Here is a 55,844-nt window from a genome sequence, read left to right as displayed (position 1 = left end):
GCGACTTCCTGATCAAGATTTTCCAGGGTGAAGGTTTCGACACTTACCTGAAGATGGTTCGCGAGAACTTCGAGAAGGTGCAGATGCGCAAACCGCTGTCTTCCCGCGACCGTTCGCGGGAGCAGTATCTGCTCGCACGAGGCTTCCGCGGCGCCTAGACTGGAATGATTGTGCCGGCTATTGGTCTATAGCTTGCAGGTTATGCTTGTGCCGGTGAGAACCGGAGTTCATAAAGGGTTACAGACGGCGCCTGCCGTGCCGCAGGGGTTGTGTAGTAATTTTGGCCGGAAGGAGTCTGGCCGTCGTGTGAAGCGGTTTCCAGGGCGGAGCCGGCTTCAGAGGGTAGTCAATTGAACGACATGGCAAAGAACCTGATCCTGTGGCTGATCATCGCGGCAGTACTGGTCACCGTGATGAACAACTTCTCCAGCCCGACCGAGCCGCAGACGCTCAATTACTCGGACTTCATCCAGCAGGTGAAGGACGGCAAGGTCGAGCGCGTGACCGTCGACGGCTACGTGATCACCGGCAAGCGTCAGGATGGCGACACGTTCAAGACCATCCGCCCGGCCATCCAGGACAACGGCCTGATTGGCGACCTGGTCAACAACAACGTGGTCGTCGAAGGCAAGCAGCCCGAGCAGCAGAGCATCTGGACCCAGTTGCTGGTGGCGAGCTTCCCGATCCTGGTGATCATTGCGGTCTTCATGTTCTTCATGCGCCAGATGCAGGGCGGCGGTGGTGGCCGTGGCGGCCCGATGAGCTTCGGCAAGAGCAAGGCGCGCCTGCTGTCGGAAGACCAAGTGAAGACCACCTTCGCCGATGTCGCTGGTTGCGATGAGGCCAAGGAAGAAGTCAGCGAACTGGTGGAATTCCTCCGCGATCCGGGCAAGTTCCAGCGCCTGGGTGGCCGTATCCCTCGTGGCGTGCTGATGGTCGGCCCGCCCGGTACCGGTAAGACCCTGCTCGCCAAGGCGATCGCCGGCGAAGCTAAGGTGCCGTTCTTCACCATTTCCGGTTCGGACTTCGTGGAAATGTTCGTCGGCGTGGGTGCTTCCCGCGTCCGCGACATGTTCGACCAGGCCAAGAAACACGCACCCTGCATCATCTTCATCGACGAGATCGACGCTGTCGGCCGCCATCGTGGCGCCGGTCTGGGCGGCGGTCACGACGAGCGCGAACAGACCCTCAACCAGTTGCTGGTGGAGATGGACGGCTTCGAGATGAATGACGGCATCATCGTCATCGCCGCGACCAACCGTCCGGACGTGCTCGACCCCGCGCTGTTGCGCCCGGGCCGCTTCGACCGCCAGGTGGTGGTCGGCCTACCGGACATCCGCGGTCGCGAGCAGATCCTGAAAGTGCACATGCGCAAGGTTCCGCTGGGTGACAACGTCGATCCGGCCGTGATCGCGCGCGGGACCCCGGGCTTCTCCGGCGCCGACCTGGCCAACCTGGTCAACGAGGCCTCGCTGTTCGCCGCCCGCTCCAACAAGCGCATCGTCGACATGCGCGAGTTCGAGCTGGCCAAGGACAAGATCATGATGGGCGCCGAGCGCAAGACCATGGTCATGTCCGAGAAGGAGAAGAAGAACACCGCGTTCCACGAAGCCGGCCACGCCATCGTCGGCCGCCTGGTTCCGGAGCACGACCCGGTCTACAAGGTCTCCATCATTCCGCGCGGCCGCGCCCTGGGCGTGACCATGTTCCTGCCGGAAGAGGATCGCTACAGCCTGTCCAAGCGCGCCCTGGAAAGCCAGATCTGCTCGCTGTTCGGCGGCCGTATCGCCGAAGAAATGACCCTGGGCTTCGAGGGGGTGACCACCGGCGCTTCCAACGACATCATGCGTGCCACCCAGCTGGCGCGGAACATGGTGACCAAGTGGGGCCTGTCGGAAAAACTCGGTCCGCTGATGTATGCGGAAGAAGAGGGCGAGGTGTTCCTCGGTCGCAGCGCCGGTAGCCAGCACGCCAATGTGTCCGGCGAGACCGCCAAGATGATCGACCAGGAAGTGCGCCGCATCATCGACGACTGCTACGGCACCGCCAAGCGCCTGCTGGAAGAGAACCGCGACAAGCTCGACATGATGGCCGACGCGCTGATGAAGTACGAAACCATCGATGCCGATCAGATCGACGACATCATGGCTGGTCGTACGCCTCGCGAGCCGCGTGACTGGCAGGGTGGCAACTCCGGCTCGTCCGGTTCCGCCACCTCGCCGCGTGACGAAGGCGGCCGCCAGGACAACCCGATTGGCGGGCCCGCCGGCGAACACTGAGAGCACTGAATGAGTTCGTTGTACCACCCGACCCGGTTGCCTTGCGGCAACCGGGTTCTTGATTTAACGCGCCCGCATGTCATGGGCATCCTCAATGTCACCCCCGACTCCTTCTCCGATGGCGGCCGTTTCAACCGGCTGGACGTGGCGTTGCGCCATGCGGCGGAGATGGTCGGGGCCGGCGCCACGCTGATCGACGTCGGTGGCGAGTCGACCCGGCCGGGTGCGCGAGTAGTGTCTCCCACCGAAGAGCTGGAGCGTGTGGCTCCGGTTGTGGAAGCTATCGCTCGCGAGCTGGACGTGGTGATTTCGGTGGATACTTCCACCCCGGCGGTGATGCGCGAATCGGCACGGCTTGGTGCCGGACTGATCAATGACGTGCGCTCGCTGCAGCGCGATGGCGCCCTGGATGCCGCCGTCGATACCGGGTTGCCGGTTTGCCTGATGCACATGCGTGGCGAGCCGGGAAACATGCAGGACGACCCGCGCTACCCGGACATCCTTCAGGAGGTCCGTGGCTTCCTCGAGGAGCGCATCGCGGCATGTGCGGCGGCGGGCATTGCCCGAGAACGGATCGTCGTCGACCCTGGCTTCGGTTTCGCCAAGACCCAGAACCATAACCTCAACCTGTTCCGGCAGATGGAGTGCTTGAAGGCGCTGGGCTGCCCGGTGCTGGTCGGAGTCTCGCGCAAGAGCATGGTCGGTCGTGCGCTGGGGCGCGAGGTCGATGGGCGCCTCTATGGAAGCCTGGCGCTGGCGGCGCTGGCGGTGGCCAAGGGGGCGAGTATTATCCGCGTCCATGATGTCGCCGAGACAGTGGATGTGATTCGAATGATTCACGCAGTTGAAAGTGCAAAGGAAGAGGGGGTATCCGCATGAGCAGGAAGTATTTCGGCACCGATGGTATTCGTGGCCGCGTTGGCACGCCGCCGATCACGCCGGATTTCGTGCTCAAGCTGGGCTGGGCAGTGGGCATGGCGTTCCGTCAGCAAGGCAAGTGCCGCGTGCTGGTGGGCAAAGACACCCGGATTTCCGGGTACATGTTCGAATCCGCGCTGGAGGCGGGGCTTTCCGCAGCCGGCGCCGACGTGATGCTGCTCGGTCCGATGCCGACGCCGGGTATCGCCTACCTGACCCGCACCTTCCATGCCGAGGCCGGCATCGTCATCAGTGCGTCGCACAACCCGCACGACGACAATGGCATCAAGTTCTTCTCCGGTCAGGGCACCAAGCTGCCCGATGAGGTGGAGCTGATCATCGAAGAGCTGCTCGACGCTCCGATGACCGTGGTCGAGTCGGCCCGCCTGGGCAAGGTGTCGCGTATCAACGATGCCGCCGGCCGCTATATCGAATTCTGCAAGAGCAGCGTGCCGTCCAATACCGACTTCGGCGGGCTTCGCATCGTGCTCGATTGCGCCCATGGTGCGACCTACAAGATCGCCCCGAGCGTGTTCCGCGAGCTGGGTGCCGAGGTGTCGGTGATCGGCGTGCAGCCGAACGGCCTGAACATCAATGACAAGTGCGGCTCGACCCATATCGAGGCGCTGCAGGAGGCCGTGCTGGCCGAGCACGCCGACCTGGGTATCGCCTTCGATGGCGATGGCGATCGGGTGATGATGGTGGATCACACCGGCGCGGTGGTCGATGGCGACGAGATTATCTTCCTCATCGCTCGCGACATGCTTGATCGCGGCAAGCTGCAGGGCGGCGTGGTCGGCACATTGATGAGCAATCTGGGACTGGAGCTGGCGTTGCAGGAGCTGCGCATCCCGTTCGTGCGCGCCAAGGTCGGCGATCGCTATGTGATGTCCGAACTGCAGGCACGAAACTGGCAGCTGGGCGGCGAAAACTCCGGCCATGTCGTATGCTGCCAGCATACGACCACCGGCGATGCCACCATCGCTGCGCTGCAGGTGCTGATGGCGCTGAAGGCGCGCGGCCAGTCACTGGCCGAGGCGCGGATGGGCATCCGCAAGTGCCCGCAGGTGCTGATCAACGTACGTTTCGCCGGCGGTACTGTCGACCCGCTGGAGCATCCGGCAGTCAAGGAGGCCTGCGCCAAGGTCACCGACGAAATGGCTGGTCGTGGACGTGTCCTGCTGCGTAAGTCCGGCACCGAGCCTCTGGTGCGGGTGATGGTCGAGGGTGACGAAGAGAGTCGGGTGCGGGCCTACGCCGAGCAACTGGCAAAAGTCGTTACTGAGGTATGTGCTTGATTTCTCTTGTCAGTTCTAAAACTGTCGAGTAATATCTGCGCCCACTTTGCTCAGCGAGGTACAGCATGCGTCGACCCTTGGTGGCCGGTAATTGGAAAATGCACGGTACCCGCTCCAGCGTAACGGAGCTGATCAAAGGCCTGCGGCAACTGGCTCTTCCTACGGGTGTCGACGTGGCGGTGTTTCCGCCTTGTCTGTACATCAATCAGGTCAAACATGGCCTGGAAGGTAAGGCGATTGCCGTCGGTGCGCAGAATTGCGCGGTAGAGCCGATGCAGGGCGCCTTGACGGGCGAGGTCGCTGCCAGTCAGTTGGCGGATGCGAGCTGCTCCCTGGTGCTGGTTGGTCACTCCGAGCGTCGCCTGATTCTGGGTGAAAGCGATGGTGTGATCAGTCGCAAGTTCGCCGCGGTTCAGTCGTGCGGCCTGGTTCCGGTGCTGTGTGTGGGGGAGACCCGCGAGCAGCGCGAGGCAGGCAAGACTTTGGAGGTTGTCGGGCGCCAGTTGGGCTCGGTGATCGAAGATTTGGGCGTCGGGGCGTTCTCCCGCGCTGTTGTGGCTTACGAGCCGGTGTGGGCGATTGGGACGGGGCTGACGGCTTCTCCCGAGCAGGCCCAGGAAGTGCACGCGGCGATTCGCGCGCAGCTCTCGGCGGAAAACGCCGAAGTGGCTCGCGGCCTTCGTCTCCTGTACGGCGGCAGTGTCAAGGCGGCTAACGCTGTTGAGCTGTTCGGAATGCCGGATATCGATGGGGGGCTCATTGGTGGGGCCTCCCTGAATGCGGATGAGTTCGGTGCGATCTGTCGCGCCGCAGGAAACTGAAGATGCTGGAAACAGTTGTAATCGTGATTCACCTGCTGATGGCGCTGGGTCTGGTTGTACTGGTCCTGCTTCAGCATGGCAAAGGTGCGGACGCTGGTGCGTCGTTCGGTGCCGGTGCTTCGGCCACCGTTTTCGGTAGCCAGGGTTCCGCCACCTTCCTGAGCCGTTTTACTGGTATACTCGCTGCAGTTTTTTTCATTACCAGCTTGGGTTTAGCGTATTTCGCTAAAGAAAAAGCTGATATGATACGTCACGCCGGGCTTCCTGATCCGGTGGTGATGGAGCAAAAGCAGGAACAGGCTCCGGCAGCTGGCGATGTGCCGGGTGCGCAAGAGCAGAAGCAGGCTCCTGCGGCCGGTGGCGGTGATGTTCCGGCGGCTCCTGATCAGAAGTAAGCAGGCAAGTTTTTTGCCGAGGTGGTGGAATTGGTAGACACGCTACCTTGAGGTGGTAGTGGCCATAGGCTGTAGGGGTTCGAGTCCCCTCCTCGGTACCATATACGAAAGGCCCGCTCTGCGGGCCTTTTCGTTCCGGAGTTTCGGTTGACCTTGCAAGGGCGTAACCGTATAATTTCGCACCAGCTTTGACGCGGGATGGAGCAGTCTGGTAGCTCGTCGGGCTCATAACCCGAAGGTCGTTGGTTCAAATCCAGCTCCCGCAACCAGTTTGGCAGAGCCCCTTTTAAGGGGCTTTTTGCTAGCTGGACAGTCCGCGCCGCCAGGGTAGGGCGGTCCTTAAGGGATGGGCGTTTCGCCCATTTTTTGTTTCTACGGCATACGCGAGGCGATCAGGTGTCGAGCAAGCTAGAACAGTTGCAGGCCTTGTTGGCCCCTGTAGTAGAAGCGCTCGGCTATGAGTGCTGGGGCCTGGAGTTCATTTCCCAAGGTCGCCATTCCCTGCTCCGGGTATATATCGATCGTCCGGAAGGCATCCTGATCGACGACTGCGAAATCGTCAGTCGCCAGGTCAGCGGCATCCTGGATGTGGAAGACCCGATCAGCGGCGAGTACACCCTGGAGGTGTCGTCGCCCGGCATGGATCGGCCTCTCTTTACGCTTGACCAGTTCGCCCGCTACGCCGGCGAGCAGGTAAAGATCAAGCTGCGCACGCCCTTCGAACGGCGGCGCAATTTCCAGGGCATTCTCCGTGGTGTGGAGGAGCAGGATGTGGTGGTCCTGGTGGATGACCATGAATACCTGCTGCCGGTCGACTCGATCGACAAGGCCAACATCATTCCCCGATTTGAGTGAGCCGCCAGAGCGCGGATTCCAATGGATTGAAAGGCGAGGCGTACGATGAGCAAAGAAGTACTGCTGGTTGTTGAGTCGGTATCCAACGAGAAGGGTGTACCGCCTGGCGTGATTTTCGAAGCGCTGGAGCTGGCCCTGGCGACCGCGACCAAAAAGCGTTTCGAGGACGAGGTCGACCTGCGCGTGCAGATCAACCGTGCGAACGGCAACTATGAGACCTTCCGTCGCTGGACCATCGTCGAGGACGAGGACTACTCCAACCCGGCTGCCGAGCTGACCGTCGAAGACGTGCAGGAAGAGCATCCCGGCATGAAGGCCGGCGAAGTCATCGAAGAGAAGATCGAGTCCATCGAGTTCGGTCGTATCGCCGCCCAGACCGCCAAGCAGGTCATCGTGCAGAAGGTCCGCGAAGCCGAGCGGGCCCAGGTGGTCGACGCCTACCGCGAGAAGGTCAACGAGATCATCTCCGGCACCGTGAAGAAAGTTACCCGCGACAACGTGATCGTCGACCTGGGCAACAACGCCGAAGCGCTGCTGGCCCGCGACCAGATCATCCCGCGCGAGACCTTCCGCGTCGGCACCCGCGTGCGTGCCCTGCTCAAGGAAATCCGCAGCGAGAACCGCGGCCCGCAGCTGGTCCTGTCGCGTACCGCGCCGGAAATGCTGATCGAACTGTTCCGCATCGAGGTACCGGAAATCGCCGAGCAGTTGATCGACGTGATGGCCGCCGCCCGTGACCCGGGCTCCCGCGCCAAGATCGCCGTCCGCTCCAAGGACAAGCGCATCGATCCGCAGGGCGCCTGCATCGGCATGCGCGGCTCGCGCGTCCAGGCCGTTTCCGGCGAACTGGGCGGCGAGCGCGTGGACATCGTCCTGTGGGACGACAACCCCGCGCAGTTCGTGATCAACGCCATGGCTCCGGCCGAAGTGGCGGCGATCATTGTCGACGAGGATACCCACACCATGGATATCGCCGTCGCTGAAGACAACCTGGCCCAGGCTATCGGGCGCAGCGGTCAGAACGTAAGACTGGCCAGCCAGCTCACCGGCTGGACCCTGAACGTGATGACCGAGGCCGATATCCAGGCCAAGCAGCAGGCTGAAACAGGCGACATCCTGCAGCGTTTCGTCGACGAGCTGGATGTCGACGAGGAACTGGCCCAGGTGCTGGTGGAAGAAGGTTTCACCACCCTGGAAGAAATTGCCTACGTACCGATGGAAGAGATGCTCAGCATCGACGGCTTCGACGAGGACATCGTCAACGAGCTGCGCTCGCGCGCCAAGGATCGCCTGCTGACCAAAGCCATCGCCACCGAAGAGAAACTTGCCGACGCACAACCTGCCGAAGACCTGCTCAGCCTCGATGGCATGACCAAAGAGCTGGCGGTGGATCTGGCGCTGCGTGGCGTAACCACCCGTGAAGATCTTGCCGAGCAGTCCATTGACGATCTGCTCGACATCGACGGCATGGACGAAGAGCGTGCCGGCAAGTTGATCATGGCCGCCCGGGCCCATTGGTTCGAGTAAGCATTCGCGGCCTGAGGAGAGAAGTGCATGACGCAAGTCACGGTGAAAGAACTGGCCAAGACGGTCGACACGCCGGTAGAGCGCCTGCTGCAGCAGATGCGCGAAGCCGGTCTGCCGCATAACGATGCCGAGCAGGTAGTGACCGACAGCGAGAAACAGGCGCTGCTCGCCCACCTGAAGGGCAACCATGGTGAGCGCGCGGACGAGCCGCGCAAGATCACCCTGCAGCGCAAGACCACCTCGACCATCAGGGTCGCTGGCAGCAAGACCGTCAGCGTTGAGGTGCGCAAGAAGAAGACCTACGTCAAGCGCAGCCCTGACGAGCTCGAGGCTGAACGCCAGCGCGAGCTGGAAGAGCAGCGCGCAGCTGAGGAAGCTGCCCGTCTGAAGGCCGAGGAAGAGGCTCGTCAACGCGCCGCTGAAGAAGAGGCTCGCCGTCAGGCGGATGCTTCCCGTCAGGCGGCTGCGGCGGCGTCGACCGCTGTCGCTCCTGCTGCCGCCGAAGCGCCGCGTGCTGCCGTTCCGGCGCCAGCCGCCGCCGCTCCGGCTCCTGCTGCTCCTGCAGCGGATGACCGCAAGAAGGAAGAGCCGCGTCGAGCGCCCAAGCGGGATGAGGAAGACGAGCGCCGCGATCGCAAGCATGCCCAGCATCGCCCGTCGATCAAGGAAAAGGAAAAGACCACTGCACCGCGCGTCGTGCGCAGTGGCGGCGACGATGACGACAGCTTCGGCCGTCGTGGCGGTGGTCGCGGCAAGGGCAAGCTGAAGAAGCGTAACCAGCACGGGTTCCAGAGCCCGACAGGACCGATTGTGCGTGAAGTGAATATCGGCGAGACCATCACCGTGGGCGAGCTCGCCCAGCAGATGTCGGTGAAGGGTGCCGAGGTCGTCAAGTTCATGTTCAAGATGGGCACTCCGGTGACCATCAACCAGGTGCTCGACCAGGAAACTGCCCAACTGATCGCCGAAGAACTCGGCCACAAGGTCAAGCTGGTCAGTGAGAACGCCCTGGAAGAACAGCTGGCCGAGTTGCTGAAGTTCGAAGGCGAAGCCGTTTCCCGTGCTCCAGTGGTGACCGTTATGGGCCACGTCGACCACGGCAAGACCTCCCTGCTCGACTACATCCGTCGTGCCAAGGTGGCTGCGGGCGAAGCCGGCGGCATCACCCAGCACATCGGCGCCTACCACGTGGAAACCGACCGCGGCATGGTCACCTTCCTCGACACCCCCGGCCACGCTGCGTTCACCGCAATGCGCGCCCGTGGTGCCCAGGCGACCGACATCGTCATCCTGGTGGTGGCGGCCGACGACGGCGTGATGCCGCAGACCCAGGAAGCCGTGCAGCACGCGAAAGCGGCTGGCGTGCCGATCGTGGTCGCGGTGAACAAGATCGACAAGCCGGACGCCAACCCGGACAACATCAAGAACGGCCTGGCCGCTCTGGACGTGATCCCGGAAGAGTGGGGCGGCGACGCTCCCTTCGTCCACGTGTCCGCCAAGCTGGGTACCGGCGTCGACGAACTGCTCGAAGCCGTACTGCTGCAGGCCGAAGTGCTCGAACTCACCGCCACTCCGTCGGCCCCCGGCCGTGGCGTGGTGGTCGAGTCCCGCCTGGACAAGGGCCGTGGCCCGGTTGCCACCGTGCTGGTCCAGGACGGCACCCTGCGTCAGGGCGACATGGTGCTGGTCGGCGTCAACTACGGCCGTGTCCGCGCGATGCTCGACGAGAACGGCAAGCCGATCAAGGAAGCCGGTCCGTCCATTCCGGTCGAGATCCTCGGCCTCGATGGCACTCCGGATGCCGGTGACGAGATGACCGTGGTGGCCGACGAGAAGAAGGCCCGCGAAGTCGCTCTGTTCCGTCAGGGCAAGTTCCGCGAGGTCAAACTGGCTCGTGCCCACGCGGGCAAGCTGGAAAACATCTTCGAGAACATGGGGCAGGAAGAGAAGAAGACGCTCAACATCGTCCTCAAGGCTGACGTGCGTGGCTCGCTGGAAGCACTGCAGGGCTCGCTCAGCGGCCTGGGCAACGACGAGGTGCAGGTTCGCGTGGTCGGCGGCGGCGTCGGTGGCATCACCGAGTCCGATGCCAACCTGGCGCTGGCCTCCAACGCGGTGCTGTTCGGCTTCAACGTCCGTGCCGACGCCGGTGCGCGCAAGATCGTCGAGGCCGAAGGCCTGGACATGCGTTACTACAACGTGATCTACGACATCATCGAAGACGTCAAGAAAGCCCTGACCGGCATGCTCGGCAGCGATGTCCGCGAGAACATCCTGGGTATCGCCGAAGTGCGTGACGTGTTCCGCTCGCCGAAGTTCGGCGCGGTCGCCGGCTGCATGGTCACCGAGGGTCTGGTGCACCGCAACCGTCCGATCCGCGTGCTGCGCGACGACGTGGTGATCTTCGAAGGCGAGCTGGAGTCCCTGCGCCGCTTCAAGGATGACGTTGCCGAAGTCCGTGCCGGCATGGAGTGCGGTATCGGCGTGAAGAGCTACAACGACGTTCGCGTCGGCGACAAGATCGAAGTGTTCGAGAAGGTCGAAGTCGCTCGTACCCTCTAAGAGGCAGCGAGCGTGAATGCAGCGCCCGGGCCAGCTTTGCAGCTGCCCCGGGCGTTTGCCGCTTTTTGACCCGGAGCCTGAAGGTACCGGGAAGCAGGTTAGGAAAATGGCCAAAGAGTACAGCCGTACCCAGCGTATCGGCGACCAGATGCAGCGCGAACTGGCGTTGCTGATCCAGCGTGAAATCAAGGACCCGCGCCTGGGCCTGGTGACCATCACCGGCGTCGACGTCGCGCGCGACCTGTCCCACGCCAAGGTGTACGTCACCGTGATGGGGCAGGATGACAATGCCGCGGTGGTGAAGCAGAACACCGACATTCTCAACGATGCGGCGGGCTTCCTGCGCATGCATCTGGGCAAGGTGATGAAGCTGCGCACCGTCCCGCAGTTGCACTTCAGCTACGACGCCAGCATTCGTCGCGGCGCGGAGCTGTCGGCGTTGATCGAGCGGGCGGTGGCGGAAGATCGCCGCCACGGCGGCGACTCCGAGGAGTAACGCGTGGCCCAGGTGAAACGTATCCGCCGTGCGGTCAACGGCGTACTGGTGCTCGACAAGCCGCGCGGCATGAGCTCCAACCAGGCCCTGCAGAAGGTGCGCTGGCTGCTCAACGCCGAGAAGGCCGGTCACACCGGCAGCCTCGATCCGCTGGCCACCGGCGTGCTGCCGCTGTGTTTCGGCGAGGCGACCAAGTTCTCCCAGTACCTGCTGGATGCCGACAAGGCCTACGAGACCGTCGCCCTGCTGGGCGTCACCACCACCACCGGCGATGCCGAGGGTGAGGTGGTCGAACAGCGCGAGGTGACCGTCGGTCGGGAAGCCATCGAGGCGGTGCTGCCGCGCTTCCGCGGCGACATAGAGCAGGTGCCGCCGATGTATTCGGCGCTGAAGAAGGACGGTCAGCCGCTGTACAAGCTGGCCCGTGCCGGAGAGGTAGTGGAGCGCGAGGCGCGTTCTGTTACTATTGCGCGCCTGGATTTGCTCGCCTTCGAGTCGCCCTGTGCGACGCTGGCCGTTTCCTGCAGCAAGGGCACCTATGTTCGCACCCTGGTCGAAGACATCGGCCGCGAACTCGGGTGTGGCGCACACGTCGCCGCCCTGCGCCGGACCCAGGCCGGGCCGTTCCAGCTGAGCCAGTCGGTGACGCTGGAGGAGCTCGAGAAAGTCCATGCCGAGGGCGGCAACGAAGCCCTCGACCGTTTCCTGCTGCCGGTAGATGCCGGCCTGGAGCACTGGCCGCTGCTGCAGCTTTCCGAGCACAGCGCCTACTACTGGCTGCATGGGCAGCCGGTGCGCGCTCCCGAGATGCCGAAGTTCGGCATGCTGCGGGTGCAGGATCACGAAGGTCGCTTCATCGGTATCGGTGAAGTGACCGACGACGGGCGCCTGGCGCCGCGTCGACTGATTCGGTCTTAAAGCCGAAACCGAGGGTGGCTGTCAGCAGGCACGGTCACTCCTCTTACTATGAACACAGGGAGAAGTCCCTGGCCTGTTACCTCAGAGGAAGCCCCATCATGGCACTGAGCGTCCAAGAAAAAGCCCAGATCGTTAACGAGTACAAGCAAGCTGAAGGCGACACCGGTTCCCCGGAAGTGCAGGTTGCACTGCTGTCCGCCAACATCAACAAGCTGCAGGATCACTTCAAGGCCAACGGCAAGGACCACCACTCCCGTCGTGGCCTGATCCGCATGGTTAACCAGCGCCGCAAGCTGCTGGACTACCTGAAGAGCAAGGACACCTCTCGTTACAGCGCCCTGATCGGTCGCCTGGGCCTGCGTCGCTAAGACGGCAAGCCTGAAGTGGGAAGCTGGGAGTCCGGGGTCGATGGGCGGTTCATATCGTTCATCGGCTCTGGCTCCCGGCTTTCTCGCTTTTCAGGGAATGACTTCGGGTCCGACTCCCGGCATTTCCACGATTTCCCCCAAGGCAACTAAAGAGAAGGTAGAGAAACCGTGAACCCGGTAACCAAGCAATTCCAGTTCGGTCAGTCGACCGTCACCCTCGAGACCGGCCGCATCGCCCGTCAGGCCACCGGTGCCGTCCTGGTCACCATGGACGACGTCACCGTGCTGGTCAGCGTGGTCGGCGCCAAGTCCCCGGCCGAAGGCCGCGACTTCTTCCCGCTGTCCGTGCACTACCAGGAGAAGACCTACGCCGCCGGCCGTATCCCGGGTGGCTTCTTCAAGCGTGAAGGCCGTCCTTCCGAGAAGGAAACTCTGACCTCGCGTCTGATCGACCGTCCGATCCGTCCGCTGTTCCCCGAAGGTTTCATGAACGAAGTGCAGGTCGTCTGCACCGTCGTTTCCACCAACAAGAAGTCCGATCCGGACATCGCGGCCATGATCGGCACCTCCGCCGCCCTGGCGATCTCCGGCATTCCGTTCGCCGGCCCGATCGGCGCCGCCCGTGTCGGCTTCCACCCGGAAATCGGCTACATCCTCAACCCGACCTACGAGCAGCTGCAGAGCTCCAGCCTCGACATGGTCGTGGCCGGTACCTCCGATGCCGTGCTGATGGTTGAATCCGAAGCCGACGAGCTGACCGAAGACCAGATGCTGGGCGCCGTGCTGTACGCCCACGAAGAGTTCCAGGCGGTCATCCGTGCCGTCAAGGAACTGGCTGCCGAAGCCGGCAAGCCGGCCTGGGACTGGAAAGCCCCGGCCGAGAACACCGTGCTGGTCAACGCCATCAAGGCCGAGCTGGGCGATGCCATCTCCCAGGCCTACACCATCACCGTCAAGCAGGATCGCTACAACCGCTTGGGCGAGCTGCGCGATCAGGCCGTGGCCATGTTCTCCGGCGAGGAAGAAGGCAAGTTCCCGGCCTCCGAGGTCAAGGACGTCTTCGGCCTGCTGGAATACCGCATCGTTCGCGAGAACATCGTGACCGGCAAGCCGCGTATCGATGGCCGCGACACCCGCACCGTGCGTCCGCTGCGCATCGAAGTCGGCGTACTGGGCAAGACCCACGGTTCCGCCCTGTTCACCCGTGGCGAAACCCAGGCCCTGGTCGTTGCCACCCTCGGCACCGCCCGTGACGCCCAGCTGCTGGATACCCTGGAAGGCGAGCGCAAGGACGCCTTCATGCTGCACTACAACTTCCCGCCCTTCTCGGTGGGCGAGTGCGGCCGCATGGGCAGCCCGGGCCGCCGCGAAATCGGTCACGGCCGTCTGGCCCGTCGTGGCGTCGCCGCCATGCTGCCGACCCAGGACGAGTTCCCCTACACCATCCGTGTGGTCTCCGAGATCACCGAGTCCAACGGCTCCAGTTCCATGGCCTCCGTCTGCGGCGCTTCCCTGGCGCTGATGGACGCCGGTGTGCCGGTCAAGGCGCCGGTTGCCGGTATCGCCATGGGCCTGGTGAAGGAAGGCGACAAGTTCGCCGTCCTGACCGACATCCTGGGTGACGAAGACCACCTGGGCGACATGGACTTCAAGGTCGCCGGTACCGACAAGGGCGTCACCGCCCTGCAGATGGACATCAAGATCAACGGCATCACCGAAGAGATCATGGAGATCGCCCTGGGCCAGGCCCTGGAAGCTCGCCTGAACATCCTCGGCCAGATGAACCAGGTCATCGCCCAGCCGCGCGCCGAGCTGTCCGAAAACGCTCCGACCATGCTGCAGATGAAGATCGACACGGACAAGATCCGCGACGTCATCGGCAAGGGCGGCGCCACCATTCGCAGCATCTGCGAAGAGACCAAGGCCTCGATCGACATCGAGGACGATGGCAGCGTGAAGATCTACGGCGAAACCAAGGAAGCTGCCGAGGCCGCCAAGCAGCGCGTCCTGGGCATCACCGCGGAAGCCGAGATCGGCAAGATCTACGTCGGCAAGGTCGAGCGCATCGTGGACTTCGGTGCCTTCGTCAACATCCTGCCGGGCAAGGATGGTCTGGTGCACATCTCGCAGATCAGCGACAAGCGCATCGACAAGGTCACCGACGTGCTGCAGGAAGGCCAGGAAGTCAAAGTCCTGGTTCTCGATGTGGACAACCGTGGCCGCATCAAGCTGTCCATCAAGGACGTCGCCGCCGCCGAAGCCTCTGGCGTCTAAGCGAACGGCAAAATGAAAGAGGGCCCCTTGCGGGCCCTCTTTTTTTGCCTGGAGAATGCGCCATTCGCCGATCTCGACCCAAGGATGCCCCGAGATGGACAAGCGTTATTGCCACTACCACAGCGCCCAGCCCGCCACCTGGCAGTGCCAGCCGTGCGACCGCCATTACGGCGATTGCTGCGTGCCGCTGAACGCTGACTCCCCGGAGTACGTGCCGGCTTGTCCGCTCTGCCGGGGCGCCCTGCGCTTTCTCGGCGCCGCCAACACCGCCCAGCCCTTCTGGGAGCGTCTGCCGCGCTTCTTCGCCTACGGACTGCAGAGCGGCCCCCTGGCATTCGCCGCACTGCTGGCGTTGGCCTGCGTGTTCATGCCGAGCGTCCTGCTGCTCTGGCTGTTGCTGTTCGCGGTGGCGACCAAATACCTGCACAGCGTGATCGAGGCCGCCAGCTTCGGCGGCCAGGACGCCCCGAGCCTGGCCGAGGCGTTTCGCCTGGACAGCCTGCGGGCGTTCTTCCAGCAACTGGCGGTGTTCCTCATCGTGCTGGCGCTGCTCTGGCTGGCGGCGGACTTCCACAGCGAGGCGATCTACTGGAGCGTCACCGTCGCGATCATGCTGGCGTTGCCGGCGAGCATCATCCGCCTGTCGCTGGACAAGAGCCTGGGCTCCGCGCTGAGTCCGGCGGAGATCGGCCAGGTCATGGGCGCCATGGGCTGGCGCTACCTGATCCTCTGCGTGTTCCTGTTCATCCTCTGGCAGTCGCCCAGCTACGTCGGCTGGTTCCTCTCCCACGGCCTGCCCCGGGTGGTGATGGTGCCGGTGGTGGCCCTGCTCAGCGGCTATTTCGGCGTGGTGATGTGCGCCATGATGGGCTATGCGGTGTTCCAGTATCAGGGCGAACTCGGCTACGCGACGGCCGGCGACGAGGCCGCTGAGGGCTTCGCCGCGCCGGAGTGGCGCCGCCGCAAGGCGCTGGCCGAGGCTGAGATACGGGTCAAGGAAGGGCAGAGCGGCGCCGCGCTGGAGATTCTGCTGGAGGCGCTGCGCGAGGGGGCGCAGGACCTCAAGCTCAATGAGCGTTATCACCAGTTGCTGTTCTCGGTGAACGCCCGTAGCGAGTGCCTCAAGCATCTGCCCCATTACCTGCCGCTGGCGATCCGTCTCAATCCGCCCCTGGCGGTGACGGCGTTCCTCAATGCGCGCCAGTTGCAGGCGGACTACCTGCCGGACGATCCCCAGGTCTGCGAGCGCCTCGCCGAGGCGTTGCTGGAGCGGCACAAGGCGCGCGAGGCGCTGAGCCTGCTGCGCAACCTGCATAAGCGCTTTCCCGATTACCCCGGCATCCCCCGCGCCTATCTGCTGGCGGCCCGGGGCTTTTCCGAGGAGCTTGGGCAGGTCGAGCCGGCCAGGCAGTTGCTGGCGTTCATCCGCCAGCGCTACCCGGCATTCGAGCAGATGAACGAGGTCGTGCAGCTGGAAGCCGTGCTGGCGAATCTCGGTGGAGGCGCCTGAGGGCGGTCGTGCAAGTTGCATGGCGGCCGAGCGGCGACTGTGCAATCTGCATACGGCTTGTTTCTGTAACCGGCTGATTCGTTTGTCTTTTCCTTGGGGCTGGGAGCTGGCACCGGGATTGCGAGACTCCTGATACAGCTGCCGTCAGGAGGAGGCAGCAGTCTTCACCCAGCAGGAGAGACCGCCATGAAACAACGCTTCAGCAAACTGGCCCTTGCCGCTGCCACCGCAACCGCCTTGAGCTTCTCGCTTGCCAACTCGGTGTTTGCCCAGCCGACGACGCTGGCCGCGAACGATACGATCCAGAAGACCGAGCAGGCGGTTTCCGACACCTGGATCACCAGCAAGGTGAAATCCATGCTGATCGCCAACAAGGACATCAGCGGCACCAACATCAAGGTCGAAACCAACCAGGGCGTGGTGTCCCTTTCCGGTGACGTCAGGACTGACGCCGAGCGCGAACTGGCCATCAAGACCGCCCAGGACATCAAGGGCGTCAAGGCCGTTTCCGCCGATGCACTGAAGGCGGCCGAATAGACGCGCCTACTGGCGGAACCAGAGGGCAAAGCCCCGCGGAGGGACCCGCGGGGCCTCTGCTTCAGGACGTGCGCGGCGCCAGGTGCTGCTGGTAGATCAGGATCTGCCGGGTCGGATCGGCGTCGGGGAAGTGCTGGCGCAGGAAATGCGTCATCTCGGCGATGGTCCGGGCATCCTGGCGCGGGTTCAGGCGCTTGGCCAGTTGCAGGGTCAGTGGCGGCAGCTGTTCCGGCCGTTGTCCGGATGCCGCCAGTCGACGCCAGCAGCCCAGCGCGCGTGCCGGCTCGTCGAGCAGCAGCAGGCTGCGCAGCAGGTGCAACTGGATGGCCGGATGGCCCAGCAGGTGCTGGCCGTTCGCGGCGCTCTCGTCGGCCAGCCGGCGCACCAGGGCATCGGCCTCCTGGCTGCGGGGCAGGGCGAACAGCTGCTTGAGCACGGGGCCCAGCAACGCGCGGTCCTGGCGCGCCCTGGCGACCCCGTACAGGCGCTCGATCAGCGGCAGGCGGCCGGGGTAGAGCGCGAGCAGTTCGCCCCCGCGCGCCGCCGCCTGGTCCAGCGCGAAGCGGCCGATCTGCTCGTCCAGCCCGCTCAGGGCGCGCTTGAACGGGGCGTCGGGATCCTCCTTGTCGAGATAGGCGTGGTCGACCTTCAGGCGCCCCAGCAGGCGCGGCAGCCAGACGGCGATGAAGCCCGACACCAGACCACCGATGTGCGCGTAGTAATTGACGTGATCTGCCGCGCGCAGCAGGCCGAAGAGTTCCTTGCCCAGCCACAGCGGCAATATCCACAGCGCCGGTGCCCTGAAGTAGCCGAGCAGGGGGCCCAGCCAGTAGAAGAAGCGGATGCGCCGCAGGCCGTAGACACCGATATACATGCCCATCAACCCGGAGATCGCGCCGGAGGCGCCGACGCCGGGGACCCAGGCCGGGTCCAGCGCCCACCAGAGCAGCCCCGAGCACAGTCCGGAAAACAGATACAGGCCCAGGTACATCCAGCGGCCCAGGGCGATTTCCAGGGCGAAGCCGAAGATGAACAGGAACACCATGTTGCCGGCCAGGTGCCAGAAGTCGCCGTGGAGGAACATCGAGCCGAACAGGCCCTCGACGGTGAAGCGCGCCGGGATGAAGCCGAAGCGCAGGCTGCTCAGGCGATCCCGCGCGCTTTCCGCCCTGGCGCGCGCGGCTTGCCAGGCGTTGTCCTGGCGATAGGCCGGCAGGCTGCGCAGGTCGTGGCCGAATTCGAGGTCGCTGAGGATCAGCCAGGCCAGTTGCTGGCGCGGCAGGGCTTCCAGGGCCTTGCGTTGGTCCGGTGCGATCCGCTCGCGGCGCTCCAGGGTGGCGCTGAACAGTGGCCGCTCCCGGCCCAGCAGGTCCTGTTCGAGATAGACCCGAACCGCCGCTTCGCGCCGCTCGTCATCGCCACCCTGGTAGCCGAAGAAGACGAGGACGTTGAGCAGTATCAGCAGCAGCGTGACGACCGGAGGCTTCTTCCAGTCCAGCGGGTGTTCAGCGGGTACGATGACCATGGGCGACCGATCCTTGGCGCGGGGATGGCGCAGGCTAGCATTGACGGGGGCGGGTGTCAGTTGCCGCCGCTGCGCTTGCTCTGGATGGTGGTCAGGCGGTTGCCCTCGAAGCGCACGAAATACAGCATGCCGTTCCAGGGTCCGTAGATCCATTCCTCCACCGTGACCTCGCTGCGCTGGCCCCAGTCGCCAACGACTTCCTTGTAGCCAAGGAACGAGCGCTCGACGGGCTCGCCGCAGCGGTCGAGCACTTCGCTGGTGAGGTTGCCGGTGCTGATCAGCTTGCTGTTGCAGCGCAGGCTGGCGGCTTCGGACTGCCCGGCGAGCAGCAGGAGTGCCAGCAGCGCCGGGCGTAGGCTATTGCGTAGGGTCAATTGCGCTTGAACTCGATTTTCGTGAGCCGGTTGGCTTCGAAGGTGAGGATGTAGATCGTGCCGTTGCGCGGGCCGTAGACCCATTCCTCCACACGGAACTCGCGGTGGTCGTAACCGCCCAGGGTATAGCCGACTTCATCGCGATGGTCGGGCGCGCCGCACTTCTGTTCGACTTCCCAGGCACGGTCGCCCGCGTTGACCAGGGCGCTGCCGCAACGCATGCTCTCGGCCTGCGCGGCGGCTGTGCAGAGCAGCAGTGAGCAGGCGACAAGGGCTTTCATGGTGCGATTCCTCACTCACTGTCCAGGTGGAGCTGGGTGGCCACGTTGCCTCCATTTTCCGCCTCGCCGAGGCTGACGTCGATCAGATAGACGCGGTCGTCGCCCAGCCCGCCCTTGGACACCAGGTAGTCCTTGATCTGCGTGGCGCGCTCCTGGCCGAGCTTGCGCAACAGCAACTGGCTGTCGCTCCAGGAGGTCAGCACCGCGTGTTCCAGCTTCACGGTGCGCTCCTCCTTGCTCAGCTCCTTCCATTCGTCCGGCGGCTGCTTCTTCAGGCGGGAGCGGTAGATCCCCTCCAGCAGGGCCGGTTGCAGGTCTTCCGGCACTTCCAGCTTGCTGGCGTCGCTGGGCACCTTTTCGCCGCTGCGTTGCAGCATGCTGTAGTAGTTCTTGCGGTACTCCTCCTGCAGACGTTTCCTGGCCAGCAGCGGGCCGTCGCTGCTGGCCGAGCTGACGCCCTCGACCTCCAGCTTCAGCGCCGGGCGCTGCTTGAGCGCGTCGGCCAGCTTGTCCAGGTTGGCCTGTGCTCCCGGTTCCAGTTCGCTGGAGCCCGGGGCGAACGTCACGCTGCCCAGGTCGGGGCCTTCGCCGCCGGCCAGGCCGGCGATGAACTTGAAGGGCGCCTGCACCGCGCGCACCACCAGGTTGCGCAGGGTCTGCCAGATGATCGGCATGACGCTGAACTGCGGATTGTTCAGGTCGCCCTCCACCGGCAGCTGGATGTCGATGTTGCCGTCGGCGTCCTTGAGCAGCGCCACCGCCAGCTTCACCGGCAGGTCGACCGCGTCGGGGCTGTCGACCTTCTCGCCCAGCTGCAGGTGCTCCACCAGCACCTTGTTGTCGGCTTTGAGCTTGCCCTGGGTGATCTGGTAGTGCAGGTCGAGGTTCAGCCGCCCCTTGCGGATCCGGTAGCCGGCGAACTTGCCCGAGTAGGGGGTCAGGGTGGTCAGCTCGACGCGCTTGAAGCTGGTGGCGATGTCCAGTTTCTCCAGCGGCGAGAAGGGGTTCAGGCTGCCCTTGATGGTCACCGGCGCGTACTTGTCGACCTTGCCCTTGATGTCCACCGAGGCCGGTTGCGGGTTGCGGTTGTCGAGGGTGCCGATTTCCCCGCTCAGCTGCTGGATGGCGGTGGCGAAGTCCGGGCGCAGGGTCAGGTCGGCGAAGTTGGCCGAGCCGTTGTTCACCTTCACGCCGCCGATGTGGATGCCCAACGGCTTGCCGCCGGCGGAGCTGGTATCGCCGGAGGACGGGCCGGCCGAGGGTGAGGCCGGCTGCGGGATGATCAGCTCGCTGACGTTGGTGGTGCGGTCTTCGTTGATGATGAAGCGGGCGTAGGGCTCTTCGAGCGAAACGCTCTGGATCGCCAGGCTGTCGCCGTGGCGGTAGGCCAGGCCGTCCAGCGTCAGCTTGGTCCATTTGACGAAGTCGCGGTTCTTGAGGGTGTCCAGGGTGTGCAGCTGGGTGACCTGGGCGCTGCCGTCGATGCCGAAGGCCAGCGGTGCGGTGCTCTTCAGGTCGACGTCGAGGTCGCTGGCGAGGAAGCCACTGCGCAACTCCAGGCGGATGAACGGATCGATGTAGGCCTGGGCGACGCGCAGGTCGATGTCGCGGGTGGCGACCTTCAACCGGGCGCTGACCGGGCTGAGGTTGACCTGGCCGCTGGCCTCGATCTGCCCGTGCTGGCCGAGACCGGTCTTGAGCTTGAGCTGCAGGGGCGAGGTGAGCTGGCTGTCGAGGTTCTGCAGGTCCAGGTCGAGAGGGCCGATTTCCAGCGCCACCGGCTTGGCCGGCGCACGGTCGGCCAGGTGCGCCTTGTAGCCGCGCAGTTGGGTATCGCGCAGCACCACGTGCCAGGCCTTTTCCGGTTCGGCGGCAGGCGCCGGGGTGGCGGGAGCGGCTGCCGGGGGCGGAGCCTGGGTGTCTGGCGCGGTGGCCGGGGCGTTCCCTTCAGGCGCCTTGGCGGTGGTGTCCGCCGGCTTCTCCGCGCCGGGCGCAGCCGCCTGGGCTGCGGCGGGCTGTGCGGCGTCCTGCGCCGGCGGCGCCGTTTCGGCCTGGGGCGCGGGCTCCTGCGGGCGCTTGTAGGGCTGGAAGTTGGCGAACAGCTTCTGCCAGTCCAGTTGCCCGTCCTTTTCCCGGGCGGCCCAGGCTTCCAGGCCCTGGCTGCGGATCTGACCGACCATGACTTCGCGCTTGGCCAGGTCCAGGCTGGTTTCGCCGACGTCGAGGCTGGCCAGGTTGGCCAGCGGCTTGCCGTCCGGCGCTTTCAGGCTGAGTTCGCGCAGGGTCACGGCAGCCTTGTCGAGCAGCAGCTGGGTGCCCTGGGAGAGGTCCAGATGGTAGTCGGAGGCGACGCCGAGTGTGCCGCTCTCCAGGTTCAGCGGCGCGTTGTCCCGCACATAGGGCCACCAGGCCTTGAGGGGGACGCCCTGGAGCGAGAAGCTGCCCCGGGAGGTCAGCGGCACCAGGCTCAGGTCGCCTTTCCAGTCGAGCTTGCCGCCGTGGGGGCCGACGGCCACGAGGGTCATCCTGGCGCCGTCCTCGGGCAGCGTGCTGAGGTTGCTCAGTTCGAAGCCCATCGGGTCGAAGAGGAACTCCACCGGCTTGCTCGGCCGGCTGTCGAGGAAGTGCAGGCTGCCCTCGGCCAGGCGGATGCGGTCGATGCGCAGCGGGAAGGGCTTGCCGGGCTCCTCCTGCGGCGGAGTCGGCTGGCTCGGCGGCAGCTTGAACAGCTGGGTCAGGTTCAGGGTGCCGTTCTCGGCGAACAGCAGTTCCGTGTGCGGCGCGTCCAGCTCGATATCGGCCAGATGCAGGTGACGCTTCCACAGGCTGTCGATTTCGAGGTTGGCGTAGAGGCGCTTGAAGCGCACCTGCTCTTCGCCGTCCTGGCCCAGGTGCAGCCCCCACAGGGTCAGTTCGAGGCTGAAGGGGTTCAGTTCGATGCGCTCCAGGCGGGCCGGAACGTTCGCGTACTGGGCCAACTGCTGGTTGACCACGCGCAGGGCGACCCCGGGAAGGATCAGGAAGCCCAGCAGGCAGTAGAAGAGGAACAGCAGCAACAGCGCGCCGATTGCGCGTTTCAATCCTTTGGGCATGGCGGGTGTCGTTTTCCGTCGTGACGTCGCGCTGGAGTATGGCACGGCTCAGCGTTTGCGATACACGAATGCCGTCTCAGGCGTCGTGCGTGCGCATCGGTCCGTGAGGCGATGGAGGCGCGCGAGCGGCTCCGGGCCGTCCATGCCCGGCAGATTGAGGTCGAGAAATAGCGGCTCCGGATGCTCCCTGCGCACGGCGTCCTGGCCGCCGCCGTGCCCCGCGGAGGCTTCACGAGCGACTTCGAGCTGCGAGCATCGAACGGCTCGCCATGGAGCGCGGGGTTAAAGACGTGCCGGGCAAGTGAGACCGTGGCTGCGAAGGGCCGGCTCAGCGGAGTGGCGGCAAGCCCATGCGCCGGCGGGCGCGGTGGACCGAGCCGTTGCGTACCGCCCAGCGCAGCAGCGGCACGCTGCGCCTCACGCTGGAGCGGATCAGCTGCCGCTGCAGGTTGCCCAGGCCCAGGCCGAGCTGGTCGGCGGCCCATTCGGGCAACAGATCGATACCCGCGCGCATCATCAGCGCGCCGAAGGGCTTGGCCAGGAAGCTGGGCGCCGGCGCGTTGAGCAGCACCTGCACGACTTCCCGGGTGCGCTCGTCGTAGCGCAGTTGCGGGCGGACGCGCTGCAGGTAGTCGGCCACCTGCTGGCGCGAACGGGGCACGTTGCGCGCGCCCAGGCGCTCGGCGACCAGGGCGATCTCGTCGTAGTAGCGGTCCTGTTCCGCCCCGGACAGCCCGGGGTTCAGGTAGCGCAGGTGGGAGGCGAGGAAGCTGCTGACCTCGGCCACATGGACCCAGGTGAGCAGGTCCGGGTCGTTCGCCGAGTAGCGGGTGCCGTCGGGGAGCGTGCCGTGGACCTGGTCGTGGATGCGCCGCACGCGTTCGATGAGCTTGTCTGCGTCGGCCCGCGAGCCGTAGGTGGTGGTGGAGATGAACTGCCCGGTGCGGCGCAGGCGGCCGAGCATGTCGGCGCGGAAGTTGGAGTGGTCCCATACGCCGCCGAGCGCGGCGGGGTGCAGCATTTGCAGGAGCAGGGCGGTGATGCCGCCGATCAGCATCGAGCTGAAGTCGCCGTGGACTTTCCAGCAGGTCGAGTCCGGGCCGAACAGGCCCGGATCACCCTTGGGCGACTCGAAGTCGACGCCGCCCAGGGCGAGGCCGGTCAGGCTGAGCACCTGGCTTTCGATATGACGGCGAACGGTTTCCATGACGGCGAACTGCGAACGACACGCTGCAAGTGGGACGTGCGCTTAGCTTAACCGCATGCCCACCCGCTTGCAGCCACCCCTTTACCGGTTGAGGCGGTTGTCGATCAGCCCCTGCACCACGCTCGGGTCGGCCAGCGTCGAGGTGTCGCCGAGGTTCTCCAGCTCGTTGCAGGCGATCTTGCGCAGGATGCGCCGCATGATCTTGCCCGAGCGGGTCTTCGGCAGGCCCGGTGCCCACTGCAGCATTTCCGGCCTGGCGAAACTGCCGATCTCCTTGCTCACCAGCGCCAGCAGTTCCTGCTTGAGCGCCTCGTCGGGCTGGACGCCATTCATCGGCGTGACGAAGGCGTAGATGCCCTGGCCCTTGAGGTCGTGCGGGTAGCCGACCACCGCGGCCTCGGCCACCGAGTCGTGCAGCACCAGCGCGCTTTCCACTTCGGCAGTGCCGATGCGGTGGCCGGAGACGTTGATCACGTCGTCCACGCGCCCGGTGATCCAGTAGTAGCCGTCCTCGTCGCGGCGCGCGCCGTCGCCGGTGAAGTAGTAGCCGGGGTAGGGCTTGAAGTAGGTGTCGATCATCCGCTGGTGGTCGCCGTAGACGCTGCGGATCTGGCTCGGCCAGCTGGCCTTGATGGCCAGGACGCCGGCGCCGGGGCCGTCGATTTCCTTGCCGCGCTCATCCAGCAGCGCCGGCTGTACGCCGAAGAACGGGCGGGTCGCCGAGCCGGGCTTGAGCGCGGTGGCTCCCGGCAGCGGGGTGATCAGGATGCAGCCGGTCTCGGTCTGCCACCAGGTGTCGACGATCGGGCAGCGGGTTTCGCCGACCACGTGGTAGTACCACTCCCAGGCTTCCGGGTTGATCGGCTCGCCCACCGAGCCGAGCAGGCGCAGGCTGGCGCGCGAGGTCTTCTTCACCGGCGCCTCGCCCTCGCGCATCAGCGCGCGGATGGCGGTGGGCGCGGTGTAGAAGATGTTCACCTGGTGCTTGTCGATCACCTGCCAGAAGCGCGAGGCATCCGGGTAATTGGGCACGCCCTCGAACATCAGGGTGGTGGCGCCGTTGGCCAGCGGGCCGTAGACGATGTAGCTGTGCCCGGTGACCCAGCCGACGTCCGCGGTGCACCAGTAGATGTCGTCGTCGTGGTAGTCGAACACGTACTTGTGGGTGATCGCCGCGCCCAGCAGGTAGCCGCCGGTGGTGTGCAGCACGCCCTTGGGTTTGCCGGTGGAGCCGGAGGTGTAGAGGATGAACAGCGGGTCTTCCGCGTCCATCGGCTCCGGCGCGCAGTCCTCGCTGGCGCCGTGCAGGGCCTCGTGGTACCAGATGTCGCGGCCTTCCACCCAGGGAATCTCGCCCTGGGTGCGCTCGACCACCACCACGGTGGAGACGTTCGGGCAGTCCGCCAGGGCCTTTTCCACGTTCTTCTTCAGCGGGACGTACTTGCCGCCGCGCACGCCTTCGTCGGCGGTGATCACCACGCGGCAGTCGGCATCGAGGATGCGGTCGCGCAGGGCGTCGGGGGAGAAGCCGCCGAACACCACCGAGTGGATCGCGCCGATCCGCGCGCAGGCCAGCATGGCGTAGGCGGTCTCGGGGATCATCGGCATGTAGATGCAGACCCGGTCGCCTTTCTCCACGCCACGGCTCTTGAGCACGTTGGCGAGGCGGCAGACATGGCTGTGCAGCTTGCGGTAGGTGATCTGCGCGGATTCGGCCGGATTGTCGCCTTCCCAGATGATCGCGACCTGTTCGCCACGGGTTTCCAGGTGGCGGTCGATGCAGTTGTAGGCGACGTTGAGCTGGCCACCCTTGAACCAGCTGGCCTGGCCGCGGGCCAGGTCGCCGTGGTGGACCGAGGTCCAGGGCTTGAACCAGTCGAGGAAGGCGGTGGCCTGTTCGCCCCAGAAGGCGTCCGGATGGTCCACTGACTGCCGGTACAGGCGCTGGTAGGCGTCATCGTCAAGGTAGGCACGCTGGCGCACGGCCGCAGGCACGGGGTGAAGGCTGATCTCGTACATGGCGAATCCTTGTTGTTGTGAGCCGAGATGCTCCCAAGGGTGCATCCAAGGCCAAGCGGGTTCAAGGGTAGTCCATGTGCTTTCGACGCGTCGTCGCCGCGGAACGTTCAGGTAACGGCCATTCCGGCCGGGCGGGCGGCAGAGCGGTCATTTCGTGGAGGGATGGCTGGTGCGCCTGGTGAGGCGCGGGGCGTGGCGCCCGGAGGGGAGTGGCAGTGCTGCTGCCGGCACGGCCGGACGGATGCGCTGGCGCGCACCCGTCCACGTGGCCATCAGCCGCGGTGACGACCGCGGAAGAAGTCGATCAGGCCCTGGGTGGAGGCGTCCTCGGCGGCGCTTTCCTCGCTACCGACCAGGCGGCCGTAGACCGCCTTGCCCAGCTCCTTGCCCAGCTCCACGCCCCACTGGTCGAAGGCGTTGATGCCCCAGAGGATGCTCTGCACGTAGACCTTGTGCTCGTACATGGCGATCAGCGCGCCCAGGCGGCGGGCGCTGATGCGCTCCAGCACCAGGGTGTTGCTCGGGCGGTTGCCCGGGATCACCTTGTGCGGCGCCAGGCGCTGCACTTCGTCCTCCGGCAGGCCCTTGGCGCGCAGCTCGGCCTCGGCCTCGGCGCGGTTCTTGCCAACCATCAGCGCCTGGCTCTGCGACAGGCAGTTGGCGTACAGCCACTGGTGGTGGTCGGCCACCGGGTTGTAGCTGGAGACCGGGACGATGAAGTCCGCCGGGATCAGGTGGGTGCCCTGGTGCAGCAGCTGGTGGTAGGCGTGCTGGCCGTTGCAGCCGACGCCGCCCCAGATCACCGGGCCGGTGCCGGCGGAAACCGGGGTGCCGTCCTGACGCACGCTCTTGCCGTTGGACTCCATGTCCAGCTGCTGCAGGTGGTCGGTGATGTTCCGCAGGTAGTAGTCGTAGGGCAGGATCGCATGGCTGCGCGCGCCCCAGAAATCGCCGTACCAGACCCCGAGCAGGCCCAGCAGCACCGGGATGTTGCGCTCGAAGGGGGCGGTGAGGAAGTGCTGGTCCATGCTGTAGGCGCCGGACAGCAGCTCCTTGAAGTTGTTGATGCCCACCGACATGGCGATCGGCAGGCCGATGGCCGACCACAGCGAGTAGCGGCCGCCGACCCAGTCCCACATCGGGAAGATGTTCTCTTCGCGGATGCCGAAGGCCACCGCGGCTTCCCTGTTGCTGGAGACGGCGATGAAGTGGCGGTACAGCTCCGCTTCGTTACCGCCCTGGGCCAGGTACCAGGCACGGGCGGCCTGGGCGTTCTTCAGCGTTTCCAGCGTGCCGAAGGACTTGGAGGAGACGATGAACAGCGTGGTTTCGGCGTTCAGGCGGCTGGACAGCTCGCGGAACTCGCTGCCGTCGATGTTCGCCAGGTAATGGCAGCGCACGCCCTTCTGCGCGAACGGCAGCAGGGCCTCGGAAACCAGCTGCGGGCCGAGGAAGGAGCCGCCGATGCCGATGTTCACCACGTCGGTGATGGGTTTCTCGGTGTAACCGCGCCACAGGCCGTTGTGCACGTAGCTGACCAGCTCGGTCATCTGGTGCAGCACGCGGTGCACCTCGGGCATCACGTCCTTGCCGTCCACCAGCACCTTGTCGCCGATCGGGCGGCGCAGGGCGGTGTGCAGCACCGGGCGGCGCTCGGAGGCGTTGATCACGTCACCGCGGAACATCGCCTGGATGGCCTCGCCCAGCCGGGCCTCTTCCGCGAGCTTCACCAGCAGGTCGAGGGTGTCCTGGCGGACCAGGTTCTTCGAGTAGTCCAGGAACAGGCCGCAGGCGCTGAGGGAGAAGCGCTTGAAGCGCTCCGGGTCCTGGGCGAACGCCTCGCGCATGGTGAAGTTCTGCAGGTCCTGACGATGGGCGGCCAATGCCTGCCAGCTCGCCAGGCGGGTGGCATCCAGCGGAGTGAGGTGATGTTCCATGACGTACCTTCGGGTGTGGCGTGCGTGTTTTGAGCCTGTGGTTCTCGACCTTGAAAGAAGCCCGGTGGTTCCGGGCTTTGCTTTCGGCTTCAGGCGAGCTGGACCGGGATGGCGTTGCTGGTGTGGCTGAGCTGGTTGCCGGGCGCTATGTACAGCATGCGCGGCTTGTAGCCTTCCAGCTCGGCGTCGCTGAACTGAGCGTAGGCGCAGATGATCACCCGGTCACCCACCTTGGCCTTGTGGGCGGCGGCGCCGTTGACCGAAATCATCCGCGAACCTTCCTCGCCACGGATGGCGTAGGTGGTGAAGCGTTCGCCGTTGTCGACGTTGTAGATCTGGATCTGTTCGTACTCGCGGATTCCGGCGAGATCGAGCCATTCGCCATCGATGGCGCAGGAGCCTTCGTAGTCGAGCACGGCGTGGGTGACTTCGGCGCGGTGCAGTTTGGCCTTGAGCATGATGCTCTGCATGGACGTGGCTCCTCTTCTTCGGGGCTGGGGAGGGCGGGCGAGTATGCCCGAGCCCCAGGGGCCGCTCAAGGTCGCGGCCGGCGTGGCCTTGAAGCGGGTTTCCGGTGCTCGGGCGGGGGTTCAGTCGATGTGGAAGGCGAGGTTGTCGATCAGGCGGGTGGTGCCCAGGAAGGCGGCGACCAGTATCACCAGATGATGGTCCTCGGCCGTGGCCGGGCGCAGCCCGGCGGACTCGCGGATTTCCAGGTAGTCGATGCGCAGGCCGGCCTGTTCGACCTGCTGGCGCCCGCCTTCGAGCAGCGCGGCGTAATCGCGCGCGCCGCCGCGGACCTGCTCGGCGAGCTGCTTCAGCATGCGGTAGAGCACCGGGGCGGCGGCGCGCTGCGCTTCGTTCAGGTAGCCATTGCGCGAGGACAGCGCCAGGCCGTCTTCGGCGCGTACGGTCGGCTCGCCGAAGATCTGCACCGGCAGGTTGAGGTCGCGCACCAGCTTGCGGATCACCGCCAGCTGCTGGAAGTCCTTCTCGCCGAACAGCGCCATGTCCGGCTGGACCATGTTGAACAGCTTGCAGACCACCGTGGCGACGCCGTCGAAGTGGCCCGGGCGGCTGCCGCCGCACAGCCCTTCGGAGACACCGCTGACGTGCAGGCGGGTCTGGCCTTCCATGCCGTCGGGGTACATCTCCTCGACGGTCGGCGCGAACAGCAGGTGGCAGCCGGCATTCAGCAGCTTTTCCTGGTCCGCGGCGAGGGTCCGCGGGTATTTGTCCAGGTCCTCGCTGGGGCCGAACTGCAGGGGATTGACGAAGATGCTCGCCACCACGAAATCGGCGCGCTGGCTGGCCTTGGTCACCAGGGCGGCGTGGCCGGCGTGCAGGTTGCCCATGGTCGGGACCAGGGCGATGCGCTTGCCTTCACTGCGCGCGCGGGCCACCGCGGCGCGCAGCTCGCGGACTGTCTTTACCGTATTCATGAGGCGAAACCGTGCTCCGGGCCGGGGAAGGAGCCGTTTTTCACGGCCTTGACGTAGGCGACCATGGCCGAAACGATATCCGGCTGGCCCTCCATGAAGTTCTTCACGAACTTCGGCGAACGGCCGGTCAGCGACAGGCCGAGCATGTCGTGCATCACCAGGACCTGGCCGTCGGTGCCGGCACCGGCGCCGATGCCGATCACCGGGATCTTCACCGCTTCGCTGATTTCCTGGGCCAGCGCCGAGGGCACGCATTCGAGCAGCAGCATGGCGGCGCCGGCCTGCTCCAGGGCGATGGCGTCGGCGCGCAGCTGGCGGGCCTGGTTTTCCTGGCGGCCCTGGACCTTGAAGCCGCCGAACAGGTTGACCGACTGCGGGGTGAGGCCCAAGTGGGCGCACACCGGAATGCCGAGCTGGGCCAGGCGCAGGATCGGCTCGGCGAGCCAGGCGCCGCCTTCCAGCTTGACCATGTGGGCGCCGGCCTGCATGACCGTTACCGAGTCGCGCAGCAGGCGCTCCAGGGACGTGCCCGATTCGAATGGCAGGTCGGTGAGGATCAGCGAACCCTGGTTGCCGCGCTTCACCGCGGCGGTGTGGTAGGCCATGTCCTCGATGGTGACCGGGAGTGTGCTGTCGTGTCCTTGCAGCACCATGCCCAGGGAGTCACCGATCAGCAGCACTTCGGCGCCGGCCTGGCTGGCAACGTGCGCGAAAGTGGCGTCGTAGGCGGTCAGCATCGCGATCTTCTCGCCGCTTTGCTTGAGACCTTGCAGGGTGGTCAGGGTGACATCAGGCATGAAAGTGTCCTCAGTTCTGCGCCGGGCAGGGGCAAACGGGCACCTATAGTCCGGATGGGGCGGACCGAAGTCAATTGCAGGTGTTACCGGACTGTTACGGCGTTACCGCCAGCGCTGCGCACCCCAGGGACGCAGGATGCCTCAGGACAGCCGCTCGAGGCCGGAGAACGGACAGGCGGCGAGCAACTCGGACAGCGCCCGGCCGTCGGGCAGGCGCAACTGCGGGGCGAGGTCGGCCAGCGGGTAGAGGACGAAGGCGCGGGCGTGCATGTGGTAGTGCGGCACGCGCAGGCGCGGTTCGTCGATCAGGCGCTCGCCGAACAGCAGGATGTCGAGGTCCAGTGTGCGCGGGCCCCAGCGTTCGTCCTTGCGCACGCGGCCTTGCTCCAGCTCGATGGCCTGCAGGGCGTCGAGCAGCGCCAGGGGCTCCAGTCCGGTGTCCAGCGCCGCCACGGCATTGACGTAGCGCGGTTGGTCCGGCGGGCCCAGCGGGTCGCTGGCGTAGAGGGGCGAGACGCCGGCCAGGGTGGTGGCCGGCAGCTGTCGAAGGGCTTTCAGCGCGGCTTCGAGTTGCTGGCGCGGCTCGGCCAGGTTGCTGCCGAGCCCGATGTAGACGCGTTCGCTCATTCCTCGCCGGCGCCTTCGGCACTGCTGCGCGGCCCGCGACGGCGGCGGTTGGCACCGCCACGGCGGCGTTTGCGCGGCGCGCCGCTGCTTTCTTCCTGGCTGGAGAGGTTGCGGATCATGCCGCGGCGCTCGCCATCGCTGGCGTCCTGGTAGTCGGTCCACCAGTCGCCCAGGCCGCCGGTTTCCTCTCCGGCGCTCTCGCGCAGCAGGAGGAAGTCGTAGCCGGCGCGGAAGCGCGGGTTTTCCAGCAGCAGGTCGGCCTTCTTGCCCTGGCGGCGCGGCAGGCGCTCCTGCATGTCCCAGATCTCGCGGATCGGGATGGTGAAGCGCTTGGGCACCGCCGTGCGCTTGCACTGCTCGACGATCAGCTCGTGGGCGGCGTCCTGCATCGCCGGGATCGGCGGCACGCCGCGCTCCTGCAGCTTCAGCACGCGCGCGGGCAGCGCCGGCCAGAGCAGCGCGGCGAACAGGAAGGCCGGGGTGACCGGCTTGCCCTGGCGGATGCGCGCGTCGGTGTTGGCCAGGGCCTGGCGCATCAGCTTGCCGGCGTATTCGGGGTTCTCCTTCAGCGCCTTGGCGCTGGCCGGGAACAGCGGTGCGAACAGGTCGTACTCGTTGAGCAGTTCGAAGGTGCGCTCGGCCTTGCCGCTGAGGAACAGCTTGAGCACTTCGTCGAACAGGCGCGCCGAGGGGATTTCGTTGAGCAGGTGCGCCAGGCGGCGGATCGGCGCGGCGCTGTGCTTCTCGATCTCGAAGTCCAGCTTGGCGGCGAAGCGCACCGCGCGCAGCATGCGCACCGGGTCTTCCAGGTAACGCTGCTCGGGGTCGCCGATCAGGCGCACCAGGCGGTTGCGGATGTCGTGCACGCCGTGGGCGTAGTCGAGGATGCGCTCGCCGGTGACGTCGAAATACAGGGCATTGATGGTGAAGTCGCGGCGCTGGGCGTCGTCTTCCAGGGTGCCGTAGACGTTGTCGCGCAGGATACGGCCGGCCTCGTTGCGCGAGGCGTGGGCGCTGTCGGCGTCATCATCGGTCTGCGGATGGTTGGCGCGGAAGGTGGCGACTTCGATGATCTCGCGCCCGAAGTGGACGTGGACCAGCTTGAAGCGGCGGCCGATCACCCGCGCGTTGCGGAATTCGGCGCGGACCTGCTCGGGCGTGGCGCTGGTGGCGACGTCGAAGTCCTTCGGCTCGATGCCCAGCAGCGGGTCACGAACGCCACCACCGACGATGTATGCCTGGTAGCCGGCCTTGGTCAGGCGCTCCACGACACTCACCGCGTTCCTGCTGAACTGATCCCGCCGCAGCGAATGCTGATGGTTGCCGATGATTTCCGGGGTAGTGCGGACGGCGCGCGGACGGCGCAGTGGGGATCGGATGGACTGGATCAGCTTTTTCAGCATGTGTGCACTATCGGGGAATGAATGTAGGGGGAGCGAACGCAGGTCCCGGTCTGCCCTGTAGCCTGGGCTTTTCGAGCGGATGCCGGAAATATTCTGCTGCCTCGAAACAACTGGCGGCAATTCTGGTGCCGTCGGCGCCGCGGCGATTCTAGCATCGTGGGGTGGGATGATGAAGGAAAGCAGGAAAAAGGACTTGCGGGGAGGTGGAGAGAGGGTGTAGCGAAAGCTACTGGGGGAGCCGAAGCTCCCCCCCAAGTAGGTGCGTGCTTTGTTTTTATTATGATGCCGGGCTTGTTGTTTTTGTTTGTAGACCCGTCCCTCGAAGCCAGTTGCTTCGGGGATGCTCCCCATGAGGGGATCCAATAGCAAACGGATTGCTTTGGTCGCTGAGCAAGCGATGATCTTGCGATCCAACCAGTCCTCGTGCTGCCTTCAAGCAGTTTTATTCTTCTCTGACTGGCTGCGGGATTGCTCCCGACGGCTACTCTTCTCCAAAAGAATCAGTTAGCTGCGCCTCCGCGATCTTGTTTTTGTTGTGCTGGAGTCGTTTCGTCTTGTTCTTATTGTGAGTTGTCGTGCTTGTTATTGTTGTTGTGCCAATAACAAAGCAGATGCCGTGCCAACTTTTGCAAATCCTTATTTTTCAAGGGTTTGCGAGGGTCAGCCTCTGAACGGCAGGCACAAAAAAGCCGGGTTTTCGTTACCGATGAACCCGGCTTTTGTTACGGAGCATGTCTGCGGTAACAGTGCGGAGCGCCTCAGGAGTCGGCTGATGCGCCGGACTTGCGGCGCGGGATGCCCAGGCGCTGGCGACGTTCCCACAGGCACTTGCGGCTGATGCCCAGCTTGCGGGCCAGCTCGGTTTCGGTCATGTGATCCTGGTGCTCGAGGACGAAATGCTGGAAGTAGTCCTCCAGCGACAGGTCCTCGGTGGGCTCGTGGTTGCTGGCGTTGCCGTTGGTCTGGCGGGCTTCGTCCTCTTCCACGAAGTCGTCTTCCAGGTCGTCCAGCTCGATGTCGATGCCCAGCAGGTCGGCGGGAATCTCCTGGCCTTCGCTGAGGATCACCGCGCGCTCGATGGCGTTCTCCAGCTCGCGCACGTTACCTGGCCAGGGGTAGTGGCGGATGGCCTGTTCGGCGTCGTGGGAGAAGCTCAGCGCCGGGCGCCCCATCTGCGAGCACTGGCGCGCCAGGAAGGCGCGCGCGATCTCCATGACGTCCGCGCCGCGCTCGCGCAGCGGCGGCAGTTTCAGCGAGATGACGTGCAGGCGGTAATAGAGGTCTTCGCGGAACTGGCCAGTCTTGGCCAGCATCTTCAGGTCGCGGTGGGTCGCTGCGATCAGGCGCACGTCGACCTTCTGCGACTGCACCGAGCCGACGCGGCGGATCTCGCCTTCCTGCAGCACGCGCAGCAGGCGCGCCTGGGCTTCCAGCGGCAGTTCGCCGATCTCGTCGAGGAACAGGGTGCCGCCGTCGGCGGCTTCCACCAGGCCCGCGCGGCCGGCGCTGGCGCCGGTGAATGCGCCTTTCTCGTGGCCGAACAGTTCGGATTCGATCAGGGTTTCCGGGATCGCCGCGCAGTTCACCGAGATCAGCGGCGCCTTGGTGCGCTTGGACAGGTTGTGCAGGGCGCGGGCGACCAGTTCCTTGCCGGTGCCGGACTCGCCCTGGATCAGCACATTCGAATCGGTGGGCGCGACCTTGCGGATCTTGCTGTACAGCTCCTGCATCGGCGGGCAGGAGCCGATGATGCCGATTTCGCCGTCCGCCGGGGCGGTGTTACCGCTGCTACGTTCGGCGGTCTTGGCGTTACCGCGGGCATCGCTGGGGGCGTTACGGGCCTCCTGGCCGTCCTTGAGGATGCGCGCCACGGCCTGGAGCATCTCGTCGTGGTCGAACGGCTTGGCGATGTAGTCCACCGCGCCCATCTTCATCGAGTCCACCGCCGAGCGCAGGCTGGCATAGCTGGTCATGATCAGCACCGGGGTGCCCTGGGCCAGCTTGATCAGCTCGGTGCCGGGCGCGCCGGGCAGGCGCAGGTCGCTGACGATCATGTCGAACGACGGGATGCTGTAGCGCTCCTGGGCCTCCTGTACCGAGCCAGCCTCGCTGACCTGGTACTGGTTTCGCTCGAGTAGTCGTCGCAGGGCGGAACGGATGATGGTTTCGTCTTCGACGATGAGGATATGTGCCATGTATTCAGCTCTCTCGACGTGCTCGTTTACTGCTCGGCCGTCGGGCCAGGATGCCGCGGCAAAGTAACGCTGATGCGGGTGCCGCATTCGCGTTCGGGGTCAGCCGGGCTGTCTATGGTGATTTGCCCATAATGCTCTTCCACGATCGAATAGACCAGTGCGAGGCCCAGGCCGGTCCCCTTGCCCGGGTCCTTGGTGGTGAAGAAGGGCTCGAACAGACGGTCGATGATCGATTTGGGAATCCCGCTGCCTTCGTCCTCGACGATCAGGTCGACGGTCTGCTCGGAGGCTTCGGTGCGGACGCGGATCGCGCCGTTGGGCGGCGAGGCGTCGCGGGCGTTGGACAGCAGGTTGATCAGGACCTGGGCCAGGCGCTGCGAGTCGCCTTCCACCCAGTGGCCCGGATCGCACAGGTTGAAGAACTGCACGTCGACGCTGCGCCTGTTCAGCGACAGCAGGCCGATGGCTTCCTGGGCGACGTCCGCCAGGCATACCGGCTCGGCGGCCACCTGCTTGCCGCCGGCGTGGGCGAAGCTCATCAGCGACTGCACGATGCGCGAGACGCGCTTGGTCTGTTCGAGGATCTGCCCGCTGATCTCGGTCAGCTCGCCGTCGCCCTCGCGCTCCTCGCGCAGGTTCTGCGCCAGGCAGGCGATGCCGGTGATCGGGTTGCCGATCTCGTGGGCGACGCCGGCGGCCAGGCGGCCGATGGAGGCCAGGCGCTCGGAGTGGATCAGCTTGTCTTCCAGCGACTGGGTTTCGGTAAGGTCCTCGACCAGCAGCACCAGGCCGCTGTTACCGGGCGCGAGGGGCTCCTCGATCGCCGCCTTGTGCAGGTTCAGCCAGCGGGTCTGGCCCTCGATGGACAGGCGTTGCTTGTGCAGGTGCTCGTCCGGCGCGTCGATGAAGCCTTCCAGCAGGCCGCGCCAGGGATCGGGCAGCGCCGCCAGGCGCGAGCCGACCACGCGCTGGGCGCTGACCCCGGTGAGGTCCTCGATGGCGCGGTTCCACATGAGGATTTCCTGGTCCTTGGCCAGCGAGCACACGCCCATCGGCAGGTCCTGCAGGGTCTGGCGGTGGTAGCGGCGCAGGGCGTCGAGTTCGGCGGCCAGGCCGGTGAGCCGGGAGTGGTAGTCCTCCAGGCGGCTCTCGATGAAGTGGATGTCCTCGGTGACGTAGCTCTCGCTGCTGGCCTTGTAGGGCAGGAAGGTTTCCACCATGTCCTGGGCCACGCTCGGGCCCATCAGGCCGGAGAGGTTGGCCTCGATGCGGTCGCGCAGGCGGCGCAGGGCGTAGGGGCGGCGCTCGTCGAAGGGCAGGTGCAGGTCGCGCAGGGCCTGCTCCACCTCGCGCTGCGCGGTCTTGGCGCCCAGCGGCTTGGACAGCTGGCTGGCGAATTCCTGCGGGGAGATGGCGATCAGCTCGCGGCGCTGCGGGCGGCGCACGTTGTCCACCGCGCAGGCTTCGGCGGCGCCTTTCTCTTCGTCGCTGGCTTCGGTGAACAGCGACACCAAGGTGAACACCAGCACGTTGGCGGCCAGCGAAGCCAGCGCCGCAAGGTGCCAGGTGGTGTCGTCGAGCACGTAGAGCGAATCGAACAGCGGCACATAGATGCTCTGCAGGTTCGCCACCAGCGGGGTGAGCATGGTCGCGCCCCACACCAGCATGCCGGCCACCAGGCCGGCGATGAAGCCGCGGCGGTTGGCGGTCGGCCAGTAGAGCACGGCCAGCGCACCGGGGAGGAACTGCAGGGTGGCGACGAAGGAGACGATGCCCAGGTTCGACAGGTCCTGCTCGGCGCCCAGCAGCAGGTAGAAGACATAGCCGGCGAGGATGATCGCGGCGATCAGCGCGCGGCGGGTCCATTTCAGCCAGCGGTAGATGTTGCCCTCGGCCGGCGGCTGGTAGAGCGGCAGGACCAGGTGGTTGAGGACCATGCCCGAGAGCGCCAGGGTCATCACGATGATCACGCCGCTGGCGGCGGAGATGCCGCCGACGAAGGCGGTCAGCGCCAGGAGCGGGCTGTCCACCGAGATGCCCAGGCCGAGGGTGAAGTATTCCGGGTTGGTCGAGGCGCCCAGGTGCAGGCCGGCCCAGAGGATCGGCGGCACCGCCAGGCTCATCGGCAGCAGGAACAGCGGCAGGCCCCAGCTGGCGCTGAGCAGCGAGCGCGGATTGAGGTTCTCGGTGAAGGTCATGTGGAACATGTGCGGCATCACGATGGCCGCGGCGAAGAACACCAGCAGCAGCGTGCGCCAGGGCCCTTCGGCCAGCGGCGTGTGCAGGGTGCTCAGGGCTTCCTGGTTCTGCAGCAGCCAGACTTCCAGGCCGTCCGGACCGCCGAACACGCCATACAGGGCGAACAGGCCGATGGCGCTCAGGGCGACCAGCTTCACCAGCGATTCGAAGGCGATCGCCATCACCAGCCCTTCATGGCGCTCGCGGGTGGCGATGTGGCGGGCGCCGAAGAGGATGGCGAACAGGGTGATCAGCGCGCAGAACGCCAGCGCCGCGCGGTTGGACCCGGACTCGCGGGTGAGGATGCTGATGGAGTCGGTCACCGCCTGGATCTGCAGCGCCAGCATCGGCAGCACGCCGATCAGCATGAACAGCGTGGTCAGCGCGCCGGCCCAGGTGCTGCGGAAGCGGAAGGCGAACAGGTCGGCCAGTGACGACAGCTGGTAGGCGCGGGTGATGCGCAGGATCGGGTAGAGCAGCACCGGCGCCAGCAGGAAGGCGCCGGAAACGCCCAGGTAGATCGCCAGGAAGCCGTAGCCGTACTGGTAGGCCAGCCCGACCGTGCCATAGAAGGCCCAGGCGCTGGCGTACACGCCCAGCGACAGGGTGTAGACCAGCGGATGGCGCACCAGCCGGCGCGGTACGAAGCCGCGCTCGGTGATCCAGGCGATGCCGAAGAGAACCATCAGGTAGGCGGCGCTGATCAGGATCAGCTGGGTGAGGCTAAAGCTCGTCAGCATCGCGCTGGCTCTGCAGGATGAAGGTGACGACGATCAGGATCAGCCACAGCAGGTACGGGCGGTACCAGGCACCGTGGGGATCGATCCACCAGTCCATGATGGCCGGCGAGAACAGGTAGATGCCCACGACCAGGAGCAACACCAGTCGGTAGATGTACATGTCGTCTCTCTCGTTGTTCGGCGGGCAGGCTACCTGTGCGCACAGTCGCCGGCAAGCCGGCCGCCGCTGGGGGTTCCTGCCAGTTTAGAGCCGTGCGTCTTCCAGCGTCAGGCTGTGGGGGATGGCTGTGGCGTCCCAGTGCGCGATGCCCCAGGCAAGTACTTCGCGCGGCGCGCATTGGGAAAGCTCGGCGGGCGGCTTCTGTCCCAGCGCCTTCAGCGCGCGCACCAGCAGCGGCGCGGCCTGGTCGGCCGCAAGCGGCGGCGAGCGGTAGGACTTGCCGAGCTTGTTGCCGTCGGGCTGGACGATCAGCGGCACGTGCAGGTAGCGCGGCGCGGCGATGCCCAGCAGTTCCTGCAGGTAGAGCTGGCGCGGGGTGTTGTCCAGCAGGTCGGCGCCGCGGACGATGTCGGTCACGCCCTGCCAGGCGTCGTCCAGCACCACCGCCAATTGGTAGGCGAACAGGCCGTCGCGGCGGCGGATGATGAAGTCGCCCACTTCGCGCCCCAGGTGCTGGCGGAACTCGCCCTGCAGGCGGTCGCTGAAGGCGTATTCCAGCTCCGGCACGCGGATGCGGATGGCGACGTCGCCGTGCCAGTCGTGCCGGGCGTCGCGGCAGGTGCCGGGATAGATGCCGTGGGTGCCTTCGAGCTGCTTGCGCGAGCAGGTGCAGGCATAGGCCAGGCCGCTGCGCAGCCACTGCTCGACCTGCGCGGCATAGGCGTCGCCGCGCTGGCTCTGGCGCTCCACCGGGCCGTCCCATTCGAAGCCGTAGCGTTCCAGGGTTTCCAGGATCGCCGCCTGGGCGCCGGGCATCTCGCGCGGCGGGTCGAGGTCTTCCATGCGCACCAGCCACTTGCCGCCTACCGCGCGCGCATCCAGATAGGACGCGACGGCGGCCACCAGCGAACCGAAGTGCAGGTAGCCGCTGGGAGTGGGGGCGAAGCGTCCGACGTAGCGGGAGGCGGGCATGGCGGTTCTCTGAGCGAGCGGCTTTAAGGCGCGCCTACTAAGGAAATGAAACGGGGCGCCGCAGCGCCCCGTTCGGGATCGATCAGCCTGGCTCAGGAGCCCAGCTGCTTTTCCTTGATTTCCGCCAGGGTCTTGCAGTCGATGCACAGGGTGGCGGTGGGGCGGGCCTCCAGACGGCGGATGCCGATCTCGACGCCGCAGGAATCGCACCAGCCGTAATCGTTCTCTTCGATCAGTTGCAGGGTCTCGTCGATCTTCTTGATCAGCTTGCGCTCGCGGTCGCGGGCGCGCAGCTCGAGGCTGAACTCTTCTTCCTGGCTGGCGCGGTCGGCCGGGTCAGGGAAGTTCGCCGCTTCGTCCTGCATGTGGTGCACGGTGCGGTCCACTTCTTCCATCAGCTCAACTTTCCATTTGTTGAGGATGGAGGTGAAGTGCGCGCGCATGCGTTCGCTCATGTACTCCTCGCCCTTGGTTTCCTGGTAGGGCTCGAAGCCACGAATCAGTTGGCTGCTCTGTTGTTTTGCTTTGGTGGGCATGGATGACCGCCTCTCACTCTCGCTAATCCTCTCGCGGATGGTCCTTCTCCGGCACCGCCGGCCCCGCGCTCGCAAGCGGGCGAACTTACCAGAACGATAACCGCGATGCTACTCCCGGTTGTCGAGCCTGCCGCCGCCCACACGTGACCCGGCGACCCGGTCGCCGGCGTCGATAGACATGGCTATCGAAATTTCTGCAAACCCATGCACGATCACCCGCATTTCTCGAACGAAACGTGCATTTTCAACGTGCGCCACCTTTGCTCCGGCGGCGCACCTGCGTTGCTCGGTGGCCTGTTAGAATCGCCACCCTGTCGTAAAGTTCGGAAAACCCATGACTACTTCCTACAGTGCACGCAGCCGCGCCATCGAGCCCTTCCACGTCATGGCGCTGCTGGCGCGCGCCAACGAGTTGCAGGCGGCGGGCCACGACGTCATTCACCTGGAAATCGGCGAGCCGGATTTCACCACCGCCGCGCCGATCATCGCCGCGGGCCAGGCCGCGCTGGCCAACGGGCATACCCGCTACACCGCCGCCCGCGGCCTGCCGCAGCTGCGCGAGGCCATCGCCGGCTTCTACGCCCAGCGCTACGGTCTGTCGATCGACCCGCAGCGCATCCTCGTCACGCCCGGCGGCTCCGGCGCGCTGCTGCTCGCCAGCAGCCTGCTGGTCGACCCGGGCCGGCACTGGCTGCTGGCCGACCCGGGCTATCCATGCAATCGCCACTTCCTGCGCCTGGTCGAAGGCGCCGCGCAGCTGGTGCCGGTGGGGCCGGAGAGCCGCTACCAGCTCACGCCCGACCTCATCGAGCGGCACTGGGATCATCACAGTGTAGGCGCTTTGGTCGCATCGCCGGCGAATCCTACGGGCACCTTGTTGCACCGGGATGAACTGGCCGCGCTGTCGGCCACGCTGAAGGCGCGCGGCGGCCATCTGGTGGTCGACGAGATCTACCACGGCCTGACCTACGGCACCGATGCCGCCAGCGTGCTGGAAGTGGATGACGACGCCTTCGTCCTCAACAGTTTCTCCAAGTATTTCGGCATGACCGGCTGGCGCCTGGGCTGGCTGGTGGCGCCGCCGGATGCGGTCGGCGAGCTGGAAAAGCTGGCGCAGAACCTCTACATCAGCGCCCCGAGCATGGCCCAGCATGCCGCGCTGGCCTGTTTCGAGCCGGAAACCCTGGCGATCTTCGAAGAGCGCCGCGCCGAGTTCGCCCGCCGTCGCGACTATCTGTTGCCGGCGCTGCGGGAGCTGGGCTTCGGCATCGCCGTGGAGCCGGAGGGCGCCTTCTATCTGTACGCGGACATCAGCGCCTTCGGCGGCGACGCCTACGCCTTCTGCCAGCACTTCATCGAAACCGAGCACGTCGCCTTCACCCCCGGGGTGGACTTCGGCCGCTACCAGGCCTCGCACCACGTGCGCTTCGCCTACACCCAGAGCGTCGAACGCCTGCAACAGGCGGTGGAGCGCATCGCCCGTGGCCTGAAGACCTGGCGTCCCTGATGCGCTTCGAGCCGGCGCTGGAGGAGGCGCGCCTGATCAAGCGCTACAAGCGCTTCCTGGCGGATATCGAGACCGCCGGCGGCGAGCGGCTGACCATCCACTGCCCGAACACCGGCTCGATGCTCAACTGCATGAGCGAGGGCTGCCGGGTCTGGTTCAGCCGCTCCGGCGACCCCAAGCGCAAGCTGCCGGGCACCTGGGAGCTGGCGGAAACGCCCCAGGGGCGCCTGGCCTGCGTGAACACCGGGCGCGCCAACCGGCTGGTGGAGGAGGCGCTGCTGGCCGGCAGCGTGACCGAGCTGGCGGGCTTCGATGAGCTGCGCCGCGAGGTCGCCTACGGGCAGGAGAACAGCCGCGCCGATTTCCGCCTGATGTTTGCCGGCAAGCCGGTGTACGTCGAGGTGAAGAGCGTGACCCTGGGCTTCGATGACAGCGCGGTCGCCGCCTTCCCGGACGCCGTCACCCTGCGCGGCGCCAAGCACCTGCGCGAGCTGGCGGCACTGGCGCGCGAGGGCGTGCGCGCGGTGCTGCTGTACGCGGTGAACCTGTCGGGCATCGAAGCGGTGCGGCCGGCGGCGGAGATCGACCCGGCCTACGCCGCGGCGCTGGCGGAGGCGCATGGCGCCGGGGTGGAAGTGCTGGCCTACGGGGCGCGGATCGATACGCAGGAAATCCGCCTGGCGCAGCCGCTGAAGGTGTTGCTGTAGCGGCAATTTCGCTGCGTGTTGTTCGCGAGCAGGCTCGTCTCCGGCCTGTAGGAGCGAGCTTGCTCGCGAACCCGCCGGGGCACGATTACTCGCCTACGCGTCGTCCATCTCATCCAGCCAGATGCCCTGCTCGTCCTCATGGCAGGGCAGGGGCTCCAGCCCATCGCCCAGGCAAGGCCCCTGGATGCACTCGCCCGTCTCGATCAGGAACAGCGCGCCGTGATGACCGCACTGCAACAGCCGGCCGGTGGCGTCGAGGAAGTGCTCCGCGGCGTAACCCAGCGGGATTTCCCGGTGCGGGCAGCGGTTGCGGTAGGCGTAGACGCGGCCTTGCCGGCGCACCACGAAAAGATTCAGGCCGTCGGCCTTGAAGCCCCGGCTCTGGCCTTCGGCCAGTTCGCGCGGGGAGCAGAGCAGGATCATCCGGGGGTCTCCATCCAGGGCGGGCATTATCCGCGTGCGGAGGGCGGGACCGGAAGAGGCGCGCGCCCGTGTGGCAAAGTGGCGCGGTTTTCAGGCCAGGTTGGCCAGTCGTTCCCGGGCCTCTTATCCTTTCGCGCAGGCCCTGAACCCGGAAGGTCGTCCTTGATTCGGATCGTTGCTGCTCGATCGCTGTTCCTCCTCCTCGGCTTTCTTCTGCTGCTGGCCGTCTGGCTGTCGCTGGCCCTCGGGCCGGTGAGCCTGCCGCTGGGCGATACGCTGCGGGCGCTGGCGCGCCTGGCCGGCCTGCCGGTGTCTGCCGACGGGCTGGGGCAGGCCGAGCTGATCGTCGGGCAGATCCGCCTGCCGCGCACCCTGCTGGGCGTTGCCGCCGGCGGCGTGCTGGCGCTGGCCGGCGTGGCCATGCAGGGGCTGTTTCGCAACCCGCTGGCCGACCCGGGGCTGATCGGCGTTTCCAGCGGCGCGGCGCTGGGGGCGGCGATCGCCATCGTCTTCGGGGCTGCCATCGGCGGTCTGCCGGAAGCCTTCGCGCCCTATCTGCTCTCCGCCAGCGCCTTCGCCGGCGGCCTGCTGGTGACTGCGCTGGTCTATCGCCTGGGCCGGCACAACGGCCAGACCAGCGTGGCCACCATGTTGCTGGCGGGCATCGCGCTGACCGCGCTGGCGGGGGCGCTGATCGGCCTGTTCAGCTACCTGGCCGACGACGCCACGCTGCGCACCCTGACCTTCTGGAACCTCGGCAGCCTGAATGGCGCCAGCTACCCCCGGTTGTGGCCGCTGCTGCTGATCACCCTGCTGGTGGCCTGCTGGCTGCCGCGCCGGGTGGATGCGCTGAATGCGCTGCTGCTGGGCGAATCCGAGGCGCGCCATCTGGGCTTCGACGTCGAGCGCCTGAAGGTCGAGCTGATTCTCTGCACGGCGCTGGGCGTCGGCGCGGCGGTGGCGGCCGCCGGCATGATCGGTTTCATCGGCCTGGTGGTGCCGCACCTGTTGCGCCTGCTGGTCGGGCCCGATCACCGTGTGCTGCTGCCGGCGTCGCTGTTCGGCGGCGCGATCCTGCTGCTGCTCGCCGACCTGCTGGCGCGGCTGGCGCTGGCCCCGGCGGAGTTGCCGATCGGCATCGTCACCGCGCTGATCGGTGCGCCGTTCTTCCTTTACCTGCTGATACGGGGGCGCGGCTGATGCTGACGGCGGAAAACCTGCTGGTGAAGCGCGGCGCGCAGACGGTCCTGCGGGACGTGAGCCTGGCCCTGCAGCCGGGGCAGGTGCTCGGCGTGCTGGGGCCGAACGGGGCGGGCAAGAGCACTTTGCTCGGCGCCCTCAATGGCGAGCTGCCGCTCTCCGCCGGCACGGTGTACCTCGATGGCCGTCCGCTGGCGGACTGGTCGGGCACCGACCGCGCCCGCCGCCTGGCGGTGCTGCCGCAGTCGTCGACGCTGAACTTCGCCTTCACCGTCGAGGCGGTGGTGGGCTTCGGTCGTCTGCCCCACGACAGCGGCCGCCAGCGCGACCGCGAGATCGTCGCGGCGGCACTGGAGGCGGCGGATGCGGCCCACCTGGCGGGGCGCAGCTACCTGGCGCTTTCCGGCGGCGAACGCCAGCGCGTGCACCTGGCGCGCGTGCTGGCGCAGCTCTGGCCGGGCGGCGCGGAGCAGGTGCTGCTGCTGGACGAGCCGACCGCGGCGCTCGACCCGCTGCACCAGCACACCACGCTGGCGGCCGTGCGCGAGTTCGCCAATCGGGGGGCGGCGGTGCTGGTGATCCTGCATGATCTGAATCTGGCGGCGCGTTACTGCGACCGCCTGCTGTTACTGCATCAAGGGCGGCCTCATCTGCAAGGCACGCCGGAAGAAGTGCTGCGTGCTGAACCGCTGCGCACGGTGTTCGGGCTGGACGTTCTGGTCCAGCGGCATCCCGAGCGCGGTCATCCGTTGATCATCGCCCGTTGAATGGAGTTCGCATGAAGTACCTTCTGGTTCCCCTGCTGGCGCTGTTGGGCGCCTGCCAAAGCTATGCCCCCGCGCCGCCGTTGCCGGCCTGGCAGAGTCCGGAGGGGCGCGACAGCGCCGATCTGGGCGTCATTCGTGATCTGCGCAGCGGCGAGCGACTCACGCCGCAGCAACTGCTCGACCGGCTGGCCACGGCGCCGCGCGTGCTGGTGGGCGAGCAGCATGACAACCCGGACCATCACGCCCTGCAGCTGTGGCTGCTGCGCGCCCTCGCGGAACGCCGCCCGAGCGGCAGCGTGCTGATGGAGATGATCAACCCGAACCAGCAGGAGCGCGTAACTGCCGCCCAGGCTGTGGCGGCCAGGGGCGAGGCGCCGCAGGACCTGATCGGCGCCCTGGCCTGGCAGCCGGGTTGGGACTGGTCGCTCTACGGCCCGCTGGTGACCTGGCTGGTGAAGCAGCCGGCGCCGCTGCTGTCGGCCAACCTGGATCGCAGCGAGATCCTGCGCATCTACGCCGAGCCGCCGGTGCTGGAGGGCGCGCGCTCCACGGCGAGCCAGGTGCGCGACAGCCTGCTGGACGATATCCGCGGCTCCCACTGCGGCCTGCTGCCGGAAAGCCAGTTGGCGGCGATGCTGGCGGTGCAGCAGCAGCGCGACCGGCGCATGGCCGAGCGTCTGCGGGCGGCGCCCGGACCGGCGCTGCTGATTGCCGGTGGCTTCCATGCGCGGCGCGACCTGGGCGTTCCGCTGCACCTGGAAGACCTGGGCGCGGGGCAGGGGCTGCGGGTGCTGATGCTGGCCGAGGTGGGCAGGGCCGTCGCGGCGGAGCAGGCGGATTACGTCTGGTACACCCCGGCGCTGCCGCCGACGGACCATTGCGCGGCGCTGCGCCAGTAGCGCGGACAGGGCCTGCGTGTCCCGCATGTGTGGGGACTCGCTTTTTCACAGGCAAAAAAAGACCCGGCAAAGTGCCGGGTCGAAACCGTGATTAGCCTGATGAGGAGATAATCTGAAGAGTCCGACTGCTTGGCCTCTCTAGCTTATCCACTGGCCTCGCGGCCAGTGAGCTAATAATAACTATTATCATTTGAGAGTCAACCTCTTTTGCGGAAATTTTTGCGTCCGCGAAAGTCTCTCCCGAAAAAACAGAAGCCCGGCACTGGGCCGGGCTTCTGCTCGCGGGCGCCGAACCTCAGCTCGCCTGGCGTTGCACGCGCAACTGGGTGACTTCCTTGTTCAGCAGGTCGATGCGCCGCGCCATGCCTTCGATCAGGCTGTGGGCGATGCGCGGGTTGCTCTGCATCAGGCTGAGGAACTGGTCCTTGGGAATGACCATCACCGTGCACGGTTCGCTGGCGATGACCGAGGCACTGCGCTTCTCGCGGGTGAACACGGCCATGGCGCCGAAGATCTCGTCCTTCTGCACGTCGCCGACCTTCTGGCCGTCGACGAAGGCTTCCGCATGGCCCTCGATGATGATGAACACGTGCTCGGCGTCGTCGCCCTGCTGGATCAGCTCGGCGCCGGCGGCGAAATGCTGGAAGCCGGTGGCCGGGCGGATCTCCGGCTGCTTCAGGTGCGCCAGGGCGTCGGAGAGCAGGGCGGTGTGGCCGATCAGGTAATGCAGGAACAGTTCCTGGCGCAGCTCGTCGTCATGGATGTGGCGGAGCACGTCGCTGCGCGAATAGGGGATCAGGCACAGCGGTTCTTCGCTGACGTAGCGGCAGGGCGGCAGGTCGATGCCCTGGCGCAGGCCGATCAGGTCGCCTTCCTGCAGATAGAACAGCGGGCGTTCGTCCACCAGGGCATGGACCAGGCCATTCTCGATGAGGAACAGGTGCTTGCCGGGCAGCTCGGCCTCCAGATCGTCGGAGCGTTCGAGGCGGATCGGTTCGTCGCAGGGCGCCAGACCGGCGAGCAGTTGCACCGGAATACCCTGCAGGCGGTTGATCAGTTGATCGGCATAGGCAGGTTGTTCACCGAGTAGGTACATGGCCGTAATTCCTTGAATGGCGGCAAGTCGAGGGCGCACGAAGGGCCCTGAAACCATAAGCGGGCAGGTACTTTTGCGTAAAGAATTTCCCACGGGGCTTGTGAGCTAGCTCTTGTTCCTCATGGGAAAAGTCTCAAGCTCACCCAGGAGCGCGGCTTTGTGCGCGGGTGGAAGGTCGTTCCAGTGCACGTCGAGCAAGGCGCCTTCGATGGCGTACAGGAGCACCTTCGAGGCGCGGAATCCGCGGGCCCTGACCGCCCGGTAGGCGCCTACGGCGCCCAGCCGGCGGAGGTCGGACGCACTGTGGATGCCGACGGCGTGCAGCCACTGGGCGGAAGTCTTGCCAAGATTCTTCAGGTGCAGCAGTTCGTCGTTCATCGTCGGTCCTTGCGATGCGGCACGAGGGGCATTGGATCTGAAGGGCCGTGAACTGCTCGTGGCGGCCGGGCACACCAGGGAAGTGTAGCGTGGCTTTGTGATATCGCCCTGCGCGGGCGGCAGGGCGAGGGGGCGGAGCCGCCGTGCTGGCGACTCCGGCTGGCGGGGATCAGAGACCCGGCAGGCGCTGGCGGATGCTGGCGACCAGGGCGTCCAGGCTGGCGGCGTCCGGGGTGTCGACGCGCTTGCTGTGCTGCTGCTCTTCGTCGCTGAGCGGCTCGCGGGCGGCCTGCTGGGCCTGGATGGTCTGCAGGGTGGCGTCCGACGGGTCGTTGCCTTCGCTTTCGCGCTGGGCGAGCCAGCCGGCGATGACGCTTTCCGGGGCATGGCAGTCGATGATGAGGAAGGGCACGCCGGTCTTCTCGGCCATCTTCCAGGCGGCCGCGCGCTGTTCGCGCTTGAGGAAGGTGGCGTCGAGCACCACCGGATAGCCGGCGCGCAGGATATCCGCCGCCAGCGTGTTGAGGCGCTGGTAGGTCGCCGCCGTGGCGTCGGCTGTATAAATGCCGGCCTGGTGCTGGCCGCGTTGCTCGGCGCTCTGCTCGCCGAACAGGCGCTTGCGCTCGACGTCCGAACGCAGGCGGATGGCGCCCAGGGCTTCCACCAGGCGCAGGGCCACCTGGCTCTTGCCGACGGCGGAGACGCCGACGGTCACCGCGAGGAAGCGCGACGGGATGGCGCTGTAGCTTTCCGCCAGGTTGGCGTAGTTGCGGTACTGGCGCAGGGTCGCGGCCTTCTGCACGGCGTCGGTCTGGTGCGCCAGGCTGAACAGTGCGATCTTGGCGCGGACCAGGGCGCGGTAGGCCTTGTAGAAGTTCAGCAGGTCCAGCGACTGGTAGTCGCCGGTGTATTCCAGGTACTGGCTGACGAAACGCCGCGACAGGCACTTCAGGCCACGGTCTTCCAGGTCCATGGCGAGGAAGGCGTAGTCGGCGGTGACGTCGGTGAAGCGGAACGGCTCGTTGAACTCGATGCAGTCGAACAGCACCACCTTGTCGTCGATGATGGCGGCGTTGCCCAGGTGGATGTCGCCGTGGCATTCGCGGATGAAGCCGTTGGCCTTGCGCGATTCGAAGACGCCGTGCAGGCGCACGAAGCTCGACTCGGCCCAGGCCTCCAGGGCGTCGAGCTGCAGCAGGTCGGCCTTGTCCGAGAGCAGCGGGCGGATCTGTTCGAAGTTCTGCCGCACCGGCGCCATGCAGGCGTCCGGGGTGCCCAGCGGGTGCTGCGCCGGGACCTGCGGGGTGCGCAGGTGGAACTCGGCGATCTGCCGCGCCAGGCCGTCGATATGCGCGGCGCCGAGTTCGCCACGGGCCTGCACTTCGCTGAGCAGTTGGGTCTGCGGGAATTCGCGACACTGGATCATGTATTCGATCGCCGGGCCTTCGCCGCCCAGGCGCGGGGCGCTCTCGCTGCCGGTGATCGGCAGGACGTCGAGGTACAGGCCTTCGGTGAGGCGCTGGTTGAGGCGCAGCTCTTCCTCGCAGAAGTGCTTGCGCGCGGCGAGGTCGGTGAAGTCGAGGAAGCCGAAGTTGACGGGCTTCTTGATCTTGTAGACGTAGGAGCCGGTGAGCAGGACCCAGGAAATGTGGGTTTCGATGACCCGGAAGCTTTCGACCGGATGAGGGTAGAGCGCCGGGTTCTGCAGCGCAGCGATCAGAGTCTGGCTCACGTTATGTCCTTGTCTGTCTATTTTTCGAGAGGCAGGCATTATGGCCGCTGGGTCCGGTGGTGCAAACACCGTCCGGCAACCAATCCGTCGCTTCGCGGTCGAAGCTCGGCAGTCCCGGCGCCGCCCCGCGCCAGCGCCTGGCAAGAATCCGGATACCGTCTGGCACGGTGTCTGTCCCCTGTGGATAAAGTACGTATAATGCGCCGCCATGACGCGTCCCCGATCTTCCAAATCCCGTAAAAAAAGCGGCAAATCGTCGCCTGCCATGCGCAAGTGGCTGGGCTGGGCATTCAAGCTCGGTCTGGTCGGCCTCGTGGTGCTGGCCGGTTTTGCCGTGTACCTCGATGCGGTTGTCCAGGAGAAGTTCTCCGGCAAGCGCTGGACCATCCCGGCCAAGGTGTATGCCCGTCCGCTGGAACTGTTCGTCGGCCTGAAGCTGGGCAAGGACGACTTCCTGCGCGAGCTGGACGCCCTGGGCTATCGCCGCGAGAGCGCGGTGAACGGGCCGGGCGCCGCCGCGGTGTCCGGCAACTCGGTCGACCTCAATACCCGTGGCTTCCAGTTCTATGAAGGCGCCGAGCCCGCGCAGCGGATTCGCGTGCGCTTTTCCGGCGATTACGTCGCCGGGCTGAGCCGCGCCAATGGCTCGGACCTCGCCGTGGCGCGCATGGAGCCGCTGCTGATCGGCGGCCTGTACCCGGCGCACAACGAAGACCGCATCCTGATCAAGCTGGACCAGGTGCCGCCGTACCTGATCGACACCCTGGTGGCCGTGGAAGACCGCGATTTCTGGACCCATCACGGCGTCTCGATCAAGTCCATCGCCCGCGCCGTCTGGGTCAACGCCAGCGCCGGCCAGTTGCGCCAGGGCGGCAGTACCCTGACCCAGCAATTGGTGAAGAACTTCTTCCTGACCAACGAGCGCAGCCTGTCGCGCAAGCTCACCGAAGCCATGATGGCGGTGCTGCTGGAACTGCATTACGACAAGCGCGAAATCCTCGAGAGCTACCTGAACGAGGTGTTCCTCGGCCAGGACGGCCAGCGTTCGGTGAACGGCTTCGGCCTCGCCAGCCAGTACTTCTTCAGCCAGCCGCTGTCGGAGCTGAAGCTGCCGCAGGTGGCGCTGCTGGTCGGCATGGTGAAGGGGCCCTCCTATTACAACCCGCGGCGCAATCCGGAGCGCGCGCTGGAGCGCCGCAACGTGGTGCTCGACGTGCTCGCCGAGCAGGGCGTGATCACTCCCGAGGAAGCCGCCGCCGCCAAGCAGGCGCCGCTGGGCGTGACCCGCCAGGGCAGCATGGCCAACAGCTCCTATCCGGCCTTCCTCGACCTGGTGAAGCGCCAACTGCGTGAGGACTACCGGGATGAAGACCTGACCGAGGAGGGGTTGCGCATCTTCACCAGTTTCGACCCCATCCTGCAGATGAAGGCCGAGTCCGCCGTCAGCGAAACCTTCAAGCGCCTCGAAGGCCGCAAGGGCGTCGCCGAGACCGAGACCGCCATGGTGGTGACCAACCCGGAAACCGGCGAGATCCAGGCGCTGATCGGCAGCCGCGACCCACGCTTCGCCGGCTTCAACCGCGCCATCGATGCAGTGCGGCCGATCGGCTCGCTGATCAAGCCGGCGGTCTACCTGACCGCGCTGGAGCAGCCGAGCCAGTACACCCTGACCAGCTATATCCAGGACGAACCCTTCCAGGTGAAGGGCAAGGACGGCCAGGTGTGGAAGCCGCAGAACTACGACCACCAGGCGCGCGGCACGATCTTCCTCTACCAGGGGCTGGCCAATTCGCTGAACCTGTCCACCGCCAAGCTCGGCCTGGACCTCGGGGTGCCGAACGTACTGAAGACCCTGGAGCGCCTGGGTGTCTCGGCGAACTGGCCGGCCTACCCGTCGATGCTGCTGGGCGCCGGCGCGCTGAGCCCGATGCAGGTGGCGACCATGTACCAGACCATCGCCAGCGGCGGTTTCAATACGCCGCTGCGCAGCATCCGCAGCGTGCTGGCTTCCGACGGCCAGCCGCTCAAGCGTTACCCGTTCCAGGTCCAGCAGCGCTTCGATCCGGGGGCCATCTTCCTGGTGCAGAACGCCATGCAACGCGTGATGCGCGAAGGCACCGCGCGCTCGGTCTACAACCAGCTGCCGGCATCGCTGACCCTGGCGGGCAAGACTGGCACCACCAACGATTCCCGCGACAGCTGGTTCTCCGGTTTCGGCCAGGACCTGCTGGCGGTCGTCTGGATCGGCCGCGACGACAACGGCAAGACGCCGCTCACCGGCGCCACCGGCGCGCTGCAGATCTGGACCAGCTTCATGCGCAAGGCTGATCCGCTGCCGCTGGACATGCCGATGCCGGATAATGTGATACAGGCGTGGGTCGATCCGCACACCGGACAGGGCACCGATGCCAACTGCCCCGGCGCGGTGCAGATGCCTTATATTCGAGGAAGCGAACCGGCCCTCGGCGCCGGTTGCGGAAACCAGACGCCGGCCAACGAGGTCATGGACTGGGTGCGTGGCTGGCTGAACTGATGCGAGAGGTCTGGAAGTGAGAAAAGCTTGGTATGCGGCGTCGGCGACTCTGGCGCTTCTTTCCGGTTGTGCGTCCCCGCAACACGGCGCGATTCCCGTGCAGGACTCCGGTACGGCTGTTTCCAACCAGGAGCACGTGGGCCGCAGCGGCGGCAATTATCAGGCGCCGGCCCCGGCCCGCGGCGGCCAGAGCGTCCCGCAGGGTGATTCCGGCGTGACCGTGATGGTGCCGCAGGATGCCGGTGCCGCACCGATCCAGACCTTCCCGGCGCAGACCGGCGCCGCGCCGATCAGCGCAGCGCCGATCACGCCGGGTTCGGCCTATTCGCAGCCGCCGGTGTCCACCACCGGCGGTATCACCTCGGCCGGTGGCTTCCAGTCGCAGACCTACCAGGTGCCGGCGTATCAGACCCGGCCAGCGGCGCCGTCCCCCCAGGGCGGCACCTACAGTGGGCCGTCGGGCATTCCGTCGAACAACACCGGCCTGGCGGCCGACGAGCAGCTCGATGGCCCGGTGCTGGCGCTGCTGACCACCGCGTCGCAGCAGCAGGGCGGCGGCGATCTCAATGGCGCCGCCGCCAGCCTGGAGCGCGCCCAGCGCATCGCTCCGCGCGAGCCGCAGGTGCTCTACAAACTGGCCCAGGTGCGCCTGGCCCAGGGCGACGCGGCGCAGGCCGAGCAGGTGGCGCGGCGCGGCCTGTCGCTGGCCGGCGGCCGACCGACCCTGCAGGCCAGCCTGTGGGACCTGATCGCCAAGTGCCGTGAACAGCAGGGCGACGCCGCCGGCGCCGCCGATGCCCGGCAGAAAGCCAAGGTGACCCTGTGATGGATGATCGTCTGCCGGCGATAGCCGATCAGCTGCTGCTGATCGAGCGCGAGCTGCGTGCCGTCGGTCTGTGGAGTGACGAGAGTCCTTCGCTGGAAAGGCTTTCCAGTCCCGAACCGTTCTGCGTGGATACGCTGGCGCTGGAGGAGTGGCTGCAGTGGATATTCCTGCCACGCATGAAGCTGATCATCGAGACTGGCGCGGACCTGCCTTCCGCATCGGGCATCCGGGCGATCGCCGAGGAAGCCTATGCCAGTGAAGGCGCGCGCGTACAGGCGCTGCTGGATGCGCTCGGCACGTTCGACCAGTTGATCACCGGGGAGCGCTGAGCGCTCCCGCGCTGCATCAGTTGCAGTTTGCCTGGATGGCTTTCTCGTTTTCGCCGATGCGTGCCTGACGCTCTTCTTCGGTGATACGGCGGTACTCGCCGTTTTCCTGCACGCGGACGCGTGGATTGTTCTTCAGCTGAGCCAGGTTCTGCCGCGCTTGCGAGCAATTCTTCGCCCGCGCGGCATCCTGCTGTGCGACTTCCTGCCGCACCTTTTCATCCAGGGCTTTCTGCTCGTCGTCCGTGCTGGATGCCGCCGGCGCCGGCTGGGGGGCGGCGGGCGGAGGGAAGCTCGGCTTGGGCGGGGCCGCGTTGGTGTTGACGGCCGAGGCGCTGGTGCCTTCCGGCGGCTGCGCGCCGAAATGCGTGACACCCTGGGCGTCCACCCATTTGTAGACCTGTGCGGCCATCACGGTCGGGGCCAGCGCGAGCAGCAGGCTGCCCATGAAAATCGTCCGTCGCATGCGTTGTCGGTCCTTGGGGTGCGGAGTCTGTCGATAACTATAACCAAATCGGCAGCTTATTCACTCTGAGAAAGTTCACATCCCTGCTTCATCCAAATGCCATATATGGCTTGACTTGCCCCCCTTGAATCAGAAGAATCCAAAGTTCGCTGCAGTGGGCCGGCCGCAAGCTGGTTTTACTCGGCAGACAAGAGGTGCTACCCGCGCCGCAAAGTTTCACCCTGTTTCGCGTTACCTCGCGCTGGGTGGAGGCTCTCCGTAACACAAACAGGAGTGTCTCCAGGTTCTGCTCAATCGGCAGTCGACGTAGCCGGCGATTACATTCGCCCATGTCTGCCGGGCAGCCATCCAAGTCGGTTCCCCACGTCGGGGTGTCCGTAATCGCGTTCTAGAGGTGACAACGTGGAGCTTTTATCCGGCGCTGAAATGGTCGTCCGCTCGCTGCGTGACGAAGGCGTTAAGTACATCTACGGGTACCCGGGCGGTGCCCTTCTGCATATCTACGACGCTCTCTTCAAAGAGAACGAAGTGACCCACATCCTGGTTCGCCACGAGCAGGCCGCCACCCACATGGCGGACGGTTATGCGCGCGCCACCGGCAAGCCCGGCGTGGTGCTGGTGACCTCCGGCCCCGGCGCGACCAATGCCGTTACCGGCATCGCCACCGCCTACATGGACTCCATCCCGATGGTGGTGATCTCCGGCCAGGTGTCGAGCAACATGGTCGGTACCGACGCGTTCCAGGAGACCGACATGGTCGGCATCTCCCGTCCGATCGTGAAGCACAGCTTCATCATCAAGCACCCGTCGGAAATCCCCGAGGTCATCAAGAAGGCCTTCTATATCGCCCAGTCCGGCCGTCCCGGTCCGGTGGTGATCGACATTCCGAAGGACATGGGCGATCCGACCCAGAAATTCGAATACAGCTACCCGAAGAAAGTGAAGCTGCGCTCATACAGCCCGGCGGTCCGTGGCCATTCCGGCCAGATCCGCAAGGCTGCCGAGATGCTGCTGGCAGCCAAGCGCCCGATCATCTACGCCGGTGGCGGGGTGATCATGGGCAATGCCGCCGAGCCGCTGACCGAAGTGGCGCACATGCTCAACGTGCCGGTGACCAACACCCTGATGGGCCTGGGTGGCTTCCCGGGTACCGACCGCCAGTTCGTCGGCATGCTCGGCATGCACGGCAGCTACACCGCCAACCTGGCGATGCACCATGCCGACGTGATCTTCGCCGTCGGTGCGCGCTTCGACGACCGCGTGATCAACGGTGAGACCGCCGCCAAGTTCTGCCCGAACGCCAAGATCATCCACGTCGACATCGACCCGGCTTCGATCTCCAAGACTGTCAAAGCCGACATCCCGATCGTCGGCCCGGTGGACAGCGTCCTGACCGAAATGGTCGCGATCCTCAAGGAAATCGGCGAGACCCCGAACAAGGAAGCCCAGGCAGCCTGGTGGAAGCAGATCGAAGAGTGGCGTGGCAACCGCGGCCTGTTCCCCTACAGCAAGGGCGACGGCAGCATCATCAAGCCGCAGACCGTGATCGAGACCCTCTGCGAAGTCACCCACGGCGATGCCTACGTGGCGTCCGACGTGGGCCAGCACCAGATGTTCGCGGCCCAGTACTACCGCTTTAACAAGCCCAATCGCTGGATCAACTCCGGCGGCCTGGGCACCATGGGCTTCGGCTTCCCGGCCGCCATGGGCGTGAAGCTGAACTTCCCCGACGCCGATGTCGCCTGCGTGACCGGTGAAGGCAGCATCCAGATGAACATCCAGGAGCTGTCCACCTGCCTGCAGTACGACCTGCCGGTGAAGATCGTCAACCTGAACAACGGTGCGCTGGGCATGGTCCGCCAATGGCAGGACATGCAGTACAACAGCCGCTACTCGCACTCCTACATGGAATCGCTGCCGGACTTCGTCAAGCTGGCCGAGGCCTATGGCCACGTCGGCATGCGCATCACCGACCTGAAGGACCTGAAGCCGAAGATGGAAGAGGCGTTCGCCATGAAGAACCGCCTGGTCTTCCTCGACATCCAGGTCGATACCAGCGAGCACGTCTACCCGATGCAGATCCGCGGCGGTTCGATGCGCGACATGTGGCTGAGCAAGACGGAGCGTACCTGATCATGCGACACATCATTTCCCTGCTGCTGGAAAACGAACCAGGCGCGCTCTCCCGTGTCGTCGGCCTGTTCTCCCAACGCAACTACAACATTGAAACCCTGACGGTCGCTCCCACCGAGGACCCGACGCTGTCGCGCCTGACCCTGACCACCGTTGGTCAGGATGACGTCATCGAGCAGATCACCAAGAACCTCAACAAGCTCATCGAGGTGGTAAAACTGGTGAATCTCTCGGAAAGCGCGCACATCGAGCGCGAACTGATGTTGGTGAAAGTGAAGGCCACCGGTGCCCAGCGCGCCGAGGTCAAGCGCACCACCGATATCTTCCGCGGGCAGATCGTCGACGTCACCAGCAGCGTCTACACCGTGCAACTGGCCGGCACCAGCGACAAACTGGACAGCTTCATCCAGGCCATCGGCACCGCGTCGATCCTCGAAGTCGTCCGCAGTGGCGTCACCGGCATCGCCCGTGGCGACAAGACTCTCAGCATCTGATTTGAAATAGGCCCACGAGGCCAACTGACAGGGGATTACCCAAATGCGTGTTTTCTACGATAAAGACTGTGACCTCTCCATCATCCAGGGCAAGAAAGTCGCCATCATCGGCTACGGTTCCCAGGGCCATGCCCACGCCTGCAACCTGAAGGACTCCGGCGTCGACGTCACCGTCGGCCTGCGCGCGGGTTCCTCCTCCGTTGCCAAGGCCGAGAACCACGGCCTGAAAGTCGCCGATGTCGCGACCGCCGTTGCCGCTGCCGATGTGGTCATGATCCTGACCCCGGACGAGTTCCAGGGCCGCCTGTACAAGGACGAGATCGAGCCGAACCTGAAGAAGGGTGCCACCCTGGCCTTCGCTCACGGCTTCTCCATCCACTACAACCAGGTCGTTCCGCGTGCCGACCTCGACGTGATCATGATCGCGCCGAAGGCCCCGGGCCACACCGTACGCTCCGAGTTCGTCAAGGGGGGCGGCATTCCCGACCTGATCGCCATCTACCAGGACGCTTCTGGCAATGCCAAGAACGTCGCCCTGTCCTACGCCTGCGGCGTCGGCGGCGGCCGTACCGGCATCATCGAAACCACCTTCAAGGACGAAACCGAAACCGACCTGTTCGGTGAGCAGGCGGTTCTCTGCGGCGGTTGCGTCGAACTGGTCAAGGCCGGTTTCGAAACCCTGGTCGAAGCCGGTTACGCCCCGGAAATGGCCTACTTCGAGTGCCTGCACGAGCTGAAGCTGATCGTCGACCTCATGTTCGAAGGCGGTATCGCCAACATGAACTACTCGATCTCCAACAACGCCGAATACGGCGAGTACGTGACCGGTCCGGAAGTGATCAACGCCGAATCCCGTGCTGCCATGCGCAACGCTCTGAAGCGCATCCAGAACGGCGAATACGCCAAGATGTTCATCACCGAAGGCGCCGCCAACTACCCGTCGATGACCGCCTACCGCCGCAACAACGCTGCCCATGGCATCGAAGTGGTCGGCGAGAAGCTGCGCGCCATGATGCCGTGGATCGCTGCCAACAAGATCGTCGACAAGACCAAGAACTAAGGTCTTTTCGACAACCGAAGAAACGCGGCGCTTGCCGCGTTTTTTCGTTCTTGGGTGGTGATCTGGTATAAAGCGGGGGCGCCGGGCCTGTCCGCGCAGTAGCGTGCCCCGGCATATCTCAGCCTCAACGAGTTCTCAAGGAATCGTCCATGAGTGAAGGTCACGAGGAGCCGAACAAGGCTTCCGACACCGAAGAAAGTCTGCTGCCCATCGATGAGCACATCGAAGAGGGCCACGACGCCGAAGGTCGCAAGGTCCGCCATCGCGGCATCTACCTGCTGCCCAACCTGTTCACCACGGCGGCGCTGTTCACTGGCCTGTACGCCATCATCAATGCCATGAGCGGCGAGTTCTCCAATGCCGCCATCGCCATTTTCGTGGCCATGGTGCTGGACGGCCTCGATGGCCGGGTCGCGCGCCTGACCAACACGCAGAGCGCGTTCGGCGCCGAGTACGACTCGCTGTCCGATATGGTCGCCTTCGGCGTCGCGCCGGCGCTGGTCGCCTTCGAGTGGGCGCTGAGCAGCCTGGGCAAGGTCGGCTGGATGGTCGCCTTCATCTATGTCGCTGGCGCCGCGCTGCGTCTGGCGCGCTTCAACACCCAGGTGGGCAAGGCCGACAAGCGCTACTTCATCGGTCTGGCCAGCCCGGCCGCCGCGGCACTGGTCGCCGGCACCGTATGGGCCTTCGCCGACTTCGACATCCAGGGCGCCAAGGTCTCGCTGCTGGTCGCGCTGATGGTCGCTGCCGCCGGCATGCTGATGGTCAGCAACATCAAGTACTACAGCTTCAAGGACCTCGACCTGCGCGGCCGCGTGCCGTTCGTGGCGATCCTGGTCGTGGTGCTGGCGTTCGCCGTGGTCTTCACTGACCCGCCGCGCATCCTGCTGCTGTTGTTCCTTGCATACGCCGCTTCCGGTCCGGTGCAATACTTGCTGCAGTTGCGCCGTTGCAAGCAGCCGCCTGTCGTGTAATTTCCCGCGGGCTCCGCAGT

General features: G+C 65.8%; 49 protein-coding genes and 2 tRNA genes (1 of these 51 running past the window's edge). 29 read left to right on the top strand and 22 right to left on the bottom strand.

Annotated features, from left to right (window positions below; all coding sequences use genetic code 11):
- From rlmE to AC3B6A_RS23325, 17 genes are all read left to right on the top strand, one after another.
- Positions 1-158 carry the end of a 23S rRNA (uridine(2552)-2'-O)-methyltransferase RlmE gene (gene rlmE, locus AC3B6A_RS23405; protein WP_488399482.1) on the top strand. The gene continues 466 nt to the left of window position 1, outside the view, so the window shows 158 of its 624 coding nt (coding positions 467-624); the start codon falls outside the window, past its left edge; the stop codon is at positions 156-158.
- A 201-nt stretch (positions 159-359) separates the two neighbouring features.
- Positions 360-2,279, top strand: coding sequence for an ATP-dependent zinc metalloprotease FtsH (ftsH, locus tag AC3B6A_RS23400; protein ID WP_488403682.1), 1,920 nt, complete (start codon positions 360-362; stop codon positions 2,277-2,279).
- Positions 2,280-2,288: 9 nt separating this feature from the next.
- Entirely contained in the window at positions 2,289-3,158 is an 870-nt protein-coding gene (gene folP, locus AC3B6A_RS23395; RefSeq protein WP_488399481.1) for a dihydropteroate synthase, read from the top strand.
- The gene (gene glmM, locus AC3B6A_RS23390) at positions 3,155-4,495 is read left to right on the top strand and encodes a phosphoglucosamine mutase (RefSeq protein ID WP_488399480.1); all 1,341 of its coding nucleotides are present in this window, start codon (positions 3,155-3,157) and stop codon (positions 4,493-4,495) included. The genes folP and glmM overlap by 4 nt, the downstream gene beginning before the upstream one ends.
- 65 nt (positions 4,496-4,560) lie before the next feature.
- A complete protein-coding gene (tpiA, locus tag AC3B6A_RS23385; RefSeq protein ID WP_488399479.1) occupies positions 4,561-5,316 on the top strand; it encodes a triose-phosphate isomerase in 756 nt (251 codons plus the stop codon).
- Positions 5,317-5,318: 2 nt separating this feature from the next.
- Positions 5,319-5,711: a preprotein translocase subunit SecG gene (secG, locus tag AC3B6A_RS23380; protein ID WP_488399478.1), complete on the top strand. Its 393-nt coding sequence runs from the start codon at positions 5,319-5,321 to the stop codon at positions 5,709-5,711.
- A gap of 15 nt (positions 5,712-5,726) precedes the next feature.
- Positions 5,727-5,812 (top strand) — tRNA-Leu (locus AC3B6A_RS23375).
- A gap of 91 nt (positions 5,813-5,903) precedes the next feature.
- Positions 5,904-5,980: transfer RNA gene (locus AC3B6A_RS23370), tRNA-Met, on the top strand.
- A gap of 127 nt (positions 5,981-6,107) precedes the next feature.
- A complete protein-coding gene (gene rimP, locus AC3B6A_RS23365) occupies positions 6,108-6,566 on the top strand; it encodes a ribosome maturation factor RimP (RefSeq protein ID WP_488399477.1) in 459 nt (152 codons plus the stop codon).
- 45 nt (positions 6,567-6,611) lie between these two features.
- The gene (gene nusA / locus AC3B6A_RS23360) at positions 6,612-8,093 is read left to right on the top strand and encodes a transcription termination factor NusA (RefSeq protein WP_254472554.1); all 1,482 of its coding nucleotides are present in this window, start codon (positions 6,612-6,614) and stop codon (positions 8,091-8,093) included.
- Between the two features lie 27 nt (positions 8,094-8,120).
- Complete coding sequence (gene infB, locus AC3B6A_RS23355) at positions 8,121-10,655, top strand: translation initiation factor IF-2 (RefSeq protein WP_488399476.1); 2,535 nt, start codon at positions 8,121-8,123, stop codon at positions 10,653-10,655.
- A gap of 106 nt (positions 10,656-10,761) precedes the next feature.
- Positions 10,762-11,151, top strand: a complete 390-nt coding sequence (gene rbfA / locus AC3B6A_RS23350) for a 30S ribosome-binding factor RbfA (protein WP_488399475.1) — start codon at positions 10,762-10,764, stop codon at positions 11,149-11,151.
- 3 nt (positions 11,152-11,154) lie between these two features.
- Positions 11,155-12,069 (top strand): tRNA pseudouridine(55) synthase TruB, encoded by a 915-nt coding sequence (gene truB / locus AC3B6A_RS23345; RefSeq protein ID WP_488399474.1) that lies wholly within the window; start codon positions 11,155-11,157, stop codon positions 12,067-12,069.
- A gap of 98 nt (positions 12,070-12,167) precedes the next feature.
- Complete coding sequence (gene rpsO / locus AC3B6A_RS23340; protein ID WP_017518939.1) at positions 12,168-12,437, top strand: 30S ribosomal protein S15; 270 nt, start codon at positions 12,168-12,170, stop codon at positions 12,435-12,437.
- A gap of 168 nt (positions 12,438-12,605) precedes the next feature.
- Entirely contained in the window at positions 12,606-14,711 is a 2,106-nt protein-coding gene (gene pnp / locus AC3B6A_RS23335; protein ID WP_488399473.1) for a polyribonucleotide nucleotidyltransferase, read from the top strand.
- A 94-nt stretch (positions 14,712-14,805) separates the two neighbouring features.
- Positions 14,806-16,221 (top strand): hypothetical protein, encoded by a 1,416-nt coding sequence (locus AC3B6A_RS23330; RefSeq protein ID WP_488399472.1) that lies wholly within the window; start codon positions 14,806-14,808, stop codon positions 16,219-16,221.
- Positions 16,222-16,407: 186 nt separating this feature from the next.
- Positions 16,408-16,758 carry a BON domain-containing protein gene (locus AC3B6A_RS23325; protein ID WP_488399471.1) on the top strand — a complete coding sequence of 117 codons (351 nt, stop codon included), beginning with the start codon at positions 16,408-16,410 and terminating at the stop codon, positions 16,756-16,758.
- A gap of 61 nt (positions 16,759-16,819) precedes the next feature.
- Here the strand turns inward: AC3B6A_RS23325 and AC3B6A_RS23320 are convergent, their stop codons facing one another.
- From AC3B6A_RS23320 to dksA, 17 genes are all read right to left on the bottom strand, one after another.
- Entirely contained in the window at positions 16,820-18,283 is a 1,464-nt protein-coding gene (locus tag AC3B6A_RS23320) for a rhomboid family intramembrane serine protease (protein WP_488399470.1), read from the bottom strand.
- A gap of 56 nt (positions 18,284-18,339) precedes the next feature.
- Positions 18,340-18,657: a DUF2845 domain-containing protein gene (locus AC3B6A_RS23315; protein ID WP_488399469.1), complete on the bottom strand. Its 318-nt coding sequence runs from the start codon at positions 18,655-18,657 to the stop codon at positions 18,340-18,342.
- Complete coding sequence (locus tag AC3B6A_RS23310; protein WP_488399468.1) at positions 18,654-18,938, bottom strand: DUF2845 domain-containing protein; 285 nt, start codon at positions 18,936-18,938, stop codon at positions 18,654-18,656. Before AC3B6A_RS23310 ends, AC3B6A_RS23315 begins: the two co-directional genes overlap by 4 nt.
- 11 nt (positions 18,939-18,949) lie before the next feature.
- Positions 18,950-22,030: a DUF748 domain-containing protein gene (locus tag AC3B6A_RS23305; RefSeq protein ID WP_488399467.1), complete on the bottom strand. Its 3,081-nt coding sequence runs from the start codon at positions 22,028-22,030 to the stop codon at positions 18,950-18,952.
- A 328-nt stretch (positions 22,031-22,358) separates the two neighbouring features.
- Entirely contained in the window at positions 22,359-23,237 is an 879-nt protein-coding gene (locus AC3B6A_RS23300) for an oxygenase MpaB family protein (protein ID WP_488399466.1), read from the bottom strand.
- Positions 23,238-23,318: 81 nt separating this feature from the next.
- The gene (gene acs, locus AC3B6A_RS23295) at positions 23,319-25,256 is read right to left on the bottom strand and encodes an acetate--CoA ligase (protein ID WP_488399465.1); all 1,938 of its coding nucleotides are present in this window, start codon (positions 25,254-25,256) and stop codon (positions 23,319-23,321) included.
- Between the two features lie 272 nt (positions 25,257-25,528).
- Positions 25,529-27,193, bottom strand: a complete 1,665-nt coding sequence (pgi, locus tag AC3B6A_RS23290) for a glucose-6-phosphate isomerase (protein ID WP_488399464.1) — start codon at positions 27,191-27,193, stop codon at positions 25,529-25,531.
- Positions 27,194-27,282: 89 nt separating this feature from the next.
- The gene (panD, locus tag AC3B6A_RS23285) at positions 27,283-27,663 is read right to left on the bottom strand and encodes an aspartate 1-decarboxylase (RefSeq protein WP_488399463.1); all 381 of its coding nucleotides are present in this window, start codon (positions 27,661-27,663) and stop codon (positions 27,283-27,285) included.
- A gap of 120 nt (positions 27,664-27,783) precedes the next feature.
- Positions 27,784-28,635 carry a pantoate--beta-alanine ligase gene (gene panC / locus AC3B6A_RS23280; protein WP_488399462.1) on the bottom strand — a complete coding sequence of 284 codons (852 nt, stop codon included), beginning with the start codon at positions 28,633-28,635 and terminating at the stop codon, positions 27,784-27,786.
- Positions 28,632-29,432 (bottom strand): 3-methyl-2-oxobutanoate hydroxymethyltransferase, encoded by an 801-nt coding sequence (panB, locus tag AC3B6A_RS23275; protein WP_488399461.1) that lies wholly within the window; start codon positions 29,430-29,432, stop codon positions 28,632-28,634. Before panB ends, panC begins: the two co-directional genes overlap by 4 nt.
- 141 nt (positions 29,433-29,573) lie before the next feature.
- On the bottom strand, positions 29,574-30,059 hold the full coding sequence (gene folK / locus AC3B6A_RS23270; RefSeq protein ID WP_488399460.1) for a 2-amino-4-hydroxy-6-hydroxymethyldihydropteridine diphosphokinase: 486 nt from the start codon (positions 30,057-30,059) through the stop codon (positions 29,574-29,576).
- The gene (locus AC3B6A_RS23265; protein WP_488399459.1) at positions 30,056-31,462 is read right to left on the bottom strand and encodes a polynucleotide adenylyltransferase PcnB; all 1,407 of its coding nucleotides are present in this window, start codon (positions 31,460-31,462) and stop codon (positions 30,056-30,058) included. Before AC3B6A_RS23265 ends, folK begins: the two co-directional genes overlap by 4 nt.
- Positions 31,463-32,220: 758 nt before the next feature.
- Complete coding sequence (locus AC3B6A_RS23260) at positions 32,221-33,657, bottom strand: sigma-54-dependent transcriptional regulator (RefSeq protein ID WP_488399458.1); 1,437 nt, start codon at positions 33,655-33,657, stop codon at positions 32,221-32,223.
- 26 nt (positions 33,658-33,683) lie between these two features.
- Positions 33,684-36,635: a sensor histidine kinase gene (locus AC3B6A_RS23255; protein ID WP_488399457.1), complete on the bottom strand. Its 2,952-nt coding sequence runs from the start codon at positions 36,633-36,635 to the stop codon at positions 33,684-33,686.
- Positions 36,619-36,795 carry a hypothetical protein gene (locus AC3B6A_RS23250; protein WP_015478907.1) on the bottom strand — a complete coding sequence of 59 codons (177 nt, stop codon included), beginning with the start codon at positions 36,793-36,795 and terminating at the stop codon, positions 36,619-36,621. The genes AC3B6A_RS23255 and AC3B6A_RS23250 overlap by 17 nt, the downstream gene beginning before the upstream one ends.
- A gap of 84 nt (positions 36,796-36,879) precedes the next feature.
- Positions 36,880-37,767: a tRNA glutamyl-Q(34) synthetase GluQRS gene (gluQRS, locus tag AC3B6A_RS23245; protein ID WP_488399456.1), complete on the bottom strand. Its 888-nt coding sequence runs from the start codon at positions 37,765-37,767 to the stop codon at positions 36,880-36,882.
- Positions 37,768-37,859: 92 nt separating this feature from the next.
- The gene (gene dksA, locus AC3B6A_RS23240) at positions 37,860-38,303 is read right to left on the bottom strand and encodes an RNA polymerase-binding protein DksA (RefSeq protein ID WP_090263298.1); all 444 of its coding nucleotides are present in this window, start codon (positions 38,301-38,303) and stop codon (positions 37,860-37,862) included.
- Positions 38,304-38,637: 334 nt separating this feature from the next.
- Between dksA and AC3B6A_RS23235 the strand changes: the two genes are divergently transcribed.
- Positions 38,638-39,810 (top strand): pyridoxal phosphate-dependent aminotransferase, encoded by a 1,173-nt coding sequence (locus AC3B6A_RS23235; protein ID WP_488399455.1) that lies wholly within the window; start codon positions 38,638-38,640, stop codon positions 39,808-39,810.
- On the top strand, positions 39,810-40,517 hold the full coding sequence (gene sfsA, locus AC3B6A_RS23230; RefSeq protein WP_488399454.1) for a DNA/RNA nuclease SfsA: 708 nt from the start codon (positions 39,810-39,812) through the stop codon (positions 40,515-40,517). The genes AC3B6A_RS23235 and sfsA overlap by 1 nt, the downstream gene beginning before the upstream one ends.
- A 93-nt stretch (positions 40,518-40,610) precedes the next feature.
- On the opposite strand, the gene AC3B6A_RS23225 is transcribed toward sfsA, so the two are convergent.
- Complete coding sequence (locus AC3B6A_RS23225) at positions 40,611-40,940, bottom strand: Rieske (2Fe-2S) protein (protein ID WP_488399453.1); 330 nt, start codon at positions 40,938-40,940, stop codon at positions 40,611-40,613.
- Positions 40,941-41,156: 216 nt separating this feature from the next.
- Between AC3B6A_RS23225 and AC3B6A_RS23220 the strand changes: the two genes are divergently transcribed.
- From AC3B6A_RS23220 to AC3B6A_RS23210, 3 genes are read left to right on the top strand one after another with little or no spacing between them, the layout of a single operon-like run.
- Entirely contained in the window at positions 41,157-42,140 is a 984-nt protein-coding gene (locus AC3B6A_RS23220) for a FecCD family ABC transporter permease (protein ID WP_488403680.1), read from the top strand.
- Positions 42,140-42,907, top strand: coding sequence for a heme ABC transporter ATP-binding protein (locus AC3B6A_RS23215; protein WP_488399452.1), 768 nt, complete (start codon positions 42,140-42,142; stop codon positions 42,905-42,907). Before AC3B6A_RS23220 ends, AC3B6A_RS23215 begins: the two co-directional genes overlap by 1 nt.
- Positions 42,908-42,918: 11 nt before the next feature.
- Complete coding sequence (locus AC3B6A_RS23210) at positions 42,919-43,806, top strand: ChaN family lipoprotein (RefSeq protein WP_488399451.1); 888 nt, start codon at positions 42,919-42,921, stop codon at positions 43,804-43,806.
- A gap of 295 nt (positions 43,807-44,101) precedes the next feature.
- On the opposite strand, the gene AC3B6A_RS23205 is transcribed toward AC3B6A_RS23210, so the two are convergent.
- From AC3B6A_RS23205 to AC3B6A_RS23195, 3 genes are all read right to left on the bottom strand, one after another.
- Positions 44,102-44,902, bottom strand: coding sequence for a cyclic nucleotide-binding domain-containing protein (locus AC3B6A_RS23205; protein WP_488399450.1), 801 nt, complete (start codon positions 44,900-44,902; stop codon positions 44,102-44,104).
- 105 nt (positions 44,903-45,007) lie between these two features.
- Positions 45,008-45,280: a TfoX/Sxy family protein gene (locus tag AC3B6A_RS23200; protein ID WP_207882802.1), complete on the bottom strand. Its 273-nt coding sequence runs from the start codon at positions 45,278-45,280 to the stop codon at positions 45,008-45,010.
- Between the two features lie 169 nt (positions 45,281-45,449).
- Complete coding sequence (locus AC3B6A_RS23195) at positions 45,450-47,012, bottom strand: bifunctional aminoglycoside phosphotransferase/ATP-binding protein (protein WP_488399449.1); 1,563 nt, start codon at positions 47,010-47,012, stop codon at positions 45,450-45,452.
- Positions 47,013-47,220: 208 nt separating this feature from the next.
- On the opposite strand from AC3B6A_RS23195, the gene mrcB reads away from it, so the two are divergent.
- The 3 genes from mrcB to AC3B6A_RS23180 are packed head-to-tail and all read left to right on the top strand — an operon-like array spanning position 47,221 to position 50,700.
- The gene (gene mrcB, locus AC3B6A_RS23190; protein WP_488399448.1) at positions 47,221-49,545 is read left to right on the top strand and encodes a penicillin-binding protein 1B; all 2,325 of its coding nucleotides are present in this window, start codon (positions 47,221-47,223) and stop codon (positions 49,543-49,545) included.
- A 16-nt stretch (positions 49,546-49,561) separates the two neighbouring features.
- A complete protein-coding gene (locus AC3B6A_RS23185; RefSeq protein ID WP_488399447.1) occupies positions 49,562-50,371 on the top strand; it encodes a tetratricopeptide repeat protein in 810 nt (269 codons plus the stop codon).
- A complete protein-coding gene (locus AC3B6A_RS23180; protein ID WP_488399446.1) occupies positions 50,371-50,700 on the top strand; it encodes a YqcC family protein in 330 nt (109 codons plus the stop codon). Before AC3B6A_RS23185 ends, AC3B6A_RS23180 begins: the two co-directional genes overlap by 1 nt.
- A gap of 16 nt (positions 50,701-50,716) precedes the next feature.
- Here AC3B6A_RS23180 and AC3B6A_RS23175 read toward each other — a convergent pair whose 3' ends face one another.
- Positions 50,717-51,163 (bottom strand): DUF4124 domain-containing protein, encoded by a 447-nt coding sequence (locus AC3B6A_RS23175; protein ID WP_488399445.1) that lies wholly within the window; start codon positions 51,161-51,163, stop codon positions 50,717-50,719.
- Between the two features lie 402 nt (positions 51,164-51,565).
- Here AC3B6A_RS23175 and AC3B6A_RS23170 point away from each other — a divergent pair, with 402 nt between their 5' ends.
- The 4 genes from AC3B6A_RS23170 to pssA all read left to right on the top strand — a co-directional run bounded on the left by AC3B6A_RS23170 (position 51,566) and on the right by pssA (position 55,824).
- Complete coding sequence (locus AC3B6A_RS23170; RefSeq protein ID WP_488399444.1) at positions 51,566-53,296, top strand: acetolactate synthase 3 large subunit; 1,731 nt, start codon at positions 51,566-51,568, stop codon at positions 53,294-53,296.
- A 2-nt stretch (positions 53,297-53,298) separates the two neighbouring features.
- Positions 53,299-53,790, top strand: a complete 492-nt coding sequence (gene ilvN, locus AC3B6A_RS23165) for an acetolactate synthase small subunit (protein WP_488399443.1) — start codon at positions 53,299-53,301, stop codon at positions 53,788-53,790.
- Positions 53,791-53,833: 43 nt separating this feature from the next.
- Positions 53,834-54,850, top strand: coding sequence for a ketol-acid reductoisomerase (gene ilvC / locus AC3B6A_RS23160; RefSeq protein ID WP_488399442.1), 1,017 nt, complete (start codon positions 53,834-53,836; stop codon positions 54,848-54,850).
- Between the two features lie 149 nt (positions 54,851-54,999).
- Positions 55,000-55,824 (top strand): CDP-diacylglycerol--serine O-phosphatidyltransferase, encoded by an 825-nt coding sequence (gene pssA, locus AC3B6A_RS23155; protein ID WP_488399441.1) that lies wholly within the window; start codon positions 55,000-55,002, stop codon positions 55,822-55,824.
- Positions 55,825-55,844: the final 20 nt, after the last annotated feature.

This window comes from Pseudomonas sp. B12(2026), assembly GCF_057767015.1.
The sequence above is the reverse complement of the archived record's forward strand: the minus strand, read 5'-3'. Positions and strand labels throughout refer to the sequence as shown.

Excerpts from the sequence above, each read along its gene's own strand:
- ftsH (WP_488403682.1), top strand. The coding sequence starts at position 360 with ATGGCAAAGAACCTGATCCTGTGGCTGATCATCGCGGCAGTACTGGTC.
- folP (WP_488399481.1), top strand. The coding sequence starts at position 2,289 with ATGAGTTCGTTGTACCACCCGACCCGGTTGCCTTGCGGCAACCGGGTT.
- glmM (WP_488399480.1), top strand. The coding sequence starts at position 3,155 with ATGAGCAGGAAGTATTTCGGCACCGATGGTATTCGTGGCCGCGTTGGC.
- tpiA (WP_488399479.1), top strand. The coding sequence starts at position 4,561 with ATGCGTCGACCCTTGGTGGCCGGTAATTGGAAAATGCACGGTACCCGC.
- secG (WP_488399478.1), top strand. The coding sequence starts at position 5,319 with ATGCTGGAAACAGTTGTAATCGTGATTCACCTGCTGATGGCGCTGGGT.
- nusA (WP_254472554.1), top strand. The coding sequence starts at position 6,612 with ATGAGCAAAGAAGTACTGCTGGTTGTTGAGTCGGTATCCAACGAGAAG.
- infB (WP_488399476.1), top strand. The coding sequence starts at position 8,121 with ATGACGCAAGTCACGGTGAAAGAACTGGCCAAGACGGTCGACACGCCG.
- rbfA (WP_488399475.1), top strand. The coding sequence starts at position 10,762 with ATGGCCAAAGAGTACAGCCGTACCCAGCGTATCGGCGACCAGATGCAG.
- rpsO (WP_017518939.1), top strand. The coding sequence starts at position 12,168 with ATGGCACTGAGCGTCCAAGAAAAAGCCCAGATCGTTAACGAGTACAAG.
- AC3B6A_RS23330 (WP_488399472.1), top strand. The coding sequence starts at position 14,806 with ATGGACAAGCGTTATTGCCACTACCACAGCGCCCAGCCCGCCACCTGG.
- AC3B6A_RS23325 (WP_488399471.1), top strand. The coding sequence starts at position 16,408 with ATGAAACAACGCTTCAGCAAACTGGCCCTTGCCGCTGCCACCGCAACC.
- AC3B6A_RS23320 (WP_488399470.1), bottom strand. The coding sequence starts at position 18,283 with ATGGTCATCGTACCCGCTGAACACCCGCTGGACTGGAAGAAGCCTCCG.
- AC3B6A_RS23310 (WP_488399468.1), bottom strand. The coding sequence starts at position 18,938 with ATGAAAGCCCTTGTCGCCTGCTCACTGCTGCTCTGCACAGCCGCCGCG.
- AC3B6A_RS23305 (WP_488399467.1), bottom strand. The coding sequence starts at position 22,030 with ATGCCCAAAGGATTGAAACGCGCAATCGGCGCGCTGTTGCTGCTGTTC.
- AC3B6A_RS23300 (WP_488399466.1), bottom strand. The coding sequence starts at position 23,237 with ATGGAAACCGTTCGCCGTCATATCGAAAGCCAGGTGCTCAGCCTGACC.
- acs (WP_488399465.1), bottom strand. The coding sequence starts at position 25,256 with ATGTACGAGATCAGCCTTCACCCCGTGCCTGCGGCCGTGCGCCAGCGT.
- pgi (WP_488399464.1), bottom strand. The coding sequence starts at position 27,193 with ATGGAACATCACCTCACTCCGCTGGATGCCACCCGCCTGGCGAGCTGG.
- panD (WP_488399463.1), bottom strand. The coding sequence starts at position 27,663 with ATGCAGAGCATCATGCTCAAGGCCAAACTGCACCGCGCCGAAGTCACC.
- panC (WP_488399462.1), bottom strand. The coding sequence starts at position 28,635 with ATGAATACGGTAAAGACAGTCCGCGAGCTGCGCGCCGCGGTGGCCCGC.
- panB (WP_488399461.1), bottom strand. The coding sequence starts at position 29,432 with ATGCCTGATGTCACCCTGACCACCCTGCAAGGTCTCAAGCAAAGCGGC.
- folK (WP_488399460.1), bottom strand. The coding sequence starts at position 30,059 with ATGAGCGAACGCGTCTACATCGGGCTCGGCAGCAACCTGGCCGAGCCG.
- AC3B6A_RS23265 (WP_488399459.1), bottom strand. The coding sequence starts at position 31,462 with ATGCTGAAAAAGCTGATCCAGTCCATCCGATCCCCACTGCGCCGTCCG.
- AC3B6A_RS23260 (WP_488399458.1), bottom strand. The coding sequence starts at position 33,657 with ATGGCACATATCCTCATCGTCGAAGACGAAACCATCATCCGTTCCGCC.
- AC3B6A_RS23255 (WP_488399457.1), bottom strand. The coding sequence starts at position 36,635 with ATGCTGACGAGCTTTAGCCTCACCCAGCTGATCCTGATCAGCGCCGCC.
- AC3B6A_RS23250 (WP_015478907.1), bottom strand. The coding sequence starts at position 36,795 with ATGTACATCTACCGACTGGTGTTGCTCCTGGTCGTGGGCATCTACCTG.
- gluQRS (WP_488399456.1), bottom strand. The coding sequence starts at position 37,767 with ATGCCCGCCTCCCGCTACGTCGGACGCTTCGCCCCCACTCCCAGCGGC.
- dksA (WP_090263298.1), bottom strand. The coding sequence starts at position 38,303 with ATGCCCACCAAAGCAAAACAACAGAGCAGCCAACTGATTCGTGGCTTC.
- AC3B6A_RS23235 (WP_488399455.1), top strand. The coding sequence starts at position 38,638 with ATGACTACTTCCTACAGTGCACGCAGCCGCGCCATCGAGCCCTTCCAC.
- sfsA (WP_488399454.1), top strand. The coding sequence starts at position 39,810 with ATGCGCTTCGAGCCGGCGCTGGAGGAGGCGCGCCTGATCAAGCGCTAC.
- AC3B6A_RS23225 (WP_488399453.1), bottom strand. The coding sequence starts at position 40,940 with ATGATCCTGCTCTGCTCCCCGCGCGAACTGGCCGAAGGCCAGAGCCGG.
- AC3B6A_RS23215 (WP_488399452.1), top strand. The coding sequence starts at position 42,140 with ATGCTGACGGCGGAAAACCTGCTGGTGAAGCGCGGCGCGCAGACGGTC.
- AC3B6A_RS23210 (WP_488399451.1), top strand. The coding sequence starts at position 42,919 with ATGAAGTACCTTCTGGTTCCCCTGCTGGCGCTGTTGGGCGCCTGCCAA.
- AC3B6A_RS23205 (WP_488399450.1), bottom strand. The coding sequence starts at position 44,902 with ATGTACCTACTCGGTGAACAACCTGCCTATGCCGATCAACTGATCAAC.
- AC3B6A_RS23200 (WP_207882802.1), bottom strand. The coding sequence starts at position 45,280 with ATGAACGACGAACTGCTGCACCTGAAGAATCTTGGCAAGACTTCCGCC.
- mrcB (WP_488399448.1), top strand. The coding sequence starts at position 47,221 with ATGACGCGTCCCCGATCTTCCAAATCCCGTAAAAAAAGCGGCAAATCG.
- AC3B6A_RS23180 (WP_488399446.1), top strand. The coding sequence starts at position 50,371 with ATGGATGATCGTCTGCCGGCGATAGCCGATCAGCTGCTGCTGATCGAG.
- AC3B6A_RS23175 (WP_488399445.1), bottom strand. The coding sequence starts at position 51,163 with ATGCGACGGACGATTTTCATGGGCAGCCTGCTGCTCGCGCTGGCCCCG.
- ilvN (WP_488399443.1), top strand. The coding sequence starts at position 53,299 with ATGCGACACATCATTTCCCTGCTGCTGGAAAACGAACCAGGCGCGCTC.
- ilvC (WP_488399442.1), top strand. The coding sequence starts at position 53,834 with ATGCGTGTTTTCTACGATAAAGACTGTGACCTCTCCATCATCCAGGGC.
- pssA (WP_488399441.1), top strand. The coding sequence starts at position 55,000 with ATGAGTGAAGGTCACGAGGAGCCGAACAAGGCTTCCGACACCGAAGAA.